Source organism: Zavarzinella formosa DSM 19928 (assembly GCF_000255705.1).
Taxonomy (GTDB): Bacteria; Planctomycetota; Planctomycetia; order Gemmatales; family Gemmataceae; genus Zavarzinella; species Zavarzinella formosa.
This window is the reverse complement of record NZ_JH636443.1, coordinates 497,481-555,151: the sequence shown is the minus strand read 5'-3', so window position 1 is coordinate 555,151 and position 57,671 is coordinate 497,481. Positions and strand designations below refer to the sequence as shown.

At 60.1% G+C, this 57,671-nt stretch carries 41 protein-coding genes and 1 pseudogene (1 of these 42 only partly in view); 26 read left to right on the top strand and 16 right to left on the bottom strand.

From position 1 onward, the window contains the following. Positions 1-664, bottom strand: the start of a protein-coding gene (locus BGIM_RS0127720) for a DUF1501 domain-containing protein (protein WP_020472958.1). The gene continues 749 nt to the left of window position 1, outside the view; the window shows 664 of its 1,413 coding nt (coding positions 1-664); the start codon lies at positions 662-664; the stop codon falls past the left edge of the window. Positions 665-909: 245 nt separating this feature from the next. On the opposite strand from BGIM_RS0127720, the gene BGIM_RS0127715 reads away from it, so the two are divergent. The 10 genes from BGIM_RS0127715 to BGIM_RS0127670 all read left to right on the top strand — a co-directional run bounded on the left by BGIM_RS0127715 (position 910) and on the right by BGIM_RS0127670 (position 11,087). Further along, complete coding sequence (locus BGIM_RS0127715; protein WP_052640027.1) at positions 910-1,158, top strand: addiction module protein; 249 nt, start codon at positions 910-912, stop codon at positions 1,156-1,158. Continuing rightward, complete coding sequence (locus BGIM_RS0127710; RefSeq protein WP_020472956.1) at positions 1,155-1,457, top strand: type II toxin-antitoxin system RelE/ParE family toxin; 303 nt, start codon at positions 1,155-1,157, stop codon at positions 1,455-1,457. The genes BGIM_RS0127715 and BGIM_RS0127710 overlap by 4 nt, the downstream gene beginning before the upstream one ends. A gap of 83 nt (positions 1,458-1,540) precedes the next feature. Beyond that, positions 1,541-2,587, top strand: a complete 1,047-nt coding sequence (gene lpxK / locus BGIM_RS0127705; protein WP_020472955.1) for a tetraacyldisaccharide 4'-kinase — start codon at positions 1,541-1,543, stop codon at positions 2,585-2,587. 83 nt (positions 2,588-2,670) lie between these two features. Then, entirely contained in the window at positions 2,671-4,161 is a 1,491-nt protein-coding gene (gene rfaE2, locus BGIM_RS0127700) for a D-glycero-beta-D-manno-heptose 1-phosphate adenylyltransferase (RefSeq protein WP_020472954.1), read from the top strand. Between the two features lie 277 nt (positions 4,162-4,438). Next, complete coding sequence (locus tag BGIM_RS0127695; RefSeq protein ID WP_020472953.1) at positions 4,439-5,500, top strand: glycosyltransferase family 9 protein; 1,062 nt, start codon at positions 4,439-4,441, stop codon at positions 5,498-5,500. Further along, on the top strand, positions 5,490-6,941 hold the full coding sequence (locus BGIM_RS0127690; RefSeq protein WP_157369465.1) for a lipopolysaccharide kinase InaA family protein: 1,452 nt from the start codon (positions 5,490-5,492) through the stop codon (positions 6,939-6,941). The genes BGIM_RS0127695 and BGIM_RS0127690 overlap by 11 nt, the downstream gene beginning before the upstream one ends. Beyond that, positions 6,938-7,807 (top strand): lipopolysaccharide kinase InaA family protein, encoded by an 870-nt coding sequence (locus BGIM_RS52720; RefSeq protein WP_020472951.1) that lies wholly within the window; start codon positions 6,938-6,940, stop codon positions 7,805-7,807. Before BGIM_RS0127690 ends, BGIM_RS52720 begins: the two co-directional genes overlap by 4 nt. 3 nt (positions 7,808-7,810) lie before the next feature. Then, positions 7,811-8,992: a glycosyltransferase family 4 protein gene (locus BGIM_RS0127680; RefSeq protein WP_020472950.1), complete on the top strand. Its 1,182-nt coding sequence runs from the start codon at positions 7,811-7,813 to the stop codon at positions 8,990-8,992. Positions 8,993-9,037: 45 nt separating this feature from the next. Beyond that, entirely contained in the window at positions 9,038-10,228 is a 1,191-nt protein-coding gene (gene plsY / locus BGIM_RS0127675; protein WP_020472949.1) for a glycerol-3-phosphate 1-O-acyltransferase PlsY, read from the top strand. Continuing rightward, positions 10,212-11,087, top strand: a complete 876-nt coding sequence (locus BGIM_RS0127670; RefSeq protein WP_020472948.1) for a hypothetical protein — start codon at positions 10,212-10,214, stop codon at positions 11,085-11,087. The genes plsY and BGIM_RS0127670 overlap by 17 nt, the downstream gene beginning before the upstream one ends. A 460-nt stretch (positions 11,088-11,547) precedes the next feature. On the opposite strand, the gene BGIM_RS0127660 is transcribed toward BGIM_RS0127670, so the two are convergent. Together BGIM_RS0127660 and BGIM_RS0127655 are read right to left on the bottom strand one after the other, a co-directional pair. After that, a complete protein-coding gene (locus BGIM_RS0127660; RefSeq protein WP_020472946.1) occupies positions 11,548-12,315 on the bottom strand; it encodes an HAD-IIA family hydrolase in 768 nt (255 codons plus the stop codon). Between the two features lie 86 nt (positions 12,316-12,401). Then, on the bottom strand, positions 12,402-14,150 hold the full coding sequence (locus BGIM_RS0127655; protein ID WP_020472945.1) for a prenyltransferase/squalene oxidase repeat-containing protein: 1,749 nt from the start codon (positions 14,148-14,150) through the stop codon (positions 12,402-12,404). Between the two features lie 92 nt (positions 14,151-14,242). Here BGIM_RS0127655 and BGIM_RS0127650 point away from each other — a divergent pair, with 92 nt between their 5' ends. Next, a complete protein-coding gene (locus BGIM_RS0127650; protein ID WP_020472944.1) occupies positions 14,243-17,176 on the top strand; it encodes an FAD-binding and (Fe-S)-binding domain-containing protein in 2,934 nt (977 codons plus the stop codon). A gap of 12 nt (positions 17,177-17,188) precedes the next feature. Here BGIM_RS0127650 and BGIM_RS0127645 read toward each other — a convergent pair whose 3' ends face one another. The 5 genes from BGIM_RS0127645 to BGIM_RS0127625 form a co-directional block, all read right to left on the bottom strand. After that, entirely contained in the window at positions 17,189-18,052 is an 864-nt protein-coding gene (locus BGIM_RS0127645) for a metallophosphoesterase (protein WP_020472943.1), read from the bottom strand. Between the two features lie 71 nt (positions 18,053-18,123). Beyond that, positions 18,124-19,578, bottom strand: coding sequence for a hypothetical protein (locus BGIM_RS0127640; RefSeq protein WP_157369464.1), 1,455 nt, complete (start codon positions 19,576-19,578; stop codon positions 18,124-18,126). Positions 19,579-19,678: 100 nt separating this feature from the next. Continuing rightward, positions 19,679-20,965 (bottom strand): pyridoxal phosphate-dependent aminotransferase, encoded by a 1,287-nt coding sequence (locus BGIM_RS0127635; protein ID WP_020472941.1) that lies wholly within the window; start codon positions 20,963-20,965, stop codon positions 19,679-19,681. Between the two features lie 121 nt (positions 20,966-21,086). Continuing rightward, the gene (locus tag BGIM_RS0127630) at positions 21,087-22,283 is read right to left on the bottom strand and encodes a hypothetical protein (RefSeq protein ID WP_020472940.1); all 1,197 of its coding nucleotides are present in this window, start codon (positions 22,281-22,283) and stop codon (positions 21,087-21,089) included. A 37-nt stretch (positions 22,284-22,320) separates the two neighbouring features. Then, positions 22,321-22,977 (bottom strand): Uma2 family endonuclease, encoded by a 657-nt coding sequence (locus BGIM_RS0127625; protein ID WP_029630643.1) that lies wholly within the window; start codon positions 22,975-22,977, stop codon positions 22,321-22,323. Between the two features lie 115 nt (positions 22,978-23,092). Between BGIM_RS0127625 and def the strand changes: the two genes are divergently transcribed. The 3 genes from def (at position 23,093) to BGIM_RS0127610 (ending at position 25,959) form a co-directional block, all read left to right on the top strand. Then, on the top strand, positions 23,093-23,647 hold the full coding sequence (gene def / locus BGIM_RS0127620) for a peptide deformylase (protein WP_020472938.1): 555 nt from the start codon (positions 23,093-23,095) through the stop codon (positions 23,645-23,647). Between the two features lie 144 nt (positions 23,648-23,791). Then, a complete protein-coding gene (locus BGIM_RS0127615) occupies positions 23,792-25,192 on the top strand; it encodes a DUF1501 domain-containing protein (protein ID WP_020472937.1) in 1,401 nt (466 codons plus the stop codon). Between the two features lie 173 nt (positions 25,193-25,365). Then, positions 25,366-25,959 carry a transposase gene (locus tag BGIM_RS0127610; RefSeq protein ID WP_020472936.1) on the top strand — a complete coding sequence of 198 codons (594 nt, stop codon included), beginning with the start codon at positions 25,366-25,368 and terminating at the stop codon, positions 25,957-25,959. Between the two features lie 141 nt (positions 25,960-26,100). On the opposite strand, the gene BGIM_RS0127605 is transcribed toward BGIM_RS0127610, so the two are convergent. The 5 genes from BGIM_RS0127605 to BGIM_RS0127580 all read right to left on the bottom strand — a co-directional run bounded on the left by BGIM_RS0127605 (position 26,101) and on the right by BGIM_RS0127580 (position 31,482). Then, positions 26,101-28,680, bottom strand: coding sequence for a vWA domain-containing protein (locus tag BGIM_RS0127605; RefSeq protein ID WP_020472935.1), 2,580 nt, complete (start codon positions 28,678-28,680; stop codon positions 26,101-26,103). Between the two features lie 224 nt (positions 28,681-28,904). Further along, positions 28,905-29,243 carry a hypothetical protein gene (locus BGIM_RS0127600; RefSeq protein ID WP_020472934.1) on the bottom strand — a complete coding sequence of 113 codons (339 nt, stop codon included), beginning with the start codon at positions 29,241-29,243 and terminating at the stop codon, positions 28,905-28,907. 116 nt (positions 29,244-29,359) lie between these two features. Then, the gene (locus BGIM_RS0127595; protein WP_020472933.1) at positions 29,360-30,055 is read right to left on the bottom strand and encodes an iron-sulfur cluster assembly accessory protein; all 696 of its coding nucleotides are present in this window, start codon (positions 30,053-30,055) and stop codon (positions 29,360-29,362) included. Positions 30,056-30,136: 81 nt separating this feature from the next. After that, positions 30,137-30,424 (bottom strand): hypothetical protein, encoded by a 288-nt coding sequence (locus BGIM_RS0127590; protein WP_020472932.1) that lies wholly within the window; start codon positions 30,422-30,424, stop codon positions 30,137-30,139. Positions 30,425-30,648: 224 nt separating this feature from the next. Beyond that, on the bottom strand, positions 30,649-31,482 hold the full coding sequence (locus tag BGIM_RS0127580; protein WP_020472930.1) for an alpha/beta hydrolase family protein: 834 nt from the start codon (positions 31,480-31,482) through the stop codon (positions 30,649-30,651). 373 nt (positions 31,483-31,855) lie between these two features. Between BGIM_RS0127580 and BGIM_RS0127575 the strand changes: the two genes are divergently transcribed. Continuing rightward, positions 31,856-35,323 (top strand): S41 family peptidase, encoded by a 3,468-nt coding sequence (locus BGIM_RS0127575; RefSeq protein WP_162136295.1) that lies wholly within the window; start codon positions 31,856-31,858, stop codon positions 35,321-35,323. 174 nt (positions 35,324-35,497) lie between these two features. Beyond that, positions 35,498-39,415, top strand: coding sequence for a hypothetical protein (locus BGIM_RS0127570; RefSeq protein ID WP_157369462.1), 3,918 nt, complete (start codon positions 35,498-35,500; stop codon positions 39,413-39,415). Positions 39,416-39,498: 83 nt separating this feature from the next. Here BGIM_RS0127570 and BGIM_RS52715 read toward each other — a convergent pair whose 3' ends face one another. The 3 genes from BGIM_RS52715 to BGIM_RS0127555 form a co-directional block, all read right to left on the bottom strand. Next, entirely contained in the window at positions 39,499-40,362 is an 864-nt protein-coding gene (locus tag BGIM_RS52715) for a glycoside hydrolase family 16 protein (protein WP_020472927.1), read from the bottom strand. A gap of 52 nt (positions 40,363-40,414) precedes the next feature. Beyond that, positions 40,415-43,015: a WD40 repeat domain-containing protein gene (locus BGIM_RS0127560; RefSeq protein WP_020472926.1), complete on the bottom strand. Its 2,601-nt coding sequence runs from the start codon at positions 43,013-43,015 to the stop codon at positions 40,415-40,417. Positions 43,016-43,129: 114 nt separating this feature from the next. Next, positions 43,130-44,080: a GNAT family N-acetyltransferase gene (locus tag BGIM_RS0127555; protein ID WP_238537729.1), complete on the bottom strand. Its 951-nt coding sequence runs from the start codon at positions 44,078-44,080 to the stop codon at positions 43,130-43,132. 245 nt (positions 44,081-44,325) lie between these two features. On the opposite strand from BGIM_RS0127555, the gene BGIM_RS0127550 reads away from it, so the two are divergent. The 10 genes and pseudogenes from BGIM_RS0127550 to BGIM_RS65005 form a co-directional block, all read left to right on the top strand. Continuing rightward, positions 44,326-46,245: an ABC-F family ATP-binding cassette domain-containing protein gene (locus BGIM_RS0127550; RefSeq protein ID WP_020472924.1), complete on the top strand. Its 1,920-nt coding sequence runs from the start codon at positions 44,326-44,328 to the stop codon at positions 46,243-46,245. A 282-nt stretch (positions 46,246-46,527) separates the two neighbouring features. Further along, positions 46,528-48,612 carry a serine/threonine protein kinase gene (locus BGIM_RS58385; RefSeq protein ID WP_020472923.1) on the top strand — a complete coding sequence of 695 codons (2,085 nt, stop codon included), beginning with the start codon at positions 46,528-46,530 and terminating at the stop codon, positions 48,610-48,612. Positions 48,613-48,932: 320 nt separating this feature from the next. After that, entirely contained in the window at positions 48,933-49,451 is a 519-nt protein-coding gene (locus BGIM_RS63360) for a hypothetical protein (RefSeq protein ID WP_157369460.1), read from the top strand. 12 nt (positions 49,452-49,463) lie between these two features. After that, positions 49,464-51,848 (top strand): hypothetical protein, encoded by a 2,385-nt coding sequence (locus tag BGIM_RS0127535; RefSeq protein ID WP_020472921.1) that lies wholly within the window; start codon positions 49,464-49,466, stop codon positions 51,846-51,848. After that, positions 51,836-53,317, top strand: a complete 1,482-nt coding sequence (locus BGIM_RS0127530) for an FkbM family methyltransferase (protein WP_020472920.1) — start codon at positions 51,836-51,838, stop codon at positions 53,315-53,317. The genes BGIM_RS0127535 and BGIM_RS0127530 overlap by 13 nt, the downstream gene beginning before the upstream one ends. 232 nt (positions 53,318-53,549) lie before the next feature. Beyond that, a complete protein-coding gene (msrB, locus tag BGIM_RS0127520; protein WP_020472918.1) occupies positions 53,550-53,993 on the top strand; it encodes a peptide-methionine (R)-S-oxide reductase MsrB in 444 nt (147 codons plus the stop codon). A 198-nt stretch (positions 53,994-54,191) separates the two neighbouring features. Then, positions 54,192-55,652, top strand: coding sequence for a TlpA family protein disulfide reductase (locus BGIM_RS0127515; RefSeq protein WP_020472917.1), 1,461 nt, complete (start codon positions 54,192-54,194; stop codon positions 55,650-55,652). A 128-nt stretch (positions 55,653-55,780) separates the two neighbouring features. Then, positions 55,781-56,266 (top strand): hypothetical protein, encoded by a 486-nt coding sequence (locus tag BGIM_RS0127505; RefSeq protein WP_020472915.1) that lies wholly within the window; start codon positions 55,781-55,783, stop codon positions 56,264-56,266. A gap of 26 nt (positions 56,267-56,292) precedes the next feature. Continuing rightward, a complete protein-coding gene (locus BGIM_RS0127500) occupies positions 56,293-57,213 on the top strand; it encodes a hypothetical protein (protein ID WP_020472914.1) in 921 nt (306 codons plus the stop codon). Between the two features lie 215 nt (positions 57,214-57,428). Continuing rightward, positions 57,429-57,671 (top strand): annotated as a pseudogene (locus tag BGIM_RS65005) (IS982 family transposase); the annotation flags it as partial.

The window sequence follows — 57,671 nt, the reverse complement described above, 5'->3', positions numbered from 1 at the left end:
CATCCTTGCACTTGATGCCCGAATGCCCGATCGGCGTTCCCTGATAAGCGGCCGGGAGGAAGGCGCTGGACCAGTTGCCCACGCCGCCGTGGCTGAGGGTGGGATTGATGGTGATAAAACCCGGCAAGTTTTGATTCTCGCTGCCCAATCCGTAGGTGAGCCACGAGCCGATGCTGGGGCGCACGAAGGTGTCGCTGCCGGTATGCAATTGCAGCAAGGCGCCGCCGTGGGCCGAGTTGTCCGCATGGATGGATTTGATGACGCACAGATCGTCGGCCCGGTCCCGCACATGGGGGAACAAATCGCTGACCAGCGTGCCGGACTTTCCGCCGGGCTTGAACTCCCACGGCGAAGCCAGCAAATTGCCAGTGGCCGCGAACTGCACGCGCGGCTTCTGGCCGGGAAACGGCTGGCCGTCCCGCTTCTTCAATTCCGGCTTGAAGTCGAAGGTGTCCACCTGCGAAGGTCCGCCGTGCATGAACAAAAAGATCACCCGTTTGGCCTTCGCCTTGAAGTGCGGCGTCCTCACTGCCAGCGGATTTTCCGCACCGGATGCCGACGAACCCAAGAGCGACGCCAACGCCATGAGGCCAAAGCCATTCGCCGAAGTTTTGAGCATGTCCCGCCGGGTAAACGCGGGAGAAAACTGATGGCAAAAGGTCATGACCGATTCCGTAAAGGCAAAAGCCGGGCGTTATTTTGGACGAGAAACAGGCGGGTATGATTCAGGATAGCGGATCGGGGGAAGCCGGAGAACCCGAACGTGTTCGCCGAAAAGGAATCAAGTGTGGCAAATCTTTCTGGCGCATGTCGGCGGCTTGTCTTCACCCCAAGGGAGCGCTCGAAAGATTTGCATACCCGTTTCACGGATGAAACTCGCCTCCTCCGACAGCCCGATTCGGAGATAATATGATGGCGATGCCCAAGGAGCCTGCCATGACACTTGAAGAAATCAAGCGCTCGGCCGATGGATTGACTAACGGTGAAAGGGCCGATTTGGCCGACTATTTGATCGGAACTCTTGAGCCACTCGATTCCGATCACACCGATGCTTGGCGAAAAGAACTCGTTCGACGGATGGATGATATCCGGTCGGGCAGGATAACAGGCATTCCCGCCGATGACGTGTTGCGGCGTCTGCGTGAGAAATATCCTTGAAGCCGGTCATATTTCATTCGGAAGCTGATGCGGAACTAGCCGAGGCCGCAGATTATCTCGACGCTCAAGCGGCCGGGTTGGGCCGCGAGTTTCGCCTTGCGTTTGAAGAATCATTGTCCAGAATCCTTGAGAATCCATTTCTATACGCGATTGAAATTGATGATGTCCGGGCCTGCCCGCTTCGACGATTCTCCCACACGATCTTCTATGCAAATCTGGAAAATGCCGTGTGGATCGTGGCAATTTCTCATCATCGCCGCCGACCAGGTTATTGGCGGCAACGGCGATTTGGCGAATGACTCTTCTCTCTCAAAACCCGCATTGACCCTTTTCCCGGTTTCCGGGTACACTCCGCGCTTTGGGTAAACCGGGTAATCGACTGGTGGCTTTTTCTCCCGAACGATGGCGGTCCATCACCCACGGCACGGCCAAAGGGCCGGGGGCGTTTGCGCTTCGGCGTCTGCTCTGGCTCGGGCGGGGGCCGTATGCCGTCGGGAGTTGGATTCACAATCGCAAATATGCGAAGGCCGCGAATATTCATCGGGCGGGCGTGCCGGTCATCAGCGTCGGCAATCTGACCGTTGGCGGGACCGGGAAGACCCCTTGCGTGGAGTATGTGGCGAAACTACTCCGTGAGGAAGATCTTCAAATTGCCATCCTGAGCCGGGGTTACGGGTCGGAGATTGGCCGCAACGACGAAGCGATGGTGCTGGAAGAAAACCTGCCGGACGTGCCGCATTTGCAAGGGGCCGACCGCACGGAACTAGCCCGCACCGCGATTGAAGAATTGGAAAGCGAGTGCCTGATTCTGGACGATGGCTTCCAGCATCGGCGTCTCGGGCGGGATTTGGACATCGTGTTGATCGACGCCACCGATCCGTGGGGAGGCGGCTACTTGTTGCCACGCGGTGGATTGCGGGAGCCGCGAAGCCGATTGAGCCGGGCCGGTTTCATCCTGATCACACGGGTCGATCAAGCCGTGGATTTGCCGAAATTGCTGGAAGAAGTGGCCCGCCATGCCCCCGGCAAGCCGGTGGCCCATAGCGTGCATCGGCCGATGGAATTGGTGAACGGAAGCGAGACGCGGCCGGTGGAAGACCTCGCGGGCAAAACCGTCGGGGCCTTCTGCGGCATCGGCAACCCGGCGGCCTTTCACCGGACGGTGGCCGATCTGGGGGCGGCCGTCAGCGAGTTGAAGGAATACCCGGATCATCACCCGTATTCGCGGGCCGATGTGGAAAACCTGACCCGCTGGGCCGGGACGCTTCCCCCGGAGGCATGGCTGGTGACGACGCAAAAAGACTGGGTGAAGTTGCGGGTGGACGCCCTGGCCGGTCGGCCTGTCTATGCCGTGCGGATTGGGTTAGAATTGACTCACGAACAGGAATCGTTCGACCGGGCGGTTCGGGAAACAGCCCTCCAAAGGTGACAAGGTGCGTCAACACATCAAACGGCCGGGCCTGTGCCCGGTAACATTCGGCATCGTGAAGGATTTCGTGCCGGAGTGTTCGCATGTCCGTTGAACTGATCGAACTGGTCCAAAACCTTGGCCGACCTCGCGTGCTGGTCGTCGGCGATCTCATGCTGGATCGCTATGTGTGGGGCAATGCCGAACGCATCAGCCAGGAAGCCCCGGTCATCCTGTTGCGGGCCGACAAGCGGGAAGAACGTCTCGGCGGCGCCAGCAGCGTCGCCACCATGTTGAGTGCCCTTGGAGCCGATGTCTCCCTCGTCGGCGTGGTCGGAAACGATGCCGACGGTGGACGGGTGCGATCTATTCTCGATGGCTTGGGCGTCGATTCCTCGGGCACGCTGGCTGACACTTCGCGGCCGACGACGGTGAAGGAACGCTACATGGGCCGGGCGCAGGCCCGACACCCGCAGCAGATGCTTCGCGTCGATTACGAAGTCCGCGAACCTGTCACCGGCCTTGTTGAAGACCGCTTGTGCGAACTGCTGACGGCCGAAGTCAACCGGGCCGCCGTGGTGCTAATCAGCGATTACGACAAAGGCGTTTGCACGCCGCGAATCATCAGCCACACGGTGGCCGCCGCCAAGGCGAAGGGCATCCGCGTGATCGCCGACCCGATTCGCGGGCGGGATTATTCGCGCTACGCCGGGTGTTCGTCCATGACACCCAACCGGTTGGAGGCGGGACTGGCCACAGGCCGAACCATCAACACCGCCGCCGAGGCGCTGCAAGCCGCCCGGCAATTGCGGGACACGCTCGGCTTGGAAGCCGGAATCGTCACGCTCGACAAGGACGGCATGGCCCTGTCCCACCGCGACGGCACGGAGGGAATTTACCCCACCCGGCCGCGTCAGGTGTACGACATCACCGGCGCCGGGGACATGGTGATGAGCGTCCTCGGGCTGGCCTTTGCCGCCGGGGCCGATTATCCCTCGGCCATTCGCCTCGCCAACATCGCCGGGGGCTTGGAAGTTGAAAAGATCGGCGTGGCGACGGTCAGCCGGGAAGAGATCGTCAGCGATTTGCTGCATACGCCCTCGTTTGCCGATGCCAACGCGGCGCTCGGGAAGGTTCGCAGTTTGTCGCAAGCGGTCACCGAGTTGAACGCCCGCCGATTGGTCGGCCAGAAGATCGCCTTCACCAACGGCTGCTTCGATGTGCTGCACGTCGGCCATGTGCAATACCTGATGGAAGCCCGCGCCCAGGCCGACTGCCTCGTCGTCGGGCTGAACAGCGATTCCAGCGTGCGAAACCTGAAGGGCGCCGGCCGCCCGGTGAACCCGATGGAAGCTCGGGCGGCCGTGCTGGCCGGGCTGGCGGCCGTTGACCAAGTGGTGATCTTCGATCAGGAAACGCCCATCGACCTCATCGAAGCCATCCGGCCCGATGTGCTGGTGAAAGGGGCCGACTACCGGAAGGATCAGGTCGTCGGCGGGGAACTGGTGGAAAGCTACGGCGGTCGCGTCTATCTCGCCGGCTTGCGGGAGGGTTTTTCAACCACCAAACTGATCCAGCAAATGAAAGTGGCTTGAAAGAAGAGAGAAGAAATTCACCGCAGAGGGCGCAGAGAGCACAGAGAAAAAAAAGACGGAGAAGACCATGGCATTTTATTGTTTTCTCACTGTGCTCTCTGTGCCCTCTGCGGTGAATGGTTTTGTGGCCTGAAAGAAGCAGGAAGAAATTCACCGTAGAGGGCGCAGAGAGCACAGAGAAAAAAAAGACGGAGAAGACCATTGCGTTTTATTGTTTTCTCACTGTGTTCTCTGTGCCCTCTGCGGTGAATGGTTTTAAGGATTACCGAACCGACTCATGCGAAATATCGCTCTCTTTTTGCCGAACTGGATCGGGGATGTGGTGATGGCCACACCCGCGATTCGGGCCGTGCGGGATCGCTGGCCGCAGGCGAATCTCTTTGCCGTGTGCAAGCCGTATGTGGCTGCCACGCTGGAGGGAAGCCCGTGGTTCGCCGGGACGATTTTGTATGACCGCAAGGGGCCGAAAGACCGGCGGGAAGTGGCCGTTATCCGGCAGTTGCGAACGCGAGGCATGGATGCGGCCGTGTTGTTTCCCAATTCATTCAGGGCCGCGATGATTGCCGCCTTGGGGCGGTGCCGTCGACGGGTTGGTTTCAATCGATATGGCCGGGGATTTTTGCTGACGGACAAACTGGCTTACGCGAAAGACGAACGCGGCAAGCCGAAACCCTGCCCGGTGATTGATGATTACAACCGCTTGGTGGTGAAACTCGGCACGGACGATCCCGGTTATCGAATGGAGTTGTTCACCACGCCGACGGACGAGGCTGCCGCCGACCGGGTGTGGAATGATTTGAAATTGCATCAGTACCCCGAAGTGATCGGCCTGAATTCGAGCGGGGCCTTCGGGGCCTCGAAACTTTGGCCGACGGAATACTTCGCCAAACTGGCCGGGGATTTGGCCCGGCGTCGCGGCGGGGCCGTGCTGGTGGTGTGCGGGCCGAACGAGCGGGAAACCGCCAAGGCCATCGTCGCCGGGGCCGGTCATCCGAACGTCTTCTCGCTGGCGGATCGGCCGGTGTCGATTGGCCTCACCAAGGCATGCGTCAAACGGCTTGATCTGCTGGTCACCACAGACAGCGGACCCCGGCATTTTGCCGCCGCGTTTGACCGGCCGGTGGTGTCGCTGTTCGGGCCGACGTTCATCGAATGGACCGAAACGTATTTTGCGAAAGCGATCAATCTTCAGAAGAAAGTGCCGTGCGGCCCGTGTCAATTGCGGGTCTGCCCGACCGACCATCGGTGCATGACGGAACTCACCGTGGACGACGTGCGGACGGCCTCCGAAGAATTGCTGGAACGAGTCACGCCAAGGAGGGTTCGACTTGTCGGTTAAATCTATTTCCCCGTTGCAGATCGGCTCGCATGTCCCCCGGACAAACGGCTGGCTGATCGTGAATCCCGACTATCAGGAACTCCTGGCGCTGCACCATCTCGCCACGCCGCAAGACGTGCTGAGCCTTCCCGGCGTCGTGGTCAATGGCCACGTCGGCCGCAATGTCTCGCGAGTGGAACTGGGCGGGATGACCGCTTATTTGAAGCGGGAACATCAGGTTCAATTCCGCAGTCGTTGGAAAAACTTCCTCGCCGGATTCGGCTTCGTCTCCATGAGCGAGCGCGAGGCCAGAGTGCTGCGATTCCTTGAAGAACGCGAGTTGTGCGGCCCCGAGTGGATGGCTTACGGCGAGTGGGGCGGGCAGGCGTTTTTGCTGGTGCGGGAGGCGGGGACTGAAGATCATCGAGCTGAATTGTCAGAAGAAGCATCAAGAGCCCCACTGCGTAAGCGGTGGGGGTGGCTGTCAGATTCGAGAAACAACCCCCACCGCTTACGCAGTGGGGCTCTTGAGTTCTCCGGTGACAGCCGGGCCTTGGCCATCGCCATTGCCAGATTACATCAAGCTGGCGTCGATCAACCCGATCTCTACGCCAAACACATTTTGGCCGATGCGACCGGGAACATCACCATCCTCGACTGGCAACAAGCCCGGCTGTTGAAAGCCACCATGCCGATTCAACGGGTACGATCTCTGGCGGCCCTGTGCGCGACGACGCCGGATGAGATTGGCCGGACAAACCGGTTTCGCTTCCTGAAAGCCTATCTCGCCGAGTGCGGCCAGCGTGAGTGGAAGCCACTCGCCCGCCAGATTCTCGCGGAAGCGACCAAACTGCGGAAGCGGCCCGGTATTCGCCGGCAACTCGGCCAGCAGGCGGATGCGAAGCAACTGCTTGTCCGCATTCAGGGCGAGACGGTGTGTGCCGTGCCCGCCATCGCCGATGATCTGCGAAACGATGTCATCATCCGACAATTGCATGACGCGACCCGCACGGCGCTCCCGGCCATGCTGCCCGCCGGGACTTGCTGGAAAGCGAATGAATATCGCCGCCCGTGGGGCCGTTGCTGGGCGGCTCTTCGCGGCAAATCGTGGCGATCCGACGAATTGAAACTGGCCCGCCTCGTGATGCACTTGGAACGCTATGGCGTCCCGGCTCCGAAGATCGTGGCCTATGGCCAGCGAACCACGGGAATGAACGCCACCGCGTTTGTCGCTTACGAAGGATCGCCAACGGGCGACATAGTGATGACGCTTCCCGAATTGGTGCGAAAACTACACGCCGTCGGCGTCGCCTTGCGGGAACTTCCCGTGTCGGCCAAGCCGTTCGCCATCATTGATGGCCGGGCGGTTGTCAACGATCCGGCTTGTTTTGAATTGGTGAAAAAATTGTCGTGGCGGCATGTGGAACGGGCCAATCGCTGGCTGGGGGCCGCGGCCGGATGAGCGAACCCCGCGATGAACTCGGCACGCCCGCCAGTCGATGGAGGCATGGCTGCCGGAAGATCCGCGAGAGCGCGGACTGGGTCGATTTCGTCGGCCCGGACTGGGTGAAGACGATCATGGACGTGGAGGTGAAAGACCGCTTCCACGCCAAACAGGGCCGTTCCATCGGCCGCTGGACGCTGACCGCCCCGGATGGCCGCACGCTGGTTGTTTATCTCAAACGGCATTACATTCTGCCGCGTTCACACGGGCTTCTGTCCGTGTTGTTCCCCCGCAAAGCCCGCTCGCCCGGCCTTGAGGAATACGAACATCTGGCATGGGCCGCCGCCCAAGGCATCCCGGTCCCGCGCCCCGTGGCCGCCGGGGAGATTCTGTTGCCGGGGGGCCGCCTGCAAAGTTTCCTCGCCTTGGAGGAGCTGACGAACATGGTCCCCTTGCACGAAGGGGTTCCGCAGGCGGCCGAACAACTTCCGGCCCCGGAGTTTCAACGCTGGAAGGATTCGCTGTCGTCGGAACTTGTCCGGCTGTCGCATGAATTTCACGATCGTTCCACGTTTCATCGCGATTGGTATTTCTGCCACTTCTACATTGATGAAGCCGACACGAAGCAAGTGCCGGAGAACTGGCGAGGCCGGGTGACCGTCATCGACCTGCACCGGATGATCCATCAATCATTTGCGATTCGGACACGGGCCAAAGACCTCGCCCAATTGCTTTACTCGTCCGACGTGCCCGGCGTGACCGACGAAGACCGCCAGGGGTTTTGGAAAGCATACCGCAAGGGTGTGTGGTTCTCCGGGTTGCTGGCTTGGTTCGTCCGCATGAAGTGGCGGCTTTATCGCCGGCACAATGCCCCGAAAGGTTAGTCGATGCGTGTCGGTTTGTGTTATGAGAGCGTGATCCCGGCCCGCGGCGGCTGCGAGCATTACATCACTGACCTGTCCCGGAAATTGTCCCGCGACGGGCATCAGGTGCATTTGTTCGCCTGCCGATGGGACGCCAGCGCCTTGCCCGCCGACACGGTTTATCATCAGCTCCCCAGCCCCGGTGGTTTGCGATTCCGGCGCCCGTGGCGGTTTGGCCAGTCGTGCGTCGAGGCTCTCGTATCAACGCCGGTCGATGTGTCGATGGGCTTCGACAAAACCTGGGGGCAGGACATCCTCTATCCGCAAGGGGGATTGCACTCGGCCTCGCGGGAACACAGTTTGTACAAACACCCGCCGGGGTTGGTCCGCTCGCTGGCCCGCGCCCTGCGAATCTTCGACGCGACCACCTATTCCTATGACCATCTGGAACGGCAGCTTTACCTCGGGCCGGACAAACCGGTGATCCTCGTCAACAGCCGGATGGTTCAGCGGCACTTTCAACAATATCGGGGGCTTGGCCCGGATCGCGTGCGGGTGCTTTACAGCGCCATCGACCCGGAACGATTTGCCGCCGATGACCGGGAGGCAAGACGGATCGCCGAGAGGCAATCGTGGAATGTTGCCGATGATATTCCGGTCGGCTTGTTCATCGCCATGAACTACCGGCTCAAGGGGCTGTCGCCGCTGCTTCATTCGTTGAAGCACATCCCGGCCGATGTGCGGTTCCGGCTGGCGGTGGTCGGGAATGCGAAGTATCAGCAGTACGAACAACTGGCGGTGAAACTCGGCGTCCGGGACCGGGTAATCTTTCTGGGTTTTCGGGCCAATCCCAAAGAGGCGTACTTCGCCTCGGATTTCCTGATTCACCCGACGTTTTACGATCCCGGCTCGCTGGTCGCGCTGGAAGCCCTCGCCTGCGGCTTGCCCGTGGTGACGACCCGATATAACGGCAACAGCGAACTGCTGACGCCCGGTGAAAACGGCTTGGTGATCGACGATCCGCACAACCATCAGGCGCTCGGAACAGCCATCGCCGAAATGGCCGATCCGGTCAAACTGCCCGCCCGGAAACAGTCTGCGTTTGCCGCCGGCCGGCGCTGGACGTTCGACGATCATTACCGCGAATTGCTGGCCATCCTCCAGGAAGTGGCCGACCGGAAACGCCAATCGGCCGGTGTTCCGTAATATTCTCTCGACGACACCCGCCTTCTTTTCTCAGAGTTCCCACCCGTGACGCTCGCATTGATCGTTCTGACCGCCGCGTATCTCATCGGCTCCATTCCCTTCGGCTATCTGATCGCTCGCTCGCGCGGCGTGGACATCTTCAAGCACGGCAGCGGCAACATCGGGGCCACCAACGTCGGCCGGGTGCTGGGCCGCAAGCTCGGTCTTCTTGTCTTCGGGCTGGATTTGCTAAAAGGGGCCGTTCCCGTTTTCATCGCCGGTCTGTTGCCGCCGGAGGCGCAGACGGCTTTCGGCTCGGCCGATGTGCTTCATGCCGCCAGCGGAGTGCTGGGGTTCCTTGGGCATATGTTTCCGGTTTTTCTGAAGTTTCGCGGCGGCAAGGGCGTGGCCACCGGGGCGGGGGTGATGCTGGTGCTGGCGCCCTGGCCGATGGTGATTGCCTTTGTTTCGTTTCTCGCATTGGTTTCCTCGACACGGTATATTTCGCTTGGCTCGATCGTCGCAGTGATGGTTTTTGCCGTTGCCCGGTTAGTGTCCGTGCGGGAGCCGTTTTCGCCGGATTATCTGACAACCACCCTGTTTTGTCTCATCGGCCCCGCCTTGTTGATTCTGAAACACCGGACCAACATCAAACGCCTGATGAACGGAACGGAAAACCAAGTGGAGGCCAAAACAATGTGGGAAACACTCGCCCGATTGATTCACGTGATGTCCCTCGGACTCTGGTTCGGCGGGGCGGTGATGTTCAACTTTGTCGCGGCCCCGGCCATTTTTGAATCGTTCAAGCAGGTCGTCGCCGGTTCGCCGAGCGACCGCACCGCCGGGCTGGACATTGCCGCAAACACCAGCGACCAGCAAAAGGCCGATCTCGCCAGTGCCCTCGCCGGGTCGGCAGTCGGGCCGATCTTCCCGAAATTCTTTGCCCTGCAAAGCGTCTGCGCGATCTTTGTCCTGTTCACCGCTTTCGGCTGGAGGAAATTCGGCGGCATTCACCGCTGGCGGTTCCTCGTCGTCTTGCTCGCCGGCTTGACTGTGGCCGTCGGCTGGCCCATCTCCATCAAAGTGTCCGCATTGCGGCTGGAACGCCTGGCCAACCCGGAACTGCGGGCCGACTTTGTCGCCTGGCACTTGGTGAGCCTGGCCCTGAGCGCGCTGACGGCCCTTTTGGCGGGGGTGGCGATGGCGATGGCAAGCAAGATGCCTGAACGCGGGAAGACGCATGAACCAGCCATATGATCGCTCGGCGAAATGGCTCATCGAGCATCACGGTGACGGGTTGTTGAAACTCGCCGCCATGCCCCCGATAGAATCTTGGCGGGCGATTGCCAACGAGGAAGTCGCCCCACGCCGCACGCCGGACGGATTGTTGGAGGTGAAGTTCGCCGATCACCCGACAACGACGCCGGTCATCATCGAAGTCGAAAGCCGCTCATCCGCCGACAACCTGCGGCAAATGGCGGAAGATCTGTTTCTGGTGCGGTTGACCAAGGGCGTCTGGCCGGATGCCATCCTGCTGACGCTGACCGGCCCGGAACAACCGCGAGTGGATGACGCGATCACGCTGACCTCAGCCGGGGGCACATCCGGCGTGGCGGTGAATTGGAGAACCGTTCGCTTGTGGGAACTGGAGGCAAACGACTTGTTCGCCCTCGGCGATGTCGGCATCGTCCCCCTGATTCCGTTGACGCGAAGCGCCCTGCCGCCCGAAGAACTGCTGGCCCGCTGCCGGGCCGAGATTGACCGAAACGCCCCGCCGGATCAACGATTGGAATTGCTGGTGATCTCGCGTTTCCTGGCGGCCAACCGTTATAATGACAATCAAAGTTTGCTGGAAATCCTGCTGGATAATCCCATGTACACCGAATCCCCCGAAATCACGCGATTGCGGAACAAATACCAGGCCGAGGGCAAGGTTGAGGCAACCCGTGAAAACCTTCTTGACGCTTTGCGAAGCCGTTTTGCCAAGGTTCCGACTGACATTGCCAAAGTCATTGCCGACGAGACGGATATCACCCGGCTGAAGGAATGGTTTCGCTTCTCGTTCACTTGCGAAGATTTGCCGGCATTCATCAATCAAATTCAACCAAGGGGCTGATATGTCCGCCTCATTGGGAAAACCTCGAGACTTCTACCGCCTGATCTGATCACAGCGCCACCGAACACCCCTTGAAGCAAGACGGATTGCCCGGTCGAAGCGGACGCTGTGTTGCATGATGTGGAAACGAAGAGTTAGAAATGAAAAGAGCCGCGATTCCCCGGCAGTCTTCGCCCTGACGCCAAAACATCTCTGTCCTGCGGAGGCTGCCTGAAAATCGCGGCATCAGTCGGTTAGTCGGGCCGAGGGGCATTAACCCACAGGTTCCTGCTCCTCGGCCCACATGCCGCTTTACTTTGATCTTTCGATCTCCTTCGGCGGCATTTCAATCATACGCCCGGGCTCTTTAGAAAGTCAAATCGCCCCGAAGACCGAACGGGCCAAACAGAAGAAGATCACGGTCAAGGGTTAAATCAACTGCCACCGCGAGGCGGCTCCGGTCATTGATGCCTGACACTGATCACGGCAGCAATTCGGCCACGCTGTTCAGAATGCGATTTGGCCGGTAGGGGTATCGTTCCACGTCTTCGCGTTGGGTGACGCCGCTCAACACCAGCACGGTTTCCATGCCGGCTTCCATTCCGGCGATCACGTCGGTGTCCATCCGGTCGCCGACCATGATGGTGTTTTCCGAATGTTCTCCCAAGGCGTTCAGCGCGCTGCGCATCATCAGGGGGTTGGGCTTGCCCACGAAATACGGCCGTTTGCCGGTGGCCCGCTCGATCAACGCGGCGGCAGCGCCGCAGGCGGGGATGATGCCTGATTCGGATGGCCCCGTCGGGTCCGGGTTGGTGGCGATGAACTTTGCCCCGGCGATGATGAGCCGGATCGCCTGCGTGATCTGGTCGAAGGAGAAGGAATGCGTCTCCCCGAGAACCACATATTCCGGGGCCTTGTTCGTCATCGTGTAACCGACATGATGCAGGGCATGGGTCAGGCCGCTTTCGCCGATCACATAGGCGGTGCCGTTCGGGCGTTGCGTGGAGAGGAAGCGGGCGGTGGCCATCGCGGAGGTGTATAGGTTCTCCTCGGGAATCTTCATCCCCTCGGAGGCCAGACGGTGCGACAGATCGCGGGGCGTGTACATCGGGTTGTTCGTGATGACCCGAAAGGGAATATGACCGGCGATCAGCTTGCCGATGAACTCCGGCGCCCCGGCGATGGGCCGGCGACCGTGGACCAGCACTCCGTCCATGTCGAGCAAAAAGGCTTTCGACGGCGTTCCCATGACTCTCCTTCTCTGGCGAAAATTCCGCGACCGGGATAGTGTAGGAATTGTTTCTCACATCCAGCCAACGGAGGACTCGATGGATGTCACTTCTTCATCGATACCACTTTCCCCAGCGCGGCGACGGTGAAGATCACCGGATAAAGTTTTTCAAAGTACCATAGTTTCGCAAAGTAAAAGCCGATGGGCGAGGGCTTCGTCCATGTCCCGGCTTCCACGCGGGCGATCAGCCATTCGAGGCCGCGCGTCACATTCGGAAGTTGTTCAGGAGTGGCCAACTCAAGGAGAACCTCCACGGCGATGGCGGTTTCCTCCACGCTCGGCGGGCCGCCGATGTCGCCCCCCCAACTACCGTCGAGGTGTTGGGCCTTCAGCAAATACCCGACGCCGCGACGGCATTCCGTTGAATCGGCTCTCTTCAAATCACGGTAGGCGGCCAGCACGCGGACGGTGCCATAGACAGGGTTGATGTCATCCGGGGCATGTTGGTTGCCGAACCAGAGCGGCAGCCAGGAGCCATCGGGCCGCTGTTGCTTTCTCAGATAGTTGAAGCCCCGCTCGCGTCGGCGGTCCCATTCCGGGCTGGCATGGCCCGTGGCGTGGACGGCCCGAAGGACGTGGGCGGTCAAGTCGCTGCCGCTGCGATCAAACGGGAGTTTGCCCCAGCCTTTGCAGAAGGTGGGCCAGCCGCCGTCGCCGTTTTGCAGGTCGAACATCCAGCGGATGGCGGCCTCGCAGGTATCCCGATTGTTCTTGCCCAAGTTCCCCACGGCGAGGACCGCTCCCGGAGTATCATCGCAATCGGGAACGCTGCCGGGTCGGTCGCTCCAGCCCCACGCGCCGGGGGCGGCACCGGTGAAGGGGTGTTGAATTTTCGTTTGTTGATCCAACAGCCATTTCAACAGTTTGTCCCGCTCGGGCAACGAATCGAGGTCGTTCCCGGCGGCGAGGGCGTTGACGCTCAGGGTCGTCAGCCAGACGGATAGATTGGTGTCAATGGGCCAACTTCCGTCGGGTTGTTGGGAATCGCGGATAAACTTCAATCCACTAGCGATTACCCGGCGGCCCGCGTCATCGGCCAATCCCCATTTCGCTTCAACCGTGGCCAGACTCATCACCACAAAACTTGTCAGCGGGGTGGCTTCCAGATATCCACCGCTGGATGGTTGCATTCGTTCCAGAACTCGTAATGTGACCGCTTTGGTGAACAGGCGGGGAATTGCCGTGAACAGATTCCACTTTGAGCGGTGCCGATGAACCACCTGCCCGATGGCGATGAGGGCGGGCAGGGCATAGCTAACCACCGGCAACCGGGCGAAGCGGTACCACGATTGCGGCAACGCGGCCATCTCGAACGGCAGTCGCGGCACCTCGTTCCACGGGACCAACCCGGCGAGGGCGCACATCATCAGAATCGGCACCGAAAATGTGCGGTCCCGGCCATATCGCTTGCGGATGGCCTCGGCCAATTCCAACGGCGTGTTGCCATGTGGCTTCAGCCAGGCATTGCATTTCGCGGTTGCCCCGGCCACGCCCGGATGATCGGCGTGAATCTCCAACACTGCCCGGCAGAGCATCGTTGTGGAAATGTTGCTGAAACTTTGAACCGTGTCCCCCCAGCCGCCGTCTGCGTTTTGATGGGAGAGCAACCAGTCCAGCCCGCGCGTGATGCGATCCGGTTCGGTGACGTTCGCCTGTCGGAAGGCCATCAACGCGGTGGCCGTCGAAAGAGCCGACGCGGAGAGTTCCCCTTCCCACCACCCGCCGGGGATTCGCTGGCGAAGCAATTCGTCACGGGCAATGGCGTAGGCGCGGTTCAAACGGTCGGCGTTCATGGGGGGATTGTATTTGCGGGGGAAGGTGGAGAGATGTGGGACAACCGCCGCCCGTCGGACATGTTGACGAACATCCGCCTACAATTTCCCCCATGCACGACTTTGCCGCCGAGAAACGGGAAGCCCTCATTGGCTATCTTCGACGAAACGTCGAAGGCGAGATCCGCTTCGACGATCCGAGCCGGCGGCTATATTCCACGGATGCCAGCATCTATCAGATGATGCCAATGGGGGTCGTGGTTCCCCGGACCATTGAGGCGTTGAAGTCGGCCGTTCAAATCGCGTTGGAGACGCGCACGCCGATCACTTCGCGCGGCGGCGGGACCAGTCTCACCGGGCAGTCCATCGGGCCGGGGATCGTGATTGATTGCTCCAAATATCTCAATCGCATTCTCGATGTGGACGCGACCGGCCGGATGGTGCGGGTCCAGCCGGGTGTGGTGTTGGATCATTTGAACAAACATCTTGTTCCGCAAAATTTGCTGTTCGGGCCGGATGTGGCGACGGCGAACCGGGCGACCATCGGCGGGATGCTTGGCAACAACTCGGCCGGTTCCCGGAGTGTCAAATACGGGCAGACCGTCCATCATGTCCGAAGTCTGAACGCGGTGTTGAGCGATGGTCAATCCGTCACGCTGCGGGAACTTTCGGTTGCCGAGCATGACATTCAACTTCACGCCAAGACCGTTGAAGGAGCTGGTTGGCGGGCGTTGGAAGACGTGCTTTCCAAACAACGGGCTGAGATCGTCAAACGCTTCCCGAACATTCTGCGACGGGTGAGCGGGTATAATCTCGCCGCTTATTTGCCGGAGTTTCACGACGCCCGCTATGTGGACGGGCCGCCGACGCGGTCGATGATTCCGCTCGTCGTTGGTTCCGAGGGGACGCTGGCCGTGCTGACAGAAGCGGAGTTGCATCTTGTCCCCCGGCCGGCCGTGCGTGGGTTGCTGGTGCCACACTTCAACTCGTTGCGGTCGGCGTTGGATGCGGTCGGTTTGTGTCTGGAATTTCAACCGTCGGCCGTGGAACTGCTGGACGCGATGTTGATCCGGCTCGCCCGCGATCAACGCAGTTTGCAGACGATGATGGCAGCCATCCACGACACGCCGGAAGCCCTGTTGATGGTGGAATTCGTCGGCGATTCGGAAGCCGAGGTGGCCGACCGGATTGAAAAGCTGCAACATCGTCTGCGGGAAGTTCCCGGTCTGACGGCCTGTGTTCCCGCGATGAACGCCGAACTGCGCGATCCGCTGTGGAACCTGCGCAGCGCCGCCATGCCGCTCCTTTACGGGATGCCGGGGGACCGCAAGCCCGTCACCTTTGTGGAGGATTGCGCCGTCGCCCCGGCGAAGATGCCGGAGTTTGCCGACCGCTTCCGCGAATTGCTCCGGCAACATGGCACGGACGGGGCATTTTACGGCCATGCGAGCGTCGGCTGCCTGCACATCCGCCCGGTGTTGAATTTGAAGGATGCCGACGATGTGACACGGATGCGGCAAATCACCGACGACGTGACGAAGCTGGTGCTGGAGTTCAACGGGTCGCTGAGCGGTGAACACGGCGACGGGTTTTGCCGCAGCGAGTGGAACCGCACGATGTATGGCGATGCCATCGAAGCGGGTTTCCGGCAAATCAAGGCGGCATTCGATCCGCACAATTTGCTCAATCCCGGCAAGATCGTCCACGCCCCGCCGATGACCGAGAACTTGCGTTACTCACCGGCTTATCAGCCAATCGCGTTGCCGTTGGTCTTCGACTACTCCAAGCAAAAGGGTTTCTTCAGTTCGGTGGAATTATGCAACGGCGCCGGTGTCTGCCGCAAGACGCAAGGGGGGGCGATGTGCCCTTCCTTCCGGGCGACGCGGGACGAACAAGACAACACCCGCGGCCGGGCCAACGCCCTGCGGCTGGCGATCACCCATCAAACCCCGGACGATAAAACCGGCAAATCGCCGCTGGCCCAACGCTGGTTGCACGACGTGATGGATTTGTGCCTGAGTTGCAAGGCATGCAAGACCGAGTGCCCGAGCAATGTGGACATGGCCAAGCTAAAGGCCGAGTTCCAGCACGCCTACCACGCAGAACACGGCCGGCCGCTCGGCCATCGCCTGGTGAGGCACATCCATCAACTCAATGCCATTGGTTCATGGATGGCCCCGCTGGCCAACTGGATGAACCGGCGCCGGGCGTGGCGTTGGTTCTTTGAACTGCTGACGGGTTACGACCGCCGCCGGCCGATGCCGATGTTCCATCGGCGTCACTTCCGCAAGTGGTTCCGAAACCGGCCGCCGTCGTTCACGCCGAAAACCAACAAAGTATTGCTGTTCGACGACTGCCTGACCACCTTCAACGAACCCAACATCGGCCGGGCGGCCGTGGGATTGCTGGAGGCCGCCGGGTGTGAGGTGGAGCTGGTCAACCCGATCTGCTGCGGCCGGGCGATGTTGAGCAAGGGTTATCTTGCCGAAGTGAAAGAACTGGTCACCCGACAGGCCGCCGACTTGGCCAAACGAATCACGCCGGATACGGTGATCCTCGGCTGGGAACCAAGTTGCGTGCTGACCCTTTCGGATGAATGGTCCGAATTGCTGCCGGGGGAGGACACACGCAAGATTGCCGCCGCCGTGCAACTCGCGGATCACTGGCTGGCGGCGAAGCTGGCCTCCGGCGAACTATCATTGCCCCTCAAGGGAGAACCCACAAGTTGCACCTTCCACGGGCATTGCCATCAACGGGCCTTGGTCGGCGTGGCGGGCTCGGCCAGCTTGTTGAAGCAAGTCCCCGGCCTGAGCGTGAAGACGCTCGACGCCGGTTGTTGCGGCATGGCCGGGGCCTTTGGCTATGAGAAAAAGCACTACGATGTGAGCGTGAAAATCGCCGGGCTGGAATTGCTTCCGGCGTTGAAGACGGATGAGGCGGGCATCATCGCCGCCACAGGGACATCGTGCCGACATCAAATCGAGGATCTCGCCGGGCGGGAAGCGATGCACCCGTTGGAGGTGTTATGGAAGGCGACAGGGTTGTGACCCAGATAGCGGTCACATCGCCCGTGTCAGTGTCAGCACATTGATTTCAGGCGGGACGTTCAGCCGGATTGGGATACCGGCCTCGCCCAATCCACGGGAAACGAACACCGGCGAACCGGGGCCTTGCACCAACCCCTGCCGGTACTTCATGCCATATTTGGATGGAATCCACGAACTACGGACGCCCGGCAAGTAGATTTGCCCGCCGTGAGTGTGGCCGCTGAGAACCAACCCGACGCGGGGTTCCGGGTTTTCTTCCGCGAAGTCCGGGTTATGGGATAATAGAACGATGGCCGCCCCGTCGGGAATCCCGTCGAGCGCCTTCGGCAAGTCCGGTTCGCCCCACCAGAATTCATCCACCCCCGCCAGCCAGATGGAATCGCCGTTGACGGTCACTCGTCGGGCGGCGTTGGTCAGATCGGTCAACGGCGTGGCGGCGATCATTTGGCGGTAAATCTTCCCTTGGTTCTTCATGTCATGATTGCCGGGAATGGCATACACCCCGAGCGGGGCCTGCAAAGCGGAAAGTGCTTCCAGACACGGCGGCAACTCAGAGTCTGTGTGACTTCCCCGATGGGCGTAATCACCGACCAAGGCAAACAAATCTGGCTTCAGCGAATTCGCCAATTTGACGGCTTCACGGATGAAATTGATGCCCACAAAAGGACCGTGATGAAAGTCGGCCAGCACGGCAATCGTTCGCCCCTCAAAACCGGCGGGCAGATTGGCGATGCTCACCGTCTCCCGTTGGACGCGAATATGGGCGGCTTCCCAAAAGCCATAGCTCACTGTCAGACCGCCGAGGCCGGTCAGCGCCGCCCCGACTTGGAGTGAACGACGAAGGAATTTGCGACGAGTGGGTTGGGGCGCTTCCATGCGGGATTTATCCGGAGGTTGGGTTCAAAAACAGAGGGACACGGCTTTCACCGTGTCCCTCTGTCACCAGATTAATTTTTGATCGGCGGCATCGGATTCTTGGGATCGGGCATCTTCATGGGCGGTGCCGGATTCTTCGGGTCCGGCGTTTTGGCGGGCGGCATCGGGTTTTTGGGATCGGGTGTCTTCAACACCGGCGTTTTGGGAACGATGGGCAACAGCGAAGTCGGGTCATCCTTGTACAGGAGGACAGGCTGTTGATTGCCGCCGGACCACGCTTTCGGGAGGTTTCGCGGAAGCCACTGGGCGAGCGAGTTCGAGTCCGTCGTGGCGCCGGCCCCTTCTTTTTCAATGGGGGCCAGCGTGGCGATCACATCGTTGGCCAGCGAGGTGATGTATTCCGGGTAACGCGGCTTGGGGACCGTTTTGGCGGCTTCCCGCCACAGGGCAAAGGAATACGAGAGGCGGGCGGCCGAGATCTTCCACGGCAGAATGGACTTCGACGTTTCCTTCGTCATCCTTGTGAAGTCATTGTTCGCCTGCCGCAGATATTCAACCAGTGACGGTTGGAGAAAAGGAGCCGCGACATCGATGTTCAGGTCGTCGTCAATCTTCATCTGGCAGAAGCCGCAGATCGCCTCGATTCGTTCTTGGATGGTGACCGGCGGGGCAATTTCAGGATCCCATAGCACTCGCATGAGCGTATAGCCGGGCCGGGACAACGGCTTGCGGGTATTCTCCCGGACCACGCCGAGCTTGAAGCGTCCCGTCGCGGCCACCGCCTCGCGGCGAACGTATTCGATCACCATCTGCTCTTTGGCGTCCCGATACGATCGCTTCTGAACGATGTACTTGGTGAGGCTGTCCGATATCTGGGCTAATTTGGCCACGTCTTTGTAATTGATGTGCTTCGTCGGATCTTCCGGGTGGCCGTGTTCCAGGAAGGTTTTGATGCCTTGGAAGGCATACAGTTTGAGGGCGTCCGATTCGTTCGGGTCGTTGATGACTCTCAACAGTGGGTCGATCAGTTTTGTTCCCGGCATCTTGGAACATGAGGCCAGCATCCGCACGATGTTGAGGCGTTCCATCGGCCGGGTGGCGTTGTCCAGCACGATCTTGGCGGCCGCCGCCAGGTCCACGGTAAATTGTTCCGCGAATTCCAACTGGGCCTGGCTCAGGTTTGTCGCCGGGGGTTGGTTCTGCAGGGTGCAAAAACTCTCGGCATCCTTCAACAACGAATTGATGTCAAGGATGAATGTGCCGAGCTTTTTCTCTTCCGGCTCGCCGTTGTACGGCGGCTGAACCGATTTGAAGGCGTAATACTGGGCGTAATTCCGCACGGCCTTGTGCAAGGGACCGTCCGGCTTTTCTTCCGTAATGCGAACCGTCCCGCTATGAAGCTTGGGACTGGCGACAGTGTCTGCCCCGTTTGGTTCTGGCGGCTTGGGGATATCCGCGGCAAGGGAGAACGAGTTGAAAACCAGCAGGGCAAAGCCCGCCGCGACCGACCGCCGAGAGATGCGCATATGCGGTTCACCAACAAAATGGCCGAAGGGAATAATGGAAGAAGCCCCCGAATAACCAAACACCGCCGGATGCGGAGTCGTTGGCCGGGAAAATCCATCCTTATTGTACGGCATGCTCCCCGGCCGCCAAACGAGATTCAAGCCCTCCGTTTGAGGAACCGGCCCGGACAAAGCCTTCCAACCGGGCCATCCCCTCTCGCAAACGCCCCTCATCCACGGCAAAACTGATGCGGACAAACCGCGATCCGGAGGGGCCAAACACCTCGCCGGGGTTCACCAACACACCGGTTTCCGTCAGCAAACGCTGGGCGAATGCCCGGGAAGTTTCCCCCGTTGGAACCGGCGTCCAGAAGAAAAACCCGGCCCGCGCGGCCCACGGCAGCAATCCCATCCCCCGCAGACGCTCGCTGACATATTCACGCCGGTCGTTCAGGTCGTCGCGGGTTGAATTCATCGCAACTTCTCCCATGCGAAGAGCCTGCGTCACCACCTGCTGGCAAAGCGGGGCCACAAACGGGGCGTTCATCAGGGCCGCCAAAGCGCATGGCCGCACAAGGTGCCGATACCCCGCCAGCCAGCCAACGCGGGCCGCCGAGAGGCCGTGGCTCTTGGCGAAACTGCCAATGGAGATGATCCGTCCCTCCGTGTGCGGTAGATTTGCCAGTCGGCTTTTCGCGGGATCATTTCTCCAACGATCAAACGACATATCCTGCACGATCAGCGTGTCGTTCTTCTTGGCCCAAAAGGCGATTTGTTCCAAGTCTTCCGAGGCGAAGACGCATCCCGTGGGGTTGGCCGGGTCCGCGAGGACGATCATCTTCGCCCCTCGCATCGCCCGCATGAGATCGTTGAGGGCAAACCGGACAAAACCGTCTTCGGAAGCGGTCGGCACCCACGCCACGGACGCCCGGCGATGCTTCAACCCGAGGGAAAAAACGGGGCTGGTCGGGTCAAACAGCACGACGCGGTCACCCGGATTGACAAACGCATCCAGCACGGCCGCAAACGCCCCGGTGGCCCCGTGCGTGATAAACACCTCGTCGGCCGGTTCGTGCTCGACGCCATGATCCCGCCGGAAGCCATCGGCCAGTTCGGCCCGCAGTTCGTAATCCCCCCATGCGGATGGCCGCCGGTCGTTGATGGTCCGGGGGAGGCTCGGATAAATCTCGCAGCGGGGGGAGCCAAGAGCCAGATGAATCGAATCCGGTGTGTTGATGTCCGGCAACAACGCCCGGTCCAACAACTCCGTCAGCGGGGCGGCCAGTGTGCGATCCGCCAGCAGGGAAAGGTATTCTTCGCCGCCGTTGAGCGTCTTCTTGACGGCCGGGACGTACTTGCCGAGGCCGCTCTTGGCGAGCATCTTCCGCCAGAAAAACGATTCGATCATCCCCCGTGGCCTCCCTGCCGTGATCATGCGCGGGAAGATTGTGCCACAGATCGCCCAGATTGCCAAGACGGTTTTGACGCCATGTCTTGGCGAATCGGACACTATTCGCCGAAACAGGACTTCACTTCTGATCGTCCGGCTTCTCGAACCCCGCTTTGTCCAGCCGTTCGATCATGCTTCGCTTGGAGGAATGGCGAATACGGAGTTCGGCCAGTTGGCGGTCGAATTTTTCACGTTGCTTGCCCCGGTCGGCGAGGGATCGCAGGTCCAGCAGCATTTTGGTCGCTTCGTCGTATTGCTTGGGGAGTTTGGTCGTGATGGCCGCCTCCACTTTTCGCCACAGTTCCGGTTCTTTCCCGGCGAGCGAATTCAAGTGTTTTTCACGGGCGGCGGCTTCTTCGCGGCTTTTTCGCTCTTGTTCTCGCTGCTTCCGTTCGGCGGCCTTGCGGGTGCGTTCCTCTTCGATTTCCTTGGCTCGGGCGAGCAACTCGGCCACCGTTCGACGGCGGGGAGCTTCCTCGGCACCCTTGGCTCCCGACCGGGCCGCCAGTTCTGACCGGAAGCGTTGAAGCAGTTCGACGTTTAGCAAACCGGCCTCGCCATCCATCACCCGCACAAGCATCGTATTCTTCTCGGCCTCCGGCAGGGCCGCCACCCATTCGGAGCAATCATTTGCCGTCGTTTGCTTCTCCTCGGCGTTTGCGGAGCCTTCGGCTGCCGCCGCGATGAGGTCGTCGTTGATCTGCAAGAAGTGCGCGAAGTCGATAAGGGCCGGGGACAAGTTTCCAAGGCCCGGCGGTACCGGGGGTTCGACCTCGTCTTCATGTTCCCCGTCGTCAAATTCATCGTCGTAGGGCACAGACAGGGAGAGAAGCCAGCCCAAATAAAGGCACCGGTGATCTCCGGCCAGCAAGTCATTCCGCAATGACAGCATCGCCCCGAGTTCGGGCGTCTCCATCTCGTCGTCGCCACCATCCTCCGGAGAATATTGAAAACTGAGGATGACATGCTCTTTCGTCGGCTTGGCGTCGAATTGTTCGGAACCGGCATACGGCTCCGCGACGGAGAGAGGGAAATACCGGATCGGCAGCCGCAACATCAGGATGCGGGTTCCCCAATTGGCGTAATACAAATGGGCGTCGAAATACTTCTCCATCAACTTGAGGGAGTTTCCCTTGAAATCCCCGTAATGGTATTCGTTGGTCAAACTGGTCGAAGTGATCTCGGCCCTGCTGCTGATGTCGCGCAGGGCGTTCATCGCCTCCCGGCTCAGCGGCTTGTCCACGGCCCGGAATTCGTAATACTGGTATTCGCTCATGGATGGATCGAAAGTTTGAGGAACGGGAGAAGTTCAATTACCGTCGCCGGTCAAGCTCACCAAACACCTCGCGCACGGATACGTTGAAGCCAGGCAGCAGCGGATCGCCGGTTAATTGGTCGTCAATCGTCAACAGGGTTGATTCATTCACATTTGTATAAACGCGAATCGTTCGATTCTCCGGATCCAACTCCCAAGCGATCTGTGTTCCCGAGGCAAAATACTCTTCCCGCTTTTCCCGCATCTCGCGGGCCGTATTGCTTGGGCTTAGGATTTCGACGGTCAAGGCGGCCGAAAAATCGGCGATGGGTTCCGTCGGCACGCGACCGTTTGGAAGTTGGTCCCATGGGATGAAACATACATCGGGAATGCGAATGTTCCCGGCGATCATTCTCAAGGTGGCCCGGTCACCGAACACCAGACCCAAGTTGAACCGGCGAGCCCATTCACCCAAAAGCTGGCCCAGCCAGATGACGAGAAGAGCTTGTTGCATTCCCATGGGTTTTTCCACCAAGACTCCGTCGATCAATTCACAGATTCGCTTGTCGGCCGATTTTCCCAGACGCAACACATCGTCCTCGGTGGCTGTGCCCGGCGATGGCCGCATCAGGATTCGGCTTGGCGGTATGTCACCCATTTTGGCCATCACGTCGGCCATCGTCGGGATTCGTTCTTGCAGCGTGGCGGTTGCCATGTGTTTCTCCCCTTCATTCCGGCCCGGATATCTTATCACGCCGCCTTGGCCGATGTCTTCTTGCAACGCCTCCGGATTGGATACAATGGGGCATGGAGGAATAAGACGAGTTGCCATGCATATTTTGAAGTACCCTCATCCCGTGTTGCGCGAGCCGGCCAAGCCGGTGATGCAGATGTCCAAGGATTTGAACATCCTCGTGGGCAACATGATCGAACTGATGTATCTCCACGAGGGCCTCGGACTGGCGGCCCCGCAGGTGGGTGTCAGCGAGCGTGTGCTGGTAATGAATTTTGCCGGTGATCCCGGCGAGAAGGCTCAGGAATTTGTCGCCATCAATCCGGTGATTGTCGAAATGTCCAAGGGCATCATCGACGATCGCGAGGGCTGCCTGAGTTTCCCCGATTTGTACGCCAAGGTTCGCCGGGCCAAGAAGGTCCGCGTGCAGGCTTACAATCAGAAGGGGGAGCTTTACGAAATGATCTGTGAAGATCTCGCTGCCCGCGTCTGGCAGCACGAGATCGACCATCTCGACGGCAACCTGTTCATTGACAAGATCGGCCTCGTCGGCCGGATGCACGCCAAGAAATACCTCAAGCAATTTGAGGAAGATTACTTTGAGGCCCAGAAAAAGGGGGAAATCCCCCCGGATCTGGCGCCAAAGTTTTGAAAGATGACCTCACCCCCTAACCCCCTCTCCTGACAGAGAGGGGGGACTGTCAACGCAACGGGCTTCGATCCTCACGTTCTTGCTCCCCCTCTCTGTCAGGAGAGGGGGCCGGAGGGTGGGGTTGTTTTGAAGGGACACCCGATCATGCACGTTCACTTTCCCATCACTCGTCGTCACATGTTGTCCCGTTGCGCCAACGGCTTCGGGCTGGCGGCTCTCGCCGGGTTGATGCAGGAGAAAGCCTTCGGGGCCGAGACTGGCCCGCTTTCGCCGAAGCCGACGCACCGCAAGGCGACGGCAAAGAGCGTTATCTTTCTGTTCATGGATGGCGGGCCAAGCCAAATGGACACCTTTGACCCGAAGCCCCGGCTCGACCGCGAACATGGCCAGCCCATCAAGACCAAGGTGGAACCGACGCAGTTCAACAATGTCGGCGCGGTGCTGAAAAGCCCGTGGAAGTTCAAGCAATACGGCAAGAGCGGCATCCCGGTCAGTGACCTGTTCCCGCATGTGGCCGAGTGCGTGGACGACATGGCCATCATTCGCTCGATGGTGGCCAACTTCTCGGAACACACCAACGCCAATTACTTCATCCATTCCGGCAGCGGCCAGCAGGGCCGGCCGAGCATGGGGGCGTGGGTGACTTATGGTCTCGGCAGCGAGTGCCAGGATTTGCCGGGTTTCATCGTGCTGGGCAGCGGCCTCGTTCCCCCCGGCGGGATGGATTGCTTCAGCAACGGCTTTTTGCCCGCGAGCTATCAGGGGTCCATGTTCGCCCGTGGCAAGACGCCGGTGGCCGACTTGGAACCGCAGGAGAAGTCCCCTAAGATCCAGAAGAACAAACTGGATTTGATCCGAAAACTCGACCAAGCCACGGCCTCCCAAGCCCGCGACGGCGGGATCGACGCGGCCATCGCCAATTACGAACTGGCCTACCGGATGCAATCAGCCGTCCCCGCGATGGCCGATTTTTCCAAGGAAACCAAGGAAACGTTGGCCCTTTATGGAGTTGACCAGCCGAAGACGGACATCTTCGGCCGTCAATGTCTGATGGCCCGACGCATGGTCGAAAAAGGGGTACGGTTCATCGAACTCCTGTGCCCGAACCTCGGCCATGACCGCTGGGACCAGCACGCCAACCTGCTGAGGGGCCACACGGACAACGCGATGGCCGTCGATCAACCCATCGCCGGGTTGCTGAAGGATTTGAAACGCCGTGGCCTGCTCGATGACACGCTGGTGATCTGGGGCGGCGAATTCGGCCGCACCCCGATGGCCCAAGGCGATGGCCGGGACCACAACCCCTTCGGCTTCACCATGTGGATGGCCGGCGGCGGCGTGAAGGGGGGCGTGATCCACGGCGAAACCGATGATTACGGTTACCACGCCATCAAGGACAAGGTCCACGTCCACGACCTGCACGCCACGATGCTCCATTTGCTCGGGCTGGACCACAAGAAATCCACCTTCCGCTTCGGCGGCCGCGATATGCGCCTGACGGATGTCCACGGCGAACTAGTGACGGGGATTTTGAAGAACGCGTGACATTCACAAACTCGTGAAGCCTCGACGCGGAGTCTTCGGAGCGGAGCGCGGACTTCCAGTGTCGGACGATTGTGCCAATGATCGGTGATTTCACGTAGCGAGTCCGCGCTCCGCTCCGAGGACTTCGCGTCGAGGCTTCACAATGATGAGATTCATCAAAAGAGGAAACTCTCATGGTGATCGGTTTCCACGTCATTTTCGGCGCCTATGGATTCTGGCTTCCGAACGACCCTCGCGGATCATGGTCTGAGTTCGTTGGTTCATACGAGCTTTTCCGGCACGGCAAGGCAACCAAGACAACCGAAATCCGTTCGGTCGCTTATCGTGAACACGACCGCCCTGCCCGTCTTGCCGCGAAGCGATCATTGCAAAGGCCGCCCGTTCATTTCACGGGGGTTCAAGCTCAGGCAATCGGGCAGGGGGTTGCGGCCTACGTCAAATCATCCGGCCTGATGGTTTGGGGGTGTGCCATCCTCCCGGATCATGTTCATCTGGTGGTCGAAGCGCATCATATCAAGATTGAGCAAATCGTGATTCAGTTGAAGGGACGGGCCACCACCGCGTTAATTGATGCGGGGATTCATCCGTTCGCCGGAACCGCTGACAAGGCCAGACCGCCCAAGTGTTTCGCGCGAGGAGAGTGGGCGCCGTTTTTGGAAACGCCTGAAGATGTGGAACGGGCGATTCAATACGTTGAAGACAATCCCGTCAAGGAAGGCAAACCACGCCAGCATTGGTCGTTTGTGAAACCATTTTCCCCAACATAACCCGTGAAGCCGCGACGCGGAGTCTTCGGAGCGGAGCGAGGACTCTCTGCGTGAAATCACCGACCATTGGCGCAATCGTCCGACACTGGAAGTCCGCGCTCCGCTGCGAGGACTTCGCGTCGCGGCTTCACGGTCGTCGTTTCACGGCAGTCCCGCCCATTTCCTCGCCAACCATTCAGCCGTCAGCAATCCGATTAACAAGGCCAGCGTCCACCATGATTGCCAGATCTTTTGCTCCACGGTGTATTCCCGTGTCGCCGAGCGGCTTTGCAGCAATTCCACCAATTCCTTCGCCCGGTCGGCCGGGAAGACTTTGCCGCCGGTTCGGGCGGCCAGGTCTTCCATCAGGCCCCAGTTGGTGGCGAGGTCGATCATCTCCCCGGTGTCGGCGGGGAGAACCTGCACATGGGCGCGGAGTTTTTTGCCGTCGGGGCCGTTGAGCTTGTCCTCAATGTCCGGGATCACCAGTTCGATGTCGTAATCCCCCGGCGGAAGGTTTCCCTGCGAGCCGATGTATTCCCTCGGGATCACCGGGTGCGGGCGCAACGGCATCATGCCGACGGCCGTTTCCGGCCCCCCCTTGGGTTTGTGCAGCAGCCTCGCCCCGGCCATCGCGTCTTTCTTGAAATTCTTCACCTTGTCCGACAGACGCACAATCAGTTCCACTTCCTGATCGGCCCGGTAGACCGGTTCCCGCGCCCCGAACCGCACAAACTCATTCCCGGCGATCAAGGCCCGGTCGCTGGCGGCCCAGCGAATCACCTGGCTCCAAAAGCGGTGGTTGTAGGTGTCCCCCTTTTTGAACCGCCAGCGCCAGGTGCTGTCGATCCCGACATACACCACCTTGCCGAACCCGTAATTTTGCCGGACCACCAGCCCATTGTTTTGCTCCCACTCGCGGGTGGCGTTCGCGTCGGCAAACGGCTGGGACGGGGCGACGCTCGCCAGCGTGACCGCCCCTTCTTTCGCCTGTCCGGTGACCGCCCAATAGTGCGGCGGCAGGTTGTTCCATGTCTCGGCGCTCACGCCGGGGTTCGGGTCGAGTCGCAGGAAGCCCGTCTGCGAACCCTCCCCGGTCAGGGCGACCTTGAAACCCTGATCGGCCTTGTAAACCTTCGGATTGCGGATCGGCAACAGCTTTTGAAACGGGTCGCCGTCGCGGACAAACTCCAGCGGCATCGACTTTTTCCCGGCGAGCAACACCAGCGTGCCGCCCCGTTCGGAGACGTAATGTTCCAGCCGCTCCCGTTCGGCCTTCGGCAATTGTTCGGGGGTAATGTCCCCGAGGATGACGCAATCGAAGTTTAGCAACGCCTCCGGGTCTTTCGGCAAGGCGAGATCCGGCAACCCCATCTTGCGGGTTCCTTCGGCATCAACGAGATTAAGCCGGGGCTGGTCGAAGACCACGCTCGTTGTGTCCATCGTTTCGTCGCGGATCAGAGCGGTTTGCAGATAGTGAAACTCCCAACGCACCTCGCCGTCGACCAGTAACACCTTTGCTTTATCCGGAGACACGGTGACGACGACCGGCCGGGTGTTGTTCTCGGGCCGGGTGTCCTTGCGGGGATCGCCCTCCAAAAATGGCCGGTGTTCGGCGGTGACGGTCAGCGTTTCCGTGCCGGGTTGGTCCATGCGGGCGGTGAAGGTCACCAGCCGGGGGCCGCTTTCTCCTTCGTGGTCGATGATTTCAACGAGCGGTTCCCGCTTTTTCACGCCGGGAACATCCGGATACGCCAGCGTGACCCTGATCTTGCCGGGGGGGAGATTGTTGACGAGCACACGGGCTTCCACCGTCGTGTAGGCGTTCTTGAAGACCGTCGGCGGGGTGGCTTTCACTGAGAGAATCGCCACGTCCGGCGGCGGGTCTTTCGCCCCGATGCCGACGAAATAGACCGGCACGCCGCGCTGGCCAAGTTCCTTGCTTTTGGTGGTCGGGCCGACACCCCAATTGTGCTGGCCGTCTGTCAGCACGACGACGCCGAGCAGCTTGCTTTCCCCCGTGCCGTCCCGTTCCAAGGCCCGGATCATCGGCTGTTTGATGTCCGTGAAATTGCTCCCCGGCGAGGCCGGATCGGTGGCGAGGGAGCGTTTCACGGCTTCCCATGTTTTGGGAATCTCGGCCGTTGTTTGGGTGAAGTTCGCCACGTCGAGTTGATGCTTTTCGCCGATGGCCTGCAATAAATTGGCCCCCTCGGGCGCAAGGACTTGGGAGGCGATTTGCCGCCGGGTCAGCCCGTCGATGCGAGCCGTCACTTGGGTGAATCGGGTCGAACCGGCCAGGGAACGCCCCTCTTTCGCCTCCTTGATCCAGCCGTCCAGCGTCTTGTCATCCGCCAGATCGCGGACCAGCCCCAACCCCTTGGCGAGTTCCAGTTTTTCGGCGACGCTCCGCTGGGAGTCGTTGATTTCCATGCTGTCTGAACGGTCAAGGGCGACCAGCACCTTGGAGGGAACCGTCTCCGAAACCGTGTGGGCAAACGACGGTTTCAAACTGCTGACCAAAAACAACGTGACGACCAGCGAAAGCCGAAGCCCGAGCAGCAGCAAGGCAAACCGGCGGGGGACAATCCGCAGTTCGGAACGATAAAGCCGGATGACCAGAAAAACGACCAGCCCGAGCAGCCCGGCCAAAATCGCCAACTGGACGTGACGCGAGAAGAACCCGAGCCGCGGCGTCAGGAGGAAATAGGCATCCGTGAATGGCAGGTCGATTCGGAACATGAACAAGAATCACGCGGGCGTTCATGGCCGATTGTAGCCGCAACAACGGGAGAACAAATGAGAAATCGAGATTTGGAATGGAGGAATTTGATGGTTTCTACCGTCCGACAAAACGATGAGGCTCATTATGTGGCAGATCGCCGGAAAGGATGATCTGCTGAAACGATTCATGTTCCGCCGTCTGCAATAACGCAGGGGTCGGTCTGCTTTTGCACAGCCAGCGATCATATTTGCCTTTCCTCGCGGTCCTCGAATGCCGACCAGCCAAGGAACATGGCGATCCGGCTTGCCAACGCCTTGTACCACATCGGATCGGCGGAATCTGAGCAGACCAACTCAACTACGTTGATTGTCGGCACGAAGGCTCCATCGGAAGCATAACTCCCGTCCGGGCCGCACATGGCCAAGATGACCGCGACCCACGGTTGTCCCGCCGCAGCCTCGAATGTGACCGGCCCGGTTTGCCGCAGTTCGGATATCGCCGCGACGAACTCGACCAACGGGGCTGTCGGCGTGAACCGCGAATAATCAGCATCCGAACGGATGGTTAAATACCACGACACGGTCGGAATCCCTCCACAGCCAAACGACGCAGTTCACGTGTCGAGCCAGTGTAAAAAGTGTGGCACACCGATAAACAACAAAGCCAGCCCTATCCAACATCTTGTCCCGTCAACACCTATTCCGGGTCTGAAGGGCGGTCCAGTTCCAGCGTTCGCCGATGCTTCTCGACCTGATCCTTCTCGAAGTTCGGGTTGTTGACCACAAACCCCTCTTCCAAATCTTTTCCTTTGAAATCCAACTGCGCCCCTGGGAACATCTTGAGTTGTCGTTTGGGGACCACGATCTTGATCTTGCCCGATTTGAACTGGTGTTCACGGTCCCCGACCGGGCCCTGGCCAATCGCCAGCTTGTGCAAGGGCGAAGGCGCGCCCTTTGGCCAGTACGCTTCGATGTGGATGTACCAATCGTACTGCAGCCCCTTCTCGGCCGCCAACAGTTTGGCCTTGGCTTCCGCCGTCGGAGTCACTTCGACGAGCGCCGGGGGGCGAGTGACTTCCTCGCGATAGGCCACGATCCCGAGGATGAAAAAGATCACCGGCCACGCAATCGCCGGGATGAAGAACAACGAATGTCGGCCCCGGACCGAGATCATCTGATTGCTATCCGGGTCGAGGATGACTTGGCGGTCCAGCCGAAGCAGCAGGGCGAGGCCCAGACTGAGGAAGGCGGCCAGCCATTCGCCGGTGAGATTGCACAGGCCGTTCGAGACATCCTCGCCGAACAACATTTTCGCCAGCCAGTCCCCGGCAAAAAGCGAGAAAAACCAGATCATCGCAATGAGGATGCCGGCGCCCTTCCAGATCAGAATCATGATTCACCCTTGGATGATCGGGAGAGAAATTTCTCTTGTCCCCTGATTTCACATGAGGCCGCCGCCTCTCATTCGTCCGTTCTACATCCGGCGATGATACTCAAGCTGGGACAACCATTCGACATCTGTGAACACTTCCGGATCTTGCGCCAGAAGTTCGGCGATCACGGATTGGGCTTTGCGGCAATCTTTGGGTGAGGACCGCTTTCCCAGTAGGAGGCCGAGGCAGCCAACGGGGCGGGAAAACTGGATGCCCCAGCGATTCTCAATCTGATGACCCGGCGCCCAATGGATGCTGAGCAGATACGGCTCGGGTAGCCGCACTTCGAGGACCGTTCCCCAATCTTCGCAGACAGGCTCCGCCACCATCCACCCTGATTACGGCCGCTTCAACCGTTCGGCGATCAGCCGCGCCAAGTCGTCGCCAAGCGGCAAGTCGTATCTCCGCCCGTTTTCTTCCGGAGGAACAATCGAGAATTGGTCGCTGCGAAACAAAGCGGCGTCGTTCAAGTCTTTGCCCCGTCCGCCAAACGAAACTGCTCAACTGCCCGTGGCACGCCCGCTTTTGTGACGCGTGCCTTCCGGAAAGAGCATCACTTATGATCCACCCAAGCCTTCTCGAAGAACGCGACGACTGGCTTCGGGTCGGGCAGGCCGTGCGGGTGATGGTCGCCGCCCGGCTTCACGATTTTCTCGACGGTGCCACCGAGGGCTTTGTAGCGGTCGAAGATCATCTCGGAATTCAGCTTGTGCGGCACCACCTTGTCGCCATCGCCGTAGACGAGAAGGATCGGCACCTTCGCCTTCGCCAGCCCTTCGAGATTGTCGGCCGCAAAACCCTTGTAAGCGTCGATCTCCGCGTCGGATTTGAATCCGTAGGCGTTGAGGAGGTTGGTCCATTCGCGCGTCGGCGGTCCCTTGGCCTTGCGGCCGGGCCAGTCTTTGGGATTGACGAAGGCGTTGTCGAGATCGATGGCGAGTGTTTTGTCGGGATGGGCCGCGCCCCAAGCCATCGCGTACATTCCTCCCCGGCTCAGCCCGATCACGCCGGGCTTGGGATGCAGCCCATATTCTTTGACAAGCACGCTGTGGAATTTCTCCCACTCCTCCACCGCCTTCGGCGCTCCGTAAAGTTCCTGGACGTTCAAATACGCGACATGCCAGCCTTTTTTGAGGAGTTCGATGTCTTGGTTCGCAAACGCCCCGAAGAACTCGGCCCGCCACAACCAAGGCCGCCCCGGCAGCGCCTTGTCCGGCACGACAACGATGGCATCCTTGCGATCAACCTGAAAATCGTGCTTCGCGAAACCATTCCACTTGCTTACCTTGCCCCCAAACGGCTTGGGTTCGTCCGCGCGAATTGGCGTCAACGGCTTTGAAAAAGCAAGAAACAGGGCAAACAACCCGATCAATCCGAAGGACTTCATCGCATTTGGCCTCTGAGAGATTCGCTTGCCGTTGAGCGGCGAAACGGTGGGTGGGAAGCAGGCGTCAAAAACAATTCGGCCCGCCGGCCGACGGCGCAGGCTAACCGACACAAAACCATCTGTCAAACCTTATCGCCACAAGCTTGAATCGCCTTCTCAAGAACGCCCGTGATTCCGGGTGATTGATGTCTCATTGAGGGCGGTTTTGTTCGATTCAACATGCGGCGAGGCGGTCATGATCTTGTCCGAGAGACAAACCCGCTCGCCGAAAATTCTTCCCTCCGGCCCGCCCGCCCACTGCCCGCCCGACGTTGGCCACTTAGAATCTCCCCTCTCTCCCCGCCCGTTTGACACCACATCGGAGTTTCGCACCGTGCCGCGACACCTTATCGGCGTTGGCATCGCGTTATTGCTTTGCCTGGCGCCCGCTTTCGGGCGGGAAGCCATCCGTTTGCCAAACAATCCCGCATTGTCCCCGGACGGGCAATGGCTCGCGTTCGACTGGAACGGGGATATCTGGCTTTCCTCCTCGGCTGGGGGGCTGGCCCGGCCACTGACGAACAACCCGGCGAAGGACACCCAGCCGAAGTTCTCCCCCGACGGGAAGGAAATCGCCTTTGTCAGCGATCGCGAGGGAACGCCGCAAGTGTTCGTGATGCCGGTGACCGGCGGCACGCCGACGCAGGTGACCTTCCACACCGCCGGTTACACGCTGAATGAATGGCTGCCGGACGGGTCCGGCTGGCTTGTCACCACGACGCGGGACAACGGCTGGGGACGCCGCAACAACGACCGGCTTCAGATCGTCCGGCGCTGGACGGACATCAACAAACGACCCGCCGATGAAATGCTCTTCGACGATTACGCAACCAGCGGCACCCTCTCGCCGGACGGCAAAACCGTGCTGTTCACCCGCGAGGGGCCGGAATGGTGGCGCAAGGGATACAAGGGGTCGCAGAGCGCGCAACTGTGGAGTTACGACCGCGTTTCCAAGGTGTTCAGCAAACTCGAAACCGGCGCATGGGATTCCCGCTGGCCACTGTGGGGGCCGGGCAACACCGTCTGGTACGCCAACGGCGCGGGGGGCTGTTTCAACATCTGGCAAATGGACCGCAACACGAAGCAACTCCGGCAAATCACGACGTTCAAGGATGATTCGGCCGTCTTCCCCGCTATCTCCCGCGACGGTGGCACGATGGTGTTCCGCAATCTCTTCGACTTGTATTTGCTGAAAACCGCCGTCAACGCTCCCCCGGCGAAAATCGAGCTTTTCCGGGACGACGACCGCCCGGCCGACCGCATTGATCGCAAGGCCTTGACCACGGCGAACTACGCCGCGTTCTCCAGTGACGGGCTGGATGTGGCCTTCGTCGCCGGCGGCGACCTGTGGGTGATGGACACCGAATTGAAGGAGCCGAAGCGAATCACCAAAACCCCCGAGGAAGAACGGGCGCCGATCTTCTCGCCGGACGGGCAGGCGATTTTCTTCATCAGTGACGCCGGGGGCAAGCCGGAAATCTGGAAGGCGACCAAGGCCGAGGGGAACAAGCCGTGGTTCCTCACCAACAAGTTTCAACTCGACCCGATCACCAACGACGGATTTGAAAAACGCGGTTTGTCGTTCAGCCCCGAAGGCTCCAAGTTTGCCTATGTCGAGGGACGCGGCAACTTGATCGTTTGCGATGCCGACGGCAAGAACCCCAAAAAGGTGATCGCCTCGTGGGATGCCCCGGATTATGACTGGTCCCCCGATGGCAAATGGATCGTCTACGCCCAGCACGACAGCGATTTCAACCGCGACATCTGGGTGATGCCGATTGACGGTTCCAAGCCGCCGTTCAACATTTCCCGCCACCCGTACAACGAGTCCGACCCGGTTTGGTCTCCGGATGGCAAAATCATCGCGTTCGTCGGCGAGCGAGATGACAAAGACCGAACAGACATCCATTACGTTTACCTGCGGGCACAAGACGAAGAAAAAACAGCCCGCGACCGCGCGATGGAAAAAGCCCTTGAAAAATACCTCAAGGGCCGCGTGCCCGGCTTCAAGTCAACCGATCCGATGCCCATGCCGAAAGCCGACCCGGCCAAGTCGGAGGACGCGGACGAACAAGCCCCCAAGAAGGAAGATGCCCCCGCTCCGATGCCCATGCCGGTGACGCCCACCCCGAAAAAGGGGCTGCCGGAAGTGGTGATCGACTTCGAGGGCATCCATGATCGCATTCACCGCGTCAGCATTCCGAACGCGAACGAAAGCAATTTGTTTTGGTCGCCGGACTCGAAGAAACTGGCGTTCTCGGCACCCATCGACGGGACGGCCGCCACTTACACCATCGAAATTCCGGAAAACTTGAAGCCGACCCAAATCTCCTCGCAAACCGGCGTCGGGGCGAAATGGCTCAAAAACGGCTCCATCGTCTGGCTCTCCGGAGGCAAGCCCGGCAGTTTCACCGCCGGCGCCCCGACCCCGGCGACGCCGTCCCCTGCCACGGGCGGACCTCGCCCCGGCGGGCCGGGCGGCCCCCGAGGCGGTGCTGGCGGCGGTGCGGGTGGAAGTGCCCCGACGGCCGGTGCGTACAGCTTCACGGCTTTCCAAGACATCGACACGGCCAAGAAGCATCAGGCCGCGTTCGACATGTGCTGGCGGCAGATGCGTGACAACTGGTACGACGAGCGGATGGGAAATCGTGACTGGAACAAGGTCCGCGAAAAGTATCGCGGAGTGGCCGAGACGGCCGATCAAGAATCGCTGACCACGATTGTTCAACTGATGCTCGGCGAATTGAACGGCTCCCACCTCGGATTCTTCGCCGGGACGACCACCCTGCCGACTCGCCGCCCAGGCGGTCCGCCCGAGGAACCGGGAGTGGACCGCAACTGGCGTTATTCGACGGCCCATCTCGGCGTCCGCTTTGAAACCGGCTTCCCCGGTCCCGGCTTGAAGGTGAAGGACGTGCTTCCGGAAAGCCCGGCTGACCACAAGAAGAGCAAGCTGAACATCGGCGATGTGATCCTGAGCATCGACGGCGTGCCGGCCGATCCGACGCTGGACCCCACGTTGTTGTTGAACGTGCCCCCCGGCAAGGAATTCACGTTGAAGGTGAAGAACCCAGCCGGCGGGGAGCGGGAAGTGGTTCTGCGGCCGATCACCTACACCGCCGCGCGTCAACTACTTTATCAAAAGTGGTTGCAGGACAACCGAACGATGGTGGATAAACTCTCCAAGGGAACGCTCGGCTACCTGCATATCAACGCGATGGACATGGCGAGCTTCCACAAGTTCCAGGAAGAGTTGTACAACGCCGGAGCCGGGAAAGACGGCCTCGTGATCGACGTGCGTGAAAACGGCGGCGGCTCGACGGCCGATCTCTTGCTGACGGCTTTGACGCAACCGCAGCACGCCATCGCCGTCCCCCGTGGCGGCGGCCCCGGTTACCCGCAGGACCGCACGGTCTTCGCCACGTGGTCAAAGCCGATTGTGGTGTTGTGCAACCAAAACAGTTTCAGCAACGCGGAGATTTTCAGCCATGCGATCAAGGTGCTGAAACGGGGCCGCCTCGTCGGCGTGCCAACAGCCGGCGGCGTCGTCAGCACCGGCGGCACCGGCATCATGGACGTGGGCTTCCTGCGAATGCCCTTCCGGGGTTGGTTCAACATCGACACCGGCGAGGATCAAGAACTCAACGGCGCCGTGCCCGAAGTAATCGTCTGGCCCGTTCCCGGCGAAGCGGCAATGGGCAAGGATGTGCAAATGGAAAAAGGCGTCGAACTATTGATGAAAGACGTGGAAATCTGGAAGAACCGGCCGACACCGAAACTGAGAAAGGCGACGGAACGGTAAGATAACTGTGTTATCACCTCGGCGTCAGCGGGAATTTCATCGCCCAAACACGTGACGCCATCACCCGGAAACGCCCATTCCGGTCTATTCATGAAACATCCGACTTCCCCAAGGCATGGGGTTCCGAGTATCCTTAACCAGATTGCCGGTTGCGGTTGGTTCATGTGGAATGGAATGATGGAACGATCATCGGACGAGTTGGCGAGTCAGGTATCCCCCAACACACTGCTGGGCTACCTGAACTTTTCCGACGGACGGCCGGACCCCAAGTTCCAGCGAGGGGTCAACACGGCCTTTCGATATTTCATCGGCCAAGGCGAATCGAAACCGTGGGAAGCGTTTCGCCAGTGGATGCTGGCGCAGGCCGGGCAATTGGAGCAATCCGGCGCGGCCGCCTTTCGGGATCTGACGCAGGCGAAAGCCATCGTCGGGTTGGCCATCGAAATGGTGCTGCCGGAATATCGCCAGTTCCATGAAGACCTGTTGCGGCACCAGAGCGACGAACGCCTCTTCAACTCGTTCTTCTGCGTGCGGGTGATGGAGGCCGTTCTCGCCCAAGGGAGCCCGTGGACGGAAACCCGGCGAATCTCGCGCGGGGCCGTGCTGCAACTCAACGATTACGTCGGCCATCGCCCCATCGCCCTCCTCGAAACCCGACAGCAAACCGAGTTCTATCCGCATGAAAGGCTTCGCCCGATTCCGCTGTACATTCGCGGCGCGGGCGTCGCGGCCGGTTCTTATGAACGGATTATCGAACTGGCGTTGAAGATTCTGGAGGATGCCCCCGAGGAAATCTGCCGGGAGGCATGGTTCAATCTCAAGCGACTGGAAGAACTGGCCGTCGATCCGCGGGCCTACGATCACGGCCACCCGGTGAATCGTCGGCCGAATTATCTGTTCGGCGAATGGGACCCGCATCTGATCGACTTGAAAGGTTATTATTCCCGTTTCGTTGTCCGGCAAACGGTGCTGGATGCCCTCCTGAGCCGGATTGGCAAGCCGCCGGCTTCGCACGAAGGATTGAACAACGTCACCGAGGCGATTCTGTTCGAGGCGTCGGCCGTCTTGGCGGGAACCATCCTGATGGCTTCCGGCGTGTGCGGAGCCGGGCCGACGACACATGATTCCGATGCCCGGTTGGCAACGCTCGTCCCCGATGTGGCGCGATACCGCGACGCCTTTTACACGAAGTTGTTGCAAACCGTTCCCGGCGAACACGGCGAGTTGTTGCGGGCCGAGGCAAAACGACTGAAACAGCCCTTCGGCGGCATTCGACAGCATCTCAACCTTGAACTCGCCAAACAACGGGCTGGGCAACTTCAAAATCACGAACTGGCCCTGATTCTTGCCCAACTGGGTTATTCTGAGGCCAGCCGGTTTTACGCCAGTCTCATTCCCACCGCGTCGGCCCGTCTTCTTTCGGAAATCGCCATTCGGCAAACCTCGGCCGAACTCGCCATCCTGCACCACGATTTGCACACCGCCGCCAAAACACTTCCTGATGTCGAGGAGATGATTCACCGGGGCATCGAATGCGGCGCCTTGGCCGACCCGTGGAACATTCTTGGTTTCCAAGGGTTGTATCCCCTCTTCCAATCCCGCGAGGACAGCTCGCACGATTCTCGCAATGAAGAGTTGATCGACGCCCTCACCCGGCAATTCGACATTTACGCCCGCCTGCTCGCCGACACCGCCGCCGCCGGAGAAGCGGCTTTGCAGGATCAATTGACAAAGAACGTGCAGACGCTGGCCGAATGGTGGGACCAGTTTGCCGCTTATGAAGTCAACGACGTGACCCGACTCCACGGCGGGGAACGGGCCGAGGCCGCTTTGCATGTGGCCAAGGCCCTCGCCGCCTGGAACCGGCGGCTGTTCACCAACGAAGCCGGGGCCAAGGAAGACATTGCCTTCTGGCGGGACCGGCGGGACGGCTTCAACTCTTCGGCCGCGTTCGCCCAAGTGATCGAAGCCTTGTTGCTTCAACAAGACTGGCGGGCCTCGCTGGCGTTGCTTATCGCTTGGCTCAGCGAATCGGAGACGGCCTCGCTGGAGGAAGGCACGGTTTCTTTTCACGAACTCGCCCGGCAATGGCTTGAGGGCGTGATGACCACCGACGACGGCCCCTCCTTGGTGGCGCGGTTCTTCGCCTTGGTGGAAGCCAATGCCGAAACGTTGTGGGACGTGCCGGAAGTGCCAATGGGCGACGGCAAATCCGGGGGAAAGCAATTTGCCTCGGCTTATGACGAGATGAGCTACGAGGACACCACCGACGACGGCGAAGATGCCTCCGTTGCCGGAAGCAAACCCGCCACCGGCGACTTCCCGCTGGAGACGGCCGCCGACGATCTGGAACAACGCCTCGCCTTCCTCTCCGGCATCGCCGAACTTTGGCGGCTCACCGCCCGCGTCTGGCCGACAGAAGCGGCCGTCACCTCAACCGCCCTTTCGCAAAAGGCCGTCAGCGGGGCGACTCCCCGGCAGTGGCTCGAAACCGCCCGGCTCTGGCACGAGGAACTTCAATTCTTCGTCCACGCGATTCATGAAATCGAAATCCCCGCTTCCGTCGGCGGCGTGGACGAGATGATGGAATATGATCGCCGCCGCATGACCCGCGATCACCTGACGGATGTGGCCCTTGACACCTGCGTACAAGTCGGCCGGGCTATCCGGGCGTTGCAGGCCATTGTGCCGAACGCCGTGAACGACGAGGGCACCTTTGACAGCGGCTGGGAAGAATCGGCCGGCATCCTTGAACGGGCGATGGCCGGGAATGAAGTGGACACTGTCCGAGAGTCGTTGCAGGAATTGGTTCAGGGCCTCTCGGCCGAACCGTTGTTGTGTGTGCCGCTCTCCGAGGGGGGCGAACCGCAGCCAATCTTGAAAGCCCGCACGACGCTGGCCCTTTTGGAATCGCTTTTTGAACATTTCCCGCCGCTCGGGCTGATCCGGGAAACGTATCACTTGGTGAAGCTCGCCAAGGCGATGGAACGCAACGGCCCCGAATCCGGCCGCCGGGTTTCTGAGTTTGACCGGCTGTTTCGTATTGCGTTGCGATCCGTCGTGGACACGTTGCTCGATTCGGCCCGCGAATGGGAACGGGACGAGACGGCCAAGATCGAATCGCTGGTGGAGATTCTCCGCAAGATCGCTGATTCGTTCCTCGATATTTGGGTGCAGCACAGCCAGACGCTTCGCCTCTCGGCCATCGAGGCCGTGCTGGACGAAAGCGAATGGGGGCCGTTCCGGAACTTCGTGGCCAAGTATGGCCGGGAACTCTTCACCGCCCATTTCCTGACCTACGGCAACGTCCGCGGCCTGCTTCATCGTGGCGTCGGCGACTGGCTGGACAGCCTCATGGAAAAGGACGCCGACCACAAGCCGGAGAAACTGCTGCGGGACATGGAGAAAGGGACGCTCGGCCGGTCCACCGCCGTCCAGTATCTGGAAATCGTCCTGCACACGATCGCGGAACATTACGAGGAATACCGCGACTACAACACGACAACGACATGGTCCGACTACGGCGAGAACCTTTACGTTTTGCTTGATTTTCTGCGGCTAAAAGCCCGTTACGAGCGCTATGCCTGGCGAATGCGCCCGCTGGTGCTGGCCCACGAAGAACTGTGCCGGAAGGGGCTGCCGGAAGTTGCGGAGCGATGGGAAAAGAGCATCGCCGATTTCTCCAAACCCCTCGCGGCCGAACTGATTGAAAAGCTCGCCGTGAAGGAAGCCGAACATGCCGTGCGTCTGCGGACCATCCGCGACCGCATCGAAGAACGCTTCCTGCGGCCATTGGCGCTGGATCGCCTGTGTGCCTTGGTGGAACCCGCCGCCCGCGACGCCCGCAACCGCGTTGGTCCGGATAGCCCGGCGTTCCATAAGCTATGGGAACAACTTAAACCCCTCGCCGCTCACCCCATCGGCGTCGGCCTCGACGTGCCGCAATGGCTCCGCAAACTGCACGACGAAGTCGAACGTGTGCAACACGAAGCCACCCTGCCGCCGAAACCCGCCGAGCCGGTGAAACTCACATTCAGCCAATTGCAAAAGCAACTCGAAGTGTGGGATGAACCACTGACTGGAACGGCGTGATTTTTGACATTTTTTGCCTGAAATGTCGATTCAGAAAATGATGCCAAACCCGGCACGGACCGGGTAACATCGCAAACGGACGATCACTTCTTGCCCGAGGCGTACACTCGCACATAATCAACGATCATTGCCTCGGGCAATTTGCTGTCGTCGAGGCGTTTTCGCTCCCAATCGCTGCACAGCAGGCTGAGGACAATGTTTTGGGCCTGATGAGACAATCCTTCTGTCGTGCGGTATAGTTCTTTACCATCGATGAGGAAAACATACCCCTTGTCGGTCCAGTTCAAGGCGTAGACGTGGAAGTCGTCGCTCAGTTCCGGGGCGGGCTTTTTGGCCGGGTCTGGCTTTCCCAAAATTGGCTCCAAATCCAGCTCTTTTGGCCCGGCTCGCAGAGCCTTGGGTTTGTAGGGATTCCAATAAACATTCACGGCCCCTCCCCGGTCTTTCCGACCGGCGCCGAAGTATTCAATGATGTCGATTTCCGCCCCTGATTTGCCGGGATCGTCAATGAACTTTCCATAAGTCGGCGACTGAAGCCAGAACGAACCGTGATGGCCCTGCATGGATTGAAACTTGATGCGGGATTCAAAATAGCCGTATTTTTGCAGGAACTTCCCCTCGGTGCCGATCATTCCCGAGTGGATGACGTCATCTTTTTTGAAAGTGCTCAGCCTGAGAAAACCCTTGCCGTCCAAAGTGACTGATTCCTTTGCGATGATGGCGCCATCCCGTTTCCCAAGTTGACGGTATTGCCACTTTTTCAAGTCCAAGTTGGGGCCATCGAATTCGTCATTCCAGACGAGCCGATAACCCTTCGGAACAAATTCGCTCGGCTTCGGAATCTTTTCCTGTCCCCGGAGCAGCGGTGCCCCGATGCCAGTCAGCCAAACGACCAGTATCGGCGTCAACAACCGACGGACAAATGAGTTTGTGATGCGCGAGTTCATCGTTTCCTTTGGCAAAAATATCGCCAAGGGCAAAGAACGCCCTTGGATGATCTCACCGCACTCCCAACCGTTGCAATGCCTCTTTGGCGGCTCTGGTCACCGGGGAGTCGCCGCCGTCGGCGAGGGTTTGCAGGTGGGCGCGGGCGTCGGTGGTGTTCATGCGTTCCAGTGTTTCCACGGTTCGCAGGGGACGAAGGAGTTCCGTGCCGGAGTCCGGCTTGTTGGTCTTGTCGGTCAGTTTTTCGAGGCGTTCCCGCATTTCCGGCGAGACGGTTTTCTTTTCCAATGCCTCTTTCACGGCGTCGCGGGCGAGGCCGCCCAAGCGTTCCAGTTCCTTCATCGCCGTCTCGCGGACGATATAACGAGGCGAATCCAAATCGTTGATGAATTTGGCGATCTTTGTCGCGTCCGGCTTCGCCCCGTCGGAGGGCTTTAATTGGGCCGTCAGGAACGGAACCGCTTCGGCCGGGCGGGCGATCAGGCTGGTCATCGCCGCATAGGCCTTGCGGGCAGACGGTTCTTCCAGCGTCTTCCAAATCTCCGTCAAATCGGCGGGCTTCAATGGTTCGGGGCTTTCGGGGCGCTGATCCAAGTCGAATAGCATGATCGTCGTGTCGCTCAGCGAAACGGCCAGCGTCCGGCCGTCTCGGGAGAAGGCCATCGCCATGACATTCACCCCGGCGACGTTGAATTCATGCCGGATCGTCCCGGAAGCCGCCTCCCACGCCACTAGCCGAACCTCGAAGCGAGTCAGCCGGCCATTCGGAGCGTAGCGATTGTTGCCCATCATCCCCATGCCGATGAGCCGGCGATCCGGCGAGAGGGTCATGCAACTGGCCTGCGCGTTGTTGGTGCCCTCCAGCGGGCGGACTTCCTGCCCCGTGAGGGCGTCGTAAATCTTCTGCTGAAGGGAGTTGTTGGCAAACGCGACAAACAACCGGTGATCGAGGAACGAGGCCGACATGAACTGCGTGTTCGGAAGCTGGGTTTTGGAAAGCACCTTGCCCGTCGCAATATCCCACGACCACGCTTCCGCCACCTGCCCCCCCTGCGGAGAGTAGGAGTAACTGCATGTCGTCAGGATGGCCCCGTCCGTCGAGAAGGCGGCGGCAGTGAAGTCGCCCTTTTGCCCCTTGAGCGGCGGCAGCGGCAGACTGGTTTCCACGTCCCACACCGGCAAAGTCATCGCCACTTCGCGGCCGTTGTAGCGGTTAATGGCCACGAGTTTCTTCGAGTCCGGCGAGAAGACGATCACGCCGTTGCGATCCACATAGCCATTGCCCCCGGCGAGCGCGAAGAGTTCTTGGTTTTTATCAGCGTCCCACACGGACGTGCCGGAACCGTCGGCGCTGGACCCGATGAAGAACTTGCAGTTCGGCGAAAATAGGGCCGGAGAGTTGTATGTTCGCGGGTAGCCGTAGGTCCGGCGTTTGGCGACATCCTCCCGTAATTCCACGGGTTCAAGTTCTTTGCCGGTGTCGGTCTCCCAGCGGATCATCCGGCCGTCCTGGCCGCAACTCAGCAAATGCTTGTTGTCGGGGGTGAACTGCAAACTGGTCGCCGGGGCAAAGTGCCCGCCGACCGGAGTGATCGACTTGCCGGACGGCGCCTCCCATAACACCAGCGTGTTCGTGTTGATGCCCCACGCCAGCAGTTGGCCGTCCGGCCGATAATGCAGGAACACTTGCGAAATCGTCGGCCCTTCACACTGGCCGATGCGTTTGCCGGTGGTCACATCCCACGATTGCACGCTGCCGTGGCTGGCCGAGACGGAGATCGACTTGCCATCGGGCGAGAAGGCGATGGACGTTTGGTTGCTGCTCCCCCGGCCCGCGAACCGTCGCACTTGCTTGCCCGTGGCCGCTTCCCACAATTGAATCACCCCGTAACCCACGGTGGCGAAGTGTTTGCCGTCCGGGGAGAACTTCACGGTCATCACATTGGCGACATCGGTTTCCACGGCGGCGATTTGTTTGGCGGTCTTCACATCCCAGATATGAACGGTGCGAGGCATGGCCGTGTCCGCCGGTGTCGGGTTGCCGCCGCGGGCGTAATGCTGGCCCCAAGTGGCGACCAGATCCCCCTTTGGGGACAAGGCGCTGTAGAGGGTGGAATTGTGGACCGGCTTGATGGTTCCAAGCACGGCACCGTCGGAAAGTTGCATCACTTTCACAAGGGCGTTTTCGTACATCGTGGAGGTGGAGACAACCTTGCCATCCTCCGAGAGATTAATCTGGCCGTCCCGACGGTCCTTGTCCACGGGAGGAATCGTGTTGACCTTTTTGCCGTCAGTCACGCTCCAGGCATGGATGCCGTTGTAACCGGCCGTCACCAGTTGTTTGCCGTCGGGCGTGAAAAAAAGCTGGTTGGTGCGAAGATATTCGCCGATGACCATCGACCGGATTTCCCTGCCCGTCTCGGCGTTCACGAAACGAATGTTCGTGGACCCGCTGCAAACGGCAATCTCCCGGCCATCGGGGGACATTGCCGCCGCGCTGATGTAACTCGGCTCGCGGAAACGGTCGGTCCCGAGCCGCAGCCGGACACCGACGGGGAGTTTCGCCTCCGGTTCCGTTTTCTTTTCCTGTCCGCCCAAGATGGCGACGGACGCCAGCAATGTCAACACGGCGGCCGGTCGAACAACGCGCAACATGGGAAAGCCCGCCAGAGAATGGAAGAGTGTTGTTTAGCCTATTCTTAATCGCAAGGCGATGACACCGCGAGACGGTAACGGGATGAAAAAAATGTGTGGCCGTTCTTCCGGATGTCACGTTTTCAAATAACTGACGCCCGTGTCCACTTGGTTGAAGCCAAGCGCCCGGAACATCCGCATCGCCTCGGCTTCTTTTTCGGGAATCTGCACTTCCACAATGCCAAAGTATTGTTCGGCCAAATGTCGCAGCAATTGGGCGACCATGTGTTTGCCGATGCCCAATCGGCGAAACTCGGTTCGCACTTGAACATCAATCACGCCCGCCGCCGGGGCGCCCCAGCGCCAACCGTAATCCTTCATCTCCCAGAAGAGGGCTTTCGCCACCGTGTTGCCGCTCTGTTTGTCATCCAGCCGAAACTCGGAGGGTTCCAGCGGGCCAATCACTGATTCCCGCCACCACGAGCCAAGCCGGGCCTGCGGAATCACCTGTGTTTCATATTTCTTGCGCAGCGGGGCGAATCGAGGGTCCACAATGTTCAACGGAACATCCACCCGGCGGTCGAACACGTTGATTTTCTGGTGCGGCACATAGCCGTGCTTTTTCAGAAAAGGGTGGATGGCCGTGTCGCTTTCGAGGAAGCCGGGGGCGTTGCTCCCGCCATACAAACCAAGAAAAAACGGCTTCGCCGGACGTTGCGACCCGGCTTGGATCGTCGCGGCTCCCTGTTGCCGCAGATAGGTTTCGGCCCTCGCGAGCAGCGCCGCCCCCACCCCCTGGCGTTGAAAGGCCGGCCGGACGACGATCATGCACACGACACCCTGCGACTTCTGGATGGAAGAGAAGTCGTCCGCCGGTCCGAACCCGGCCTGGACAAAGCCCGCGATCTGCCCTTCGTCCGTTTCGGCAATGATTAAACCGTGCGGATCGAAGTAGGGTTTGTCGAGGATGATGGTTTCAAAAAGGGCCGACGAGCGCATCTCGATGGCGCCGCGGCATGTCATGGACTCGTTCCAGACGGCCACCAGTGCGGGCGGATCGAAATTGCGGAACGGTCGGTATCGCATCAAACCGGCCACTCGCGGGCCACCTCGGGAATTGGAACTTAGTATACCCGCCGGAAGCGTGCGGCCAGAAAATGTCGGCAGGAAGGCCAAAGGCGGATCAGAAAAATCGCAAAGAGTCGCCCATTCGTGTTTTCCCCGTCAACCCGCATCCTTCAACCTTCGCCTTCATCCTTGGTGCCGAATCCTTCATCCTTATCATGTGTGGAGAGAGACGGAGTTCGCCGCCGCGTTCGGGGATTGTGCCGATGTTGCTGATGAGTGTCACCGGGTTGTCGCGGAGTTTCGACCGTGGCCCGCTGTTCGACGAGCTTTCCTTTGAACTCTACCACGGGGAACGGGTTGGCCTCGTCGGGCCCAACGGGGCCGGCAAAACTACGCTAATGCGAATTCTCTCCGGCCAGGACACGCCGGACGCCGGGGATGTCCGGTTCCATGCCGGGGCCAGAGGCATGATCCTCGACCAAGTGGCCGAGTTTCCCGCCGGCCGCACGCTGTTTGACGAAGCCAAAAGCGCTTTTGCCGATCTGCTGCATGCCCAAGAAGAACTGGTCGTGGTCGCCGAGGAGATGGCCGTCGTCACCGATCCGGTCGAACACAAGGCGATTGCCGCCCGGTATGACCGGCTCACCGAACTGCTTCGCCACAACGATGCCTTCACCCTCGATCACAAGGTGGAAACCGTCCTCGGCGGCTTAAACTTCAAGCCGGAAGACTACAACCGGGATGTGAACTCCTTCAGCGGCGGCCAGCAACGCCGGCTTTTGCTTGCCAAACTGCTGCTCTCGGCTCCGGATGTGATGCTCCTCGACGAACCGAGCAACCACTTGGACATCGACACCGTTCGCTGGCTGGAAAACTACCTTGTCCAGCAACCGCAAGCCATGTTGATCGTCAGCCACGACCGGTACTTCCTGAACCGGGTGGTCACGAAGGTTTTTGAACTGCACGACCACAAAATCACCTCTTATCCCGGTAATTACAAGCAATATGTTCGCTTACGGGAAGAACGCTATATCCAGCTTCGGAAGGAATACGAGGTCCAGCAGGAGTTCATCGAGAAGCAGGAAGACTACTACCGCAAGAATCACTACGGCCAGATGGCCAAGCAAGCCCAATCCCGCCTCAAGTCGCTCGAAAAGCTCGAACGGCTTGAGGCGCCCACCAAGGTGGAAACGCCGAAGATGCACTTCGGCGAGGTGATGCGGGCCGGGGATGTCATCTTTGAGGTGTCCGATCTCGGCAAATCGTTCGGCTCGAAACGGCTGTTCAAAAACCTCAGCTTCCAGTTGCCCCGTGGCAAGCGCCTCGGCATCATGGGGCCGAACGGCTGCGGCAAAACCACCCTTCTGCGAATCCTGCTGGGAGACGAGCCGCCAAGCGAGGGGCATGTCAAACGCGGCCACTTAATCACGCTCGGATATCTCGACCAGCACTTAAAACTGCTGGATGAAAACAAGCCGGTGCTGGAGGCCGTCTGGCCGGAGCCGGACCCCGAGGTCACCGATCAGCGGATGCGGGATTTGCTCGGCCGGTTTGGCCTCACGGGCAAAATCCTCAACCAACCCGTCCGCGAGTGCAGCGGCGGCGAGAAAAGCCGGGCGGCGCTGGCCCGGCTCGTTGTTGAGGGGGCCAATGTCCTGATTCTGGACGAACCGACCAACCACCTCGACATCTGGGCCTGCGATGCCTTGGAAGAAGCCATCAAAGAGTTCGAGGGAACCGTGATCGTGGTGACCCACGACCGTTATTTCCTCAACAGCGTTTGCGATCTGCTGGTGGTGATGGAGCCGGGCCGCGTGGAGATGGTCTACGGCAATTACGATCTGTACGAATCCCTGCGAGCCACCCGCGAGGCCGAGGAGGCCGCCGAACGGAAAGCGAAGGAACGAGCCTCTCCCCAGCCGGTTGTGACGGCCGCCCTTGAACCGAGTCGGCAGAAGACCGTCAAGCCGAAACGAAAGTTCCCGTATCGCAAGGTGGAGGACCTCGAACGGGATATCGCCGAGCAGGAACAACTTGTCGGCGTGCTGGAGGCCAAGATGGTTTCCCCGGAGATTTACCGGGACGCCAATCTGGTGAAGGACACGATGAACGCCTTTGAGGCGGGCAAAATCAAGTTGAAGCAGCTTTACGAACACTGGGAGGAAGCGGTCGAATTAAATTGAGACGGCGGTCTCTCTCACTCCGGCCGGGCGTCGAAGTCCGGCTCTCACCAAAACTTTTGTCAGCCCCACACGCGAATTTTGCGTAATTTTCCAACATATGAGAATCGGGCGCAATATACTTTTTGAAAAGAATAAATCCCGGCATTGATCACATCCTGACTGAGGATCGCAGATCATACTCGAAGTTTGTCGATCTGATTGCTGACTCGCTCTCACAGCATCCCTGACGTCTCGCAAACGAACGGGGTCCGGATTCTGACAATATTATGGAGGGCGGGCGTGATGGCGCATGATCCTTCTCCGCAACCAACTGTCTGTCCGTCGCCGCAATTGTTGGCCGATTTCCAAGTTGGTTCACTGCCCCCCGACACTTCCAACGAAGTGTCGGCCCACGTCTCCACTTGTCCGAACTGCCAGACGTTGCTCCGCCAAACTCCGGCCACTCCGACGATCGCGGCTCCCGCCACCGACAGCATTGATTCCAGTGGGCACGAGACGATTGACTGGACGACGGATTCTTTCATCCGCGTGATCGCAAGCGTCGGCGAGGTCTCCCGCGAAGTGACGGGGACCATTCCCGTCGTCCGGTTGGGGCAATATCGCCTTGTGCGAATTCTCGGTCAGGGGGGCATGGGGGCCGTCTGTCTGGGCTACCACCTTAGTCTGAAGAAATGGGTGGCGGTCAAGCTCCTGCCTCGCGGGGCGACGGCCCGGCCGGGGGCGATCGCCCGCTTCAAACGCGAAATGGAGGCCATCGGCCAGCTCGACCACCCGAACATCGTGCGGGCCACGGATGCCGGAGAGGTGGACGGGGTCCACTATCTGGTGATGGAACTGGTGGACGGGGCGGACTTGAACCGTCTGCTGCGGGAAGAGCGAACGCTGACAATCCCGACGGCCTGCGAGATGATCCGGCAGGCAGCGGCCGGCCTTCAATATGCCCACGAACTCGGCATGGTTCACCGGGACATCAAGCCATCGAACCTGATCCTGACACGAACCGGGCGGGTGAAAATACTCGACTTGGGGCTGGCCCTCATCGGCGGTGATCGTCTGGCCGGTTCCGTGCTGACCGGCACCGGGCAAGTGATGGGCACCCTCAACTACATGGCCCCGGAGCAATGGGAGGCGGCCAGCAAGGTGGACATCCGGGCGGACATTTACAGCCTCGGCTGCACCTTGTATGCCTTGCTCACCGGCCGCGCCCCGTTTGGCGGCGTGGAATACGATTCCGTCCTCCAGAAAATGGCCGCCCACGCCCAGGCTCCCATTCCGCGAGCCGCCACCCGACGACCGGAGATTCCCGACGCACTGGACGATGTCATCACGCGCATGATGGCCAAGTCCCCGGCCGACCGTTACGCGACCCCGCAAGAAGTCGCCCTGGCGCTGGAGCCGTTCCTAACAGGCGAGAATTTGTCCGAGGTGGCCTCCCGCATCAAGCCAATGGTCACGCCGGAGCCGCCCAAGGACGAACCGTCCGTCGTCTCGCCGGAAGCTCAGGCATCGACGTTGATGATGCCGCCCGTCGTCTCGAAGAAAAGGCACTGGCTGATCGCGGCGGTCGGGGTTGTGTTCCTGAGTTTGGCGACCGTGATCGCTGTTGTCGCGGGGCTATTCCACGACCGCGACGCCACTGACATACCCCCAGTCCCGATTCCGGAACCTCGGCCGCCAATCCCCCCGGTGACGGTTGTCGAAATCAACAAAGAACCGCCGCCGCGTGTTTGGACACCGTTGGTCTGGCACAATTTGCTGGATCGCAAGCCGGTGGAATTCTACTGGAAGAATCCTCACGGGGTTTCCAGTTGGCATTTCGACCCCGACAAGCGAAATCTCAATATCCAATGTTTTGGGCCAGGCCTTTTGTCTTTGGGAAACACGGAGGCACATGGCTATAGACTCAAGGTTGGAATTCGGCAAACCCATTGGGTTGGAGGCATTGGAATCTTCATCGGCGGTCAATCCGACGCCAACAGGCCGGCTGCTCTCAAATACCAGGCAGTTTCTATTTACTCCAAATCCACATCCACGGGGAAGAACTCGACTATTCATCGGGCCAAAGGGGGCATCAGCCTCCGGAATGTTCGAGATCCGATCACTGGGGAGCAGCCATTTGGAATAACGACAGTCGACACACCGGAAGGCCGGGAGATGATCCTGGATATCACTGTTGTCAGTCGGAAAATTCGCGAGATCACTTGGGACGGACAACGTTACACCAAATTATTTGATGATTCGACAAATTCGCTATTCACTCCCAAAGAGCATCAAGGAGAATTCGGCGTGATATTGGACAGTGCGACGGCGACAATTCTTTCAGCCGAATTTATGCCATTTGACAATGCGATTGAGGACACAAAATGAACATTGACTGCCCGATCAACAATGATCCTGATGCTTACAATGTGACCGTTGACGGCGCCAGTCGAACGATGGCTGCCACCGGGACCTTTTCCAACAACCAAGGGACGACCGTCAAAGCCAGAGTCTTCTGTGGCCACATAACTTTTGATGTTGGTGATCCCAGAATCAGCGATCCTGGCACGCCCGATGCCCAATCCGGCCCGGCGCAACCCGCAAAAACATCGGACACCAATTGGTGGATTTGTGATCTGAATGTTCCCTCCCTGTTAATGGGATCCGGGTTTTGCTGCGGCTCTGGCTCTCCGGCAACTGGTTATCCGATGACCGTTATCGCCTGGGAGGTGGGCGACAAGGAATTCAGCGTCATACCAAGGATTGCCCATATTTATGTCAAAGAGGATGAAGGTAAATTCTGCGGTCGAGGCGAAGGAAGCGGCGGGTCTGGCCCGTGTGGTTCGCAGAATGCCAGCCAGCCGGCGAAATCCTCCGCATCGGTCGCGCTCACGACGGCTCCGCTGGTGTGGGGGCTTCTCACTGCCGGTCTGGAGATTGGCAGGAGTTTCCTCAATGGTCCGCTCGCTCTCAACTTCCGCGATGGCACAGAAGGGTTCTGCGTGTGGGACAATGGCGGCGACGGCGAGCAAACCCCGCATGTCGAACTTCGCTGCGAAAGCCCGATGGTGACCGCCTGGCGGCTGACCATCCGGCGGGGTTCGGAGGCCCCCGTGGAATACGTCCGGCCGGCGACGGAGTGGAATCCGCTGACGCCGAATGTTATCTATCGGGCGGCAAAGGCTGACACGGCTGCGCCGGAACAACTGACCCTCATCCCCGGTTAAACCAGCCCCCTCATGATGAAGATTGCCTGTCGCCACCGGGGGACCTTGGTCTCCCCCGGTGTCCATCGCTGTGAATCACCCAAGTTGATCGGGCTGAAACTGGTTTCCGAGGCGATGTGCGGCACATGCCATCATCGCGATCACGCGCCGGTGTCGCCGGCCGCCGAACCGCCGGCCCGCTTGCATCCGTGCCTGCGGCTCGGCCAGGAAATCGCCCCGGAAGAGTCGGCGAACGGCTCCCGAATCGCCCTGCCGGTGTTTGAGTGCCTTCATCCCGAACACCCGCGCACGACCGAATCACAGTGCCGCCGCTGCCCCGACTATCTTTTTCCGGTCATCACGCCGGAAACCTCTCCGTCGGATATCGGGGCAATGCTCGATCTTCCCCCGCGAGCGCAGCCGGACGGCTGGTGGAACTGGCCAAATGTGCAAGAGGGCCTTCGGCAGGCCGCCAGCCGGTTCATTGCAAACATGCCCGCCTATCCCGGCGGATATGAGGGTCGGGGAATCGTCATCGTCGGCGGGGGGGCTTATTTCCCCAGCGCTTACGTGACCATCCGCGTCCTGCGGCATGTGGGCTGCCGGCTGCCGATTCAACTCTGGCATTTTGCCGGGGAGATGACCGACGCCATGCGGGAGGTTTTGAAACCGCATGATGTCGAATGCGTGAACGCGGACGAATTAACCGCCCGGCATCCGTTCCGGTTTTTGAAAGACCACTGGTGGAAGGGCTGGCAATTGAAGCCCTATGCCATCATGCACAGTTCCTTCCGCGAAGTCTTCTTCCTCGACGCGGACTGTTACCCGACCCGCGATCCCGCGTTCATGTTCGACTGGCCCCCCTACCGCGAGCGCGGGGCGACCTTCTGGCCCGACCTGGCCACCTCGGAACACCTGCTTCCCTCCGACCGCTGGGGGGTGTTCGGCACGAAGCCCGGCTGGCTTCCGTTGGAATCCGGCCAGTTGATGGTGAACAAAGAGACATGCTGGCGGGAAATGCGACTGGCCCTCTGGTACAACGAGCGGGCCGATTACGTTTACCACCTCCTGTACGGCGACAAGGACACCTTTAACATCGCGTGGCGGCGGCTCGGCACGTACTACGCCATGACCCAACCCCGGCCCGGTTGGGATTTGCATACCTACCTTCATTACGGCCCGGATGGCGAGGTTCTTTTACAACACCGCACGCGGGACAAGTTCAAACTGGACGACCAATCATTTTCAAGCGCCCCCACCCCCCAGCAAGCCGGGGCAAATGTCCGTCATCACCGTTTGAAACTGGAGGATGTCTGCTTCGGGTTTCTGGAGGAACTGCGCCTCTCAAATGTCGGAGCCACGGACACGACAATCTCATCCTTGACGAAATCGAACAAGATCAGGCCACGCGACCATCTCGGGAGAATTTTTGCGGGGGCAAATCACCCCACGGAAGCTCTCTCGCCCGTCCGGGATGACAACCGTGCCGACGGGCGGCCGTTTGACATGAACAGGCCCTTGCCCGGCCTAGTTCCCCGGTGGACGCATCAGTTTGGTCCGGGATTGGTCCCCGCCACACACCAGACCAATTGCTCGCTGATCCACTTCAAAGGGCGATTATTGCTGGCTTATCGCACGGGTTGGGTGGGGGCGAACATCCACATCGTCGAGATCGGCCCGGACATGATTCCCGACAGGTCAAAGACCATTTCATTGTCTCATCCAATGTGCGTCGACGGGCAGGAAGATCCCCGGTTGTTTGTCCATGAAGGCGCCCTTCATCTGTCGTTTATTGGTGTGCGGCTCCGGCAACCCGGCAATCACACCGTTGCCCGGCAATTGTTCAGCCGGCTGGACAATGACCTCAACGCGGTCCGTGTGTGGGAACCAAGGTATGATCGCAGCACGGAATGGGAAAAGAACTGGCAGCCCTTCAGCCACGACGGCCGTCTGTTCGTTGTGTACTCCATGCAACCGTGGGTTGTGCTGGAACTGGCCGGCGACCTTGCCCTGCCGGTGAGCGAGATGGCCGGCGTGCCCTGGAAATTCGGCCTTCCACGCGGCGGCGCCGCCCCCGTCCTGCACAATGGCGAATGGCACGCGTTCTTCCACGGGACGGACAAGAGCGGCTATGATCGCGGCCTGCCCGCGATCTACACGACGGGAGCATGCACGTTCGAGAACAAGCCCCCGTTCAAGCCCTTGCGGATCACGCGAGAGCCAATCCTCTGGCCGGTGATGTCAGATTTGCCCAAGGGGCCGCACGGAGGCAAGTCTTGGTACGCGGCAACGGCGTTCCCCTGCGGGGCGTATCTTGACGGGGATCAATGGGTGGTGAGCTACGGGCACAATGACCACTGGTGCCGGGTTTCGGCGTTCGACGCAAAACAAATCGAGGAGCGGCTGTGTCCGATCTGATCCTGTCGGCGTTGTTCATTCATCACCCGCTGCCGACCGGGTTTGGCTCGGCGAACAAGGTTGGCGCCCACTGGCGGACGCCTCTCAGCGAACTGACCATTGACCAGCTCGCCGACTACGTCGAGCCGTTGCGGGTGTCGGCGCGTCGGCTGGGCCTGCGGGTTGTCATCCTTCATGACGGCGTCCCGGAAGAGCTGGCCAGGCGTCTCGAAACCGACTTGTTCCGGCTTGTTCATGTGCGGAACCGGCCCGAGACAAACCCCTATGACGCGAGGTTCTTCGCATTCGGCGACTGGCTCCGGGCCAACCCGGTCGAAGGCATTGTCACGATCACTGATGTCAATGACTCCGTCGTCGCCCTCGATCCCGGAGAGTGGTATCGCAGCCGGTCCGTCGGCGGGGCGGTTGTTTGCGGGCGGGACGGAGGCCCGGTCGCGGCCAATTCGTGGTGGACGTCCAACATCGACTGGATGCCGCTGGATTACGTGAATCTGTTCAGGAAGACACTGGCCGACACGACGGCCGTTACATGTGGCACGCTCATCGGACCGGGACAGCGCGTTGGCGGTTTGATTGACCGATTGTGCGCCGAGATCGACCGGGTTCTCGACGGGTGGGGCGGGCCGGGCCAGCCGCCTCGGGGAGCCGACATCCATGCCTTCAACGTGCTGGCCCATGCGGGCGAGTTGGGGCCGCTTGACGCGGTCCCCCTGACACCCGGCAATTGTCCGGTGTGGCACGACCGGGGGGCGCTGACCCTGCTCGTTCCCGTTGACATAAAACACCGACCCGGCACGCTCGACCGCGACATCTGGGCCAGCGTGCACGATCACAACGAATACGGCCTTCCCGAACAATTGCGCGGGGCGACGGTCGTTGACGTCGGGTGTCACATCGGCTCGTTTTCGTCTCTCTGCAAATCTCGCGGAGCGGCCGAAATCTGGGGGGCCGACTCATCAATTGATAATGTCCGGCTGGCGATGCGAAACATGGCCGCGACTCCGGGCCGTGCGTTGTTCCAGGCGTTTCACGCGGCTGTCTGGCGAAGCGACCGGCGGGGCGAGCGGCTTGACTTCGGCGGCCATGACGGCGTCAACACCGGCGGGGCGTGGGCGATCCCCCATGACGACCGGCGGGAATCCGAGGTGCCGACCATGCCCTTTGACGACCTTCTGAAACTGGCCAGCGACTATGGCCGGCGGCGGGTTTCGGTCGTCAAGCTGGACTGCGAGGGAAGCGAGTGGCCCATCCTGTTCACGTCACGCATGCTGGGGTTGGTTGATCTGATCGTCGGCGAGTATCACCTTGAGCCGTTGAAGTCGTTCGGGCCGGAACGACAGGTGGCCGGCGTGGCGTACTCGCTTGGCTCGTTGAGGGATCTGCTGGAGAAAGAGGGTTTTGAGGTTGAGATCCGCAAGCCCAATTCGCAACAGTTCAATTTGTTCTTCGCCAGACGAATCCGGCCATGAGCCGTGAATTCCGCCTTGGTCACGGCCCGGCCTTTCCCTCGCGCTCTGTCGCCAGCTTGGTGGCAATATCTGTGTTGCAAAATTCGTTGGCGACACATTTGGCGACGCCTGTCCAATCCATTTGCCCTTTCCTTTGCCGCCCGGAAGACCCGCGCCCGCCTAAAATGATCTCACACACCCGGCCGGTGGTCGTTTCGCCACTGGCCGGCAAACCTTCACGCGGAGCGTTCGCATGGAATCCCAAGCGCCCTTCGGCGGCCGGTCAGCCTCCGGGTATGATCTGACGCCGCCGACGGCCGAACAGATGGCCGCCCTCACGGCGACTCTCACGCCGGAGGAACGGCATATCATCCTTCAGCATGGCACCGAGTCGCCGTTTTGCGGCACCTTGCTGAACAACAAGAAGGCCGGGGTTTACGTCTGCCGGCTTTGCGGGCTGCCGTTGTTTGTGGCCGCCGCCAAGTTTGAGTCGGGAACGGGCTGGCCGAGTTTCTCCGTCCCGTTCGACCCGGACCACATCGCGGAAATCGTTGATCGCAGCCACCGCATGGTCCGCACCGAGATTCGCTGCCGTCGTTGCGATGGCCACCTCGGCCACGTGTTCGACGACGGCCCCCCGCCGGAGGGCAAGCGATACTGCCTGAACTCCGTGTCGCTGACGTTCAAACCGGAGTAAAACCGCCCCAATTCCCTCGACGCTTCGGGGAGACAAAAACGACGCAGTTTCTGTCATCCCCGCAGATCGTCCTTGCTTTTCTGTCTTGCCTTCTCATGATTTGCCAACTCCCCTTGCCTGAATCTTGGAACATGTTATCTTCCCGCACGGTTGAGTGTCTGCCCCGACGGGAAGGCCCATCGTTGGGCGGGGAAAAGCATGTACGCGCAAACATTATTACTGACCAGCCTGCTGATCGGGGCGCCGCCGCTCGAAATCACCAGCCCCCGCATGGAAAAGGGGCTGGAGGTCCGGTGGGTCGGGCAGTTCACCGAGGCGAGTTTTGTGCCCGGTGTCCGCACGGTCCGGGCTTACGATGTCGACACGCGGATGCTCGTTCTCAGCGTTGATGAACACGGCACGGACGTGGCTCTGTTCACCCGTGTGTTCCTGAAGCCCACCGGCAAGGGAATCGAAGAACGGGCCGGAGCCGTGCGGATGGAACTGGCCCGCGTTGACCGCAAGGGACACGCGCTGGCCGTCCCGTCGCCCGCCGATCCGGACAACCCGGAACCCAAGGCCAAGCCGTGGCCCGTGGTTCAACTTCAGGGATTGCCATACCACGAGGCCGGGATCTTTTTGGAACTGCCCGAGGGCAAGGCCAAAACCGGCGACATCTGGACCCGCGAGGAAGCCAACCGCCCGCCGATCACTTGGAAAGTCGGCGATCTGGAAAGCCATCAGGGGCACATCGGGCTGAAAATCACCGCCAAACAAATGACGGCCGGTTTCACGAAAACCGCCGTGCGGCAGCCCGAATGGCAACGAAAAGAAACCTTGTGCATTCTCCCTTCGCTCGGGTTTGCATCCAAACTGGAGCGTGTCATCGAACGCCGTGAACCGGATATCGACGACCTCGCTTTTCGATCCGTGCTGACGCTCGAACAAAAAGAAAAGAGCGTCTATCGCGGCCGGTTATTCGAGGAACGCCGGGAGGAAGCCATCACGGCGGCCGCCCACACCGCCATGCTGGACCGGCTCCTGGCCGACGGCGGCCGGGGCGGGCCAAAATCCTTTGAAGCCCTCGTTCGCCGGATTGATGGCTATCAGACCGACCACCTCGGCGGGGACTCTCCCTATCGGGAAGCGACCCAAGCAGTTCGCAAACGGGCGATGTCCGCCGCCAAGGGGAATCTGCCCCCGGTTCAAGTGACCGGGGACGAACTCGGTTCGTCTCCCGCCAAAGAGGAGGACAACGGCCCCCTCGCCATCGGCAAGCCAACCCCGGACATCTCGGCCGAAATGCTGACGGCCGAGGCAGTCACGAAACTGAGCAAGCTGAAGGGCCGGCCCGTGTTGCTGGTGTACTTCCAGCCAACCTCCACATCAGCCGCCGCCTTGCTGAAATTCGCCCAAAGCCTGCACACCAGGCATCGCGGTCGCGGGGCGGTGATGCCGCTGGTGATCGGTGACACGACCGCTTGGAAGACCGCCTACACGGCCGGGGAAATGACCGTGCCGATTTATGATGGCAACCCGGTCTACAAGACACACGGACTGGAATCGACGCCGGTGTTCGTGGTGGTGGATGCCGAGGGAATCACCCGGCATGTCTCCCGTGGCTGGGGGGGCGAAACCGCCGAGCAGGTGACCAAGGAATTCGAGCGATGGTCGAAGTAAGCATCCGCATAACCAGCCTGACCGGCGGAATTTGCCCAGGCCTTCCGATCGATCAGGCCGATTTGACCGGAAGCCGCTTGTCCGGGGCTTGCCTTCGGTTCTACGATTCAACGCCGGATGAGTGACGGATGAGCAATTACCAATTGCAAGGACCGGCGAAACAATGTGCCGCCACCGGGCGGGTGTTGAAGGCCGGGGATGCGTTTTACAGCGCGCTCATGGATGAGGCCGGGCAGTTCGTTCGCAAGGATTATGCCCGCGACGCCTGGAAAGAGCCACCCCCGAATGCGATTGCGTGGTGGGCGGGCCGGATTCCCGAAAGCGGGGCCATCCCCAAGCCGACGATCAACGATGCGTTGCTGGTCGATTGCTTCGAGCATCTGACGGACACGGTCGAGCCGGACCGGCTGAATTTCCGGTATGTCGTGGCTCTGCTGTTGATGCGGAGAAAACGCTTCCGCTTCGACGACCTGCGGAAAGACGGCGGCCGCGAAATCATGCTGCTGCGGGACATGAAGACCAACCGCAAGCACGAAGCGCTGGATCCAAAACTCACGGACGAGGCGATGGAAACCGTGCGACAGGAAGTCTTCCGGGTGTTGGGCTGGGATTGATCCGTGGGTTCCGAGAGGATGGCCCGATGATACGCCGACGATTGCTGCTGACGGCTGGCGCCATCGCCCTGATGGGTTCGGGATGCAACATCCTCGGCCCCCGCCCCGCCAAGCACGACGACATTCCCCCGCCGTTGCCTTCCGTGGACGACCGCAAACCGACGGCCGAACAACTCATCAGTTATTTGAATCGGCAAGCCGACCAGCTTGAATCCATTGAAACCCGCTCGCTGGACATCGACGTGAAATCGATGGGCAGTTCCGTGAGCCTCGACGGATCGCTGGTCTGCCAGAAACCGCGCAATTTCAAGTTGGTGGGCCGCAAACTGGCGATGGAACAAGTGTTGATGGGTTCTAACTCGGATCGCTTCTGGTTCTACATCAGACAAGATCCGTCGAATGCCTTGTTCCATTGTTCCTACACGGACTTTGAAAAAGGCGTGGATTTGCCCTATCCCTTCGACCCGGAATGGGTGCTGGAAGCCTTGGGCATGGCCAAGATCAACGCCGGTCCGGGAACAACAGTCGAGGAAGACCGGAATCACTACAAGTTAATTGAAGAAACAACTGTTCGCGGCCAAAAGGTGAAAAAGGTCACGGTGTTCCACAAGGGGAACGCCCGTGACAGCCAGCCTCAGATTGTCTCGAAAACCATGATGGACGCCGCGACGAACAAGGTGATCTGCACGGCCATCATCAAGGAAGTGGCCCGCATCCCGATTGAACGAGGCGCCGGTTTGCCGCCGAAATACATCATCTGTCCGCGAATCATCACCTTGGAATGGCCGCAACAGGACACCAAGCTGACGCTGGACTTGGGCAAACTCCGGGTAAACCAGCCCATCAAACCCGATCTGTTCGAGATGCCTCCCGACGTTGGGGCCAAACAGGTGGACTTGGGCAAATTCAAGCCGACGGGCCGGGTCGTGCCGGCGGGATATCGGTAGATTTGAATTTCCCAATGACCAATGACCAATGACCAAACCGATTGTGTTTGAGTCTTATCCCGGTTAGTGAACAAATCCTGATTGGTCATTGGGGCATTATGCTAGTTCGTCGGCAGTGAATACTTGTGTGGCCTGAAAAAGAAGTCCTTAGCGCTGGTTTTCTAGGATGAGATTAGCGGTCGCATCCCTGATTCCCAACGAAAAGGACATTCGCCATGATAGCCGATTTCACCGATTTCTGCACTTGGGTCTATTGCCTCGTCGACGACTTTGTCCGGCCGCTGGCTCCCTTGCTGCGACGAACCGGCCCCGAGCCGGAATGTTCCGACTCCGAACTGATCGCCATGGCCGTCATCGGCGAATGCCGGGGATGGCATCGCGAAACGGAACTGCTCGCCGCCCTGAGGGATTACAAGCATCTGTTTCCGCGTCAGCCGGGCCAGAGCCGGTTTAACCGA

Excerpts from the sequence above, each read along its gene's own strand:
- BGIM_RS0127630 (WP_020472940.1), bottom strand. The coding sequence starts at position 22,283 with ATGAGCGAATACCAGTATTACGAATTCCGGGCCGTGGACAAGCCGCTG.
- BGIM_RS0127610 (WP_020472936.1), top strand. The coding sequence starts at position 25,366 with ATGGTGATCGGTTTCCACGTCATTTTCGGCGCCTATGGATTCTGGCTT.
- BGIM_RS0127655 (WP_020472945.1), bottom strand. The coding sequence starts at position 14,150 with ATGAACGCCGACCGTTTGAACCGCGCCTACGCCATTGCCCGTGACGAA.
- rfaE2 (WP_020472954.1), top strand. The coding sequence starts at position 2,671 with ATGTCCGTTGAACTGATCGAACTGGTCCAAAACCTTGGCCGACCTCGC.
- BGIM_RS58385 (WP_020472923.1), top strand. The coding sequence starts at position 46,528 with ATGGCGCATGATCCTTCTCCGCAACCAACTGTCTGTCCGTCGCCGCAA.
- msrB (WP_020472918.1), top strand. The coding sequence starts at position 53,550 with ATGGAATCCCAAGCGCCCTTCGGCGGCCGGTCAGCCTCCGGGTATGAT.
- BGIM_RS0127605 (WP_020472935.1), bottom strand. The coding sequence starts at position 28,680 with ATGTTCCGAATCGACCTGCCATTCACGGATGCCTATTTCCTCCTGACG.
- BGIM_RS0127535 (WP_020472921.1), top strand. The coding sequence starts at position 49,464 with ATGATGAAGATTGCCTGTCGCCACCGGGGGACCTTGGTCTCCCCCGGT.
- BGIM_RS0127615 (WP_020472937.1), top strand. The coding sequence starts at position 23,792 with ATGCACGTTCACTTTCCCATCACTCGTCGTCACATGTTGTCCCGTTGC.
- BGIM_RS63360 (WP_157369460.1), top strand. The coding sequence starts at position 48,933 with ATGACCGTTATCGCCTGGGAGGTGGGCGACAAGGAATTCAGCGTCATA.
- BGIM_RS0127715 (WP_052640027.1), top strand. The coding sequence starts at position 910 with ATGATGGCGATGCCCAAGGAGCCTGCCATGACACTTGAAGAAATCAAG.
- BGIM_RS0127560 (WP_020472926.1), bottom strand. The coding sequence starts at position 43,015 with ATGTTGCGCGTTGTTCGACCGGCCGCCGTGTTGACATTGCTGGCGTCC.
- BGIM_RS52720 (WP_020472951.1), top strand. The coding sequence starts at position 6,938 with ATGAGCGAACCCCGCGATGAACTCGGCACGCCCGCCAGTCGATGGAGG.
- BGIM_RS0127505 (WP_020472915.1), top strand. The coding sequence starts at position 55,781 with ATGAGCAATTACCAATTGCAAGGACCGGCGAAACAATGTGCCGCCACC.
- def (WP_020472938.1), top strand. The coding sequence starts at position 23,093 with ATGCATATTTTGAAGTACCCTCATCCCGTGTTGCGCGAGCCGGCCAAG.
- BGIM_RS0127635 (WP_020472941.1), bottom strand. The coding sequence starts at position 20,965 with ATGATCGAATCGTTTTTCTGGCGGAAGATGCTCGCCAAGAGCGGCCTC.
- BGIM_RS0127640 (WP_157369464.1), bottom strand. The coding sequence starts at position 19,578 with ATGCGCATCTCTCGGCGGTCGGTCGCGGCGGGCTTTGCCCTGCTGGTT.
- BGIM_RS0127650 (WP_020472944.1), top strand. The coding sequence starts at position 14,243 with ATGCACGACTTTGCCGCCGAGAAACGGGAAGCCCTCATTGGCTATCTT.
- BGIM_RS0127550 (WP_020472924.1), top strand. The coding sequence starts at position 44,326 with ATGTTGCTGATGAGTGTCACCGGGTTGTCGCGGAGTTTCGACCGTGGC.
- BGIM_RS0127590 (WP_020472932.1), bottom strand. The coding sequence starts at position 30,424 with ATGGTGGCGGAGCCTGTCTGCGAAGATTGGGGAACGGTCCTCGAAGTG.
- BGIM_RS0127595 (WP_020472933.1), bottom strand. The coding sequence starts at position 30,055 with ATGATTCTGATCTGGAAGGGCGCCGGCATCCTCATTGCGATGATCTGG.
- BGIM_RS0127555 (WP_238537729.1), bottom strand. The coding sequence starts at position 44,080 with ATGCGATACCGACCGTTCCGCAATTTCGATCCGCCCGCACTGGTGGCC.
- BGIM_RS0127645 (WP_020472943.1), bottom strand. The coding sequence starts at position 18,052 with ATGGAAGCGCCCCAACCCACTCGTCGCAAATTCCTTCGTCGTTCACTC.
- BGIM_RS0127580 (WP_020472930.1), bottom strand. The coding sequence starts at position 31,482 with ATGAAGTCCTTCGGATTGATCGGGTTGTTTGCCCTGTTTCTTGCTTTT.
- BGIM_RS52715 (WP_020472927.1), bottom strand. The coding sequence starts at position 40,362 with ATGAACTCGCGCATCACAAACTCATTTGTCCGTCGGTTGTTGACGCCG.
- BGIM_RS0127680 (WP_020472950.1), top strand. The coding sequence starts at position 7,811 with ATGCGTGTCGGTTTGTGTTATGAGAGCGTGATCCCGGCCCGCGGCGGC.
- BGIM_RS0127695 (WP_020472953.1), top strand. The coding sequence starts at position 4,439 with ATGCGAAATATCGCTCTCTTTTTGCCGAACTGGATCGGGGATGTGGTG.
- BGIM_RS0127515 (WP_020472917.1), top strand. The coding sequence starts at position 54,192 with ATGTACGCGCAAACATTATTACTGACCAGCCTGCTGATCGGGGCGCCG.
- BGIM_RS0127500 (WP_020472914.1), top strand. The coding sequence starts at position 56,293 with ATGATACGCCGACGATTGCTGCTGACGGCTGGCGCCATCGCCCTGATG.
- BGIM_RS0127670 (WP_020472948.1), top strand. The coding sequence starts at position 10,212 with ATGAACCAGCCATATGATCGCTCGGCGAAATGGCTCATCGAGCATCAC.
- BGIM_RS0127660 (WP_020472946.1), bottom strand. The coding sequence starts at position 12,315 with ATGGGAACGCCGTCGAAAGCCTTTTTGCTCGACATGGACGGAGTGCTG.
- BGIM_RS0127570 (WP_157369462.1), top strand. The coding sequence starts at position 35,498 with ATGATGGAACGATCATCGGACGAGTTGGCGAGTCAGGTATCCCCCAAC.
- BGIM_RS0127625 (WP_029630643.1), bottom strand. The coding sequence starts at position 22,977 with ATGGCAACCGCCACGCTGCAAGAACGAATCCCGACGATGGCCGACGTG.